The following is a 56,518-nucleotide window of genomic DNA, read 5'->3' as shown; positions in this document are numbered from 1 at the left end:
CTGTTCAACAACGGCGCCTATGGACAGCCGGGTGCTGTGGAGGATCTGCCGGTGGAAGCACTGCGGCAGCAATTCGAAACCAACGTCTTCGGCTGGCACGATCTGACGCGGCGAGTCATTCCCTTCATGCGCCAGCGCGGTTCAGGGCGCATCGTGCATTGCTCCTCCATTCTCGGCCTCGTTCCCTATCGTTATCGCGGCGCCTATACCGCATCGAAATTCGCCATCGAGGGCCTTGGCGTCACGCTGCGCATGGAACTTCAGGACAGCGGCATCCATGTGAGCCTGATCGAACCGGGGCCGATCACGTCGAAATTCACCACGACGGCGCTTGCCCACGTCAGGGACAAGATCGATCTGGAAAACTCGGCCCATGCTGTGGAATACAAGCGTCAGTTGGCGCGGATGGATGGGTCCGGCCCGGTCAACCGCCACAAGCTTGGCCCCGATGCCGTTTACGCCGTGCTGAAACACGCCCTGACCGCCGCAAAGCCAAAACCGCATTATCCCGTCACCGTTCCCGCCAAACAGGGGCTGTTGCTGAAACGGCTCTTGCCTGCCGGACTGTTCTATCGTCTGCTGCGCAGATTCGATTGAGGAGGAGTACCCCCTAAATGTCCGGCTTCACCACTGTTCTGGCCCTTATCGTCATGGGCCTCGTTGTCATCGTGCTGATACGAGGCCTTTTCAACATGCTGAAGGGCCAAGACGCCAACCGTTCCAACAAGTTGATGCAGCTTCGCCTCCTGTTGCAGGCCATCGCCATCGTGCTCATCATGCTGACCCTTTGGCTCACCGGCGGCGGACGCTGACATGGTGAAACTGAACAAGATCTACACCCGCACCGGCGACAAGGGCACGACGGCGCTGGTGTCCGGTCCCCGCCGCCTGAAGCACGATCTTCGCGTCGAGGCCTATGGCACGGTGGACGAAACGAATTCGGCGATCGGCGTGGCGCGGCTGCATACCGCCAATACTGATATTGCCAGCATGGAAAAGCTGGATGCCATGCTGTTCCGCATCCAGAACGACATGTTCGACCTCGGCGCGGATCTCGCGACCCCGGAAACCGGCGAGCCGCCGGCCTACGAACCGCTGCGCATTGTCGAGAGCCAGGTCACGCGGCTGGAAAACGAAATCGACGACCTCAACTCCGCAATTGACCCTCTGACCTCCTTCGTGCTGCCGGGCGGCAATGCGGCGGCGGCCAATCTGCATCTGGCGCGCACGATCTGCCGACGGGCGGAACGGCTCATGGTGGAGCTTTCGGTTGCTGAAAACGAGATCGTCAGCCCGGAAGCGCTGAAATATGTCAACCGCCTGTCCGACTTCCTGTTCGTTGCCGCCCGTTTTGCCAATGACATGGGCAAGGCTGACATATTGTGGGTTCCCGGCAAGAACCGCTAAAGCCTATCTCTCGCACAAACGAAGGGCATTCGATGTTCATACCGCTGCACGATGCGAATTCCCTCAAACATATCCGGCTGCAATATGTCACGATCGGCCTGATCGTGGTCAACGTGCTGGTATGGCTATTTACCGGCGTGCTTGCCAGTGACGTCCAGGCCAATGCCGCAGCGCTCGGCCTCGGTTTCATCCCGGCTGTGGTGTTCGATTACGCTTACCTGGAGCCGGCCTTACAGGTGGTGCCGGATGACCTGACCGTCGTCACCTATGCGTTCCTGCATCTGGATTTCTGGCACATGGCAGGCAATATGCTGTTTCTGTGGGTCTTCGGCGACAACGTCGAGGACGCGCTCGGCCACTTCCGTTTCCTTATCTTTTACATCGCCTGCGCCATAGCCGGCGCGCTGTTGCACGGCTTTGTCGCACCCATGTCGGAAGGGCCGCTTATCGGTGCATCAGGCGCTGTTTCTGGCGTCGTCGCGGCCTATTTTCTCCTGCATCCCAAGGTGCGCGTCTGGGTTCTGGTGTTCATGCGCATTCCGTTGCCCTTGCCTGCCTTCATTCCGCTGGCGTTATGGATCGGACAGCAATTTCTGATGCTGGCACTTGGCCTTGAGGAAAATGTTTCCTGGGGAGCACATGTGGGCGGCATATTGGCCGGGGCTGTGATGGTAATTTTCATGCGCCGGCCGGACGTTCCCCTGTTCGACCGCACGATTGTTCCGCCAAGGGCGGCGCAGTTCAAGAATCCGTCGCAAACGGCGGGGTTGTCGCAAATCGAACGGGGCTATGACGGGAGCAGATGAGCCGTTGACGAAGAGATAAATTATTTACGTTAACGTCAACGTAAGGTATGCCTTGCGTGCATGTGATAATGAACATTGCTCCGTTGTATTTGCGGGAAAAATGCTTATCCATGTCGCCAACCTGTTTTTGGAGGTCCGCGCGGTCTTGTCGCCTCGCGGACAGGAGTTTGAGGAAAACCGCCGATGAAGATCCTTGTCCCTGTCAAACGAGTTGTTGATTACAACGTCAAGATCCGCGTGAAGTCGGATGGTTCGGGCGTTGAACTCGCGAATGTTAAGATGTCGATGAACCCGTTCGACGAAATCTCGGTGGAAGAGGCTCTGCGGCTGAAAGAAGCCGGCAAGGCCGAAGAAGTCGTGGTCGTGTCGATCGGCCCTGCCAAGGCGGAAGAGACGCTGCGCACGGCGCTCGCCATGGGTGCCGACCGCGCCATCCTGATCGAGACCGACGAGACGGTCGAACCGCTAGCCGTCGCCAAGCTTTTGAAGGGCGTGGCGGAAGCCGAGCAGCCCGGCCTCGTCATCGTCGGCAAGCAGGCGATCGACGACGACAGTAACCAGACCGGTCAGATGCTGGCCGCCCTTCTCGGCTGGGGCCAGGGCACCTTCGCCTCCAAGGTCGTACCGTCTGATGGCAAGGTCGCTGTGACGCGTGAAGTCGATGGCGGCCTGCAGACGGTCGAACTGAAACTTCCCGCTGTCGTGACCACCGATCTTCGTCTGAACGAGCCGCGTTACGCCTCGCTGCCGAACATCATGAAGGCAAAGAAGAAGCCACTCGACAAGAAGACCCCGGCCGATTTCGGCGTCGATGTCACGCCGCGTCTGAAGGTGTTGAAGACCGAGGAGCCCGCAGGCCGCAAGGCCGGCATCAGGGTCGGCTCGGTGGCTGAGCTGGTCGAAAAGCTCAAAGCCGACGGCGTCCTCTAAGGTTTCGGAAAAGGGAGATTACATTATGGCCATTCTTCTTCTGGCAGAACACGACAACGCAACCCTTTCCGACCTGACGGCGAAGACGCTGACGGCGGCAACGCAGATTGGCGGCGACGTCCACGTGCTCGTTGCCGGCTCCGGTGCGAAGGGTGCCGCCGACGCGGCGGCGAAACTGTCCGGCGTTGCCAAGGTACTGCTTGCCGACGACGCAACCTATGCCAACGCGCTTGCCGAGCCGCTGGCGGCGCTGATCGTCTCGCTCAGCCCTTCCTATGACGTCATCATCGCACCGGCGACCGCTTCGGCCAAGAATGTCGCCCCGCGCGTCGCAGCCCTTCTCGATGTGGCCCAGGTCTCGGAAATCATCGAGGTCGTCAGCCCGGATACTTTCAAACGTCCGATCTATGCCGGCAACGCCATCCAGACGGTGCAGGCAAGCGACGCCAAGAAGGTCATCACCGTGCGCCCCACCGCGTTTGCGGCAGCCGCTGAAGGCGGTTCGGCACCGGTGGAAACCATCGGCGCTGCCGAGAACCCCGGCGTTTCTGTCTTTGTGTCCGACGCGCTCGCCTCTTCCGATCGTCCGGAACTGACCTCTGCGAAGATCATCATCTCGGGCGGTCGCGCACTCGGCTCCTCGGAAAAGTTCCGCGAAGTGATCCTGCCGGTTGCCGACAAGCTCGGTGCAGCCGTCGGCGCATCGCGCGCAGCCGTCGATGCGGGTTATGCACCGAACGACTGGCAGGTCGGTCAGACCGGCAAGGTCGTGGCACCGCAGCTTTACATCGCTGCCGGCATTTCGGGCGCCATCCAGCATCTGGCCGGCATGAAGGACTCGAAGGTCATCGTAGCCATCAACAAGGACGAGGAAGCGCCGATCTTCCAGGTTGCCGATTACGGCCTCGTCGCAGACCTGTTCGAGGCTCTGCCGGAACTCCAGAAGGCTCTGTGATTTTAAGCCTTTAGCCAAAGGCGGCGCGTTTTTTGAACGCGCCGCCTTCTCTTTTTCGGCGATATGCGTAACATCGCCGCAAATGACGCAGATGAAATCCCATGAGGAGACCAGCATATGACCGCCCCCTTTAAAAACATCGGTATCATCGGAGCCGGTCAAATGGGTTGCGGCATCGCGCATGTTTCCGCCTTGGCCGGTTACAAGGTGCACATTTACGATCTTTCCAAGGACGGAATCGAAGCCGGCCTTGCCACGATCAACGGCAATCTTGCCCGTCAGGTCACCAACGGCAAGCTCTCCGACGACGCCCGCAAAGATGCACTCGCGCTCATCAGCGGTTCGACTGACGTCAACGATCTGGCGCCCATGGATCTGGTCATTGAGGCTGCTACCGAAAACGAGGAAATCAAACGCAAGATCTATGCGCAGATCTGCCCGGTACTGAAGCCCGAAGCGCTTTTGGCCACCAACACATCTTCCCTCTCCATCACCCGCCTTGCGTCCGCCACCGATCGTCCCGAACAGTTCATGGGCATCCACTTCATGAACCCGGTGCCCGTGATGAAGCTGGTGGAGCTGGTGCGCGGTATCGCCACCAACGAAAAGACCTTCGATGCGGCGAAGGACTATGTGCGGACGCTGGAAAAGGCGATCACCGTCGCCGAGGATTTCCCCGCCTTCATCGTCAACCGCATCCTGCTGCCGATGATCAACGAGGCGATCTACACGCTCTATGAGGGCGTCGGTTCGGTGGAAGCAATCGACACCGCCATGCGGCTCGGCGCCAACCATCCGATGGGACCGTTGCAGCTTGCCGACTTCATCGGTCTCGACACCTGTTTGTCGATCATGCAGGTGCTGCATGACGGGCTGGCCGACAGCAAATACCGCCCCTGCCCGCTGCTGGTGAAATATGTCGAGGCCGGCTGGCTCGGCCGCAAATCTGGTCGCGGTTTTTACGATTACCGTGGCGAGACACCTGTTCCGACGCGCTAAGGCGCAAGAGATATTCCTCGGATATCATTCGAGGTGACGGGAGGAAAATCCCTCCCGCACTGGACAATTATTTAGCCTTCACTGCCGATACCAACGCCTTGGCATCTTCGCTGTCCCAGGCTGCCGGACCGTTCATGGCGGCAATCAGGCAGCCTTTTTCGTCCAGAAGAAGCGTGGCGGGAAGGCCGAAAGCCAGCCCTTCCTTTTTCAGAACATTGAAGACGCCCATGGAGCTGTCGCGGTAAAGTTTCAGCGCGTCGATCTTGTATTCGTCAATGAAGGCTTTCGGTTTTTCGTCCGCGCCGGTGTCGATATTGACCGCAACAACCTCAAAGCCATCGCTGCCCTTTTCCTTCTCCAGTGCGTTTAGCGCAGGCATTTCCTCCCGGCATGGCACGCACCAGGTGGCCCACAGATTGAGGAGAACCGCCTTGCCCTTGAGATCGGCAAGCGACATGTCCGACCCTTGCGGACCCTTGAAAGACAGCGGGATGACGCGCGGCGTATCCGTGGCCGACATGGCCGCCACCTGGCCCTTCAGGAGGGGTTTCAGCGAGGCGATGCGGTTTGCCGCACCTTCACATAAACCGGCCTCGGCAACCGCTGCCCCTTGAACCGGGCTCTCAGACCCAATATGCCTGAACCAGACCGCACCCGCGCCGAACACGACACCGGCAACGGCAGCAATTGCAACCAATCTGGCGGAAGGAAGCCTGAACGGCCTTTTTTCTGTCATCGAATACTCCAGGGCACGCAGAACATGGCTGACGGCACAGATCAGAAATCCTCCAACCAGATGTGGGGCGGACGTTTCGCTTCCGGGCCATCAGCCATCATGGAAGAGATAAATGCCTCCATCGGCTTCGACAAGAAGCTTTATGCCCAGGACATCCGCGGCTCTATAGCGCATGCCACCATGCTGGCGGAAAAAGGCATTATTTCGCAGGAAGATAAAGACAAGATCGTTCACGGCCTGAACACGATCCTGTCAGAAATCGAGGCTGGCAGCTTCGAATTCTCGCGCAAGCTCGAAGACATTCACATGAACATCGAGGCGCGACTTGCCACCCTCATCGGCACGGCGGCAGGGCGCCTGCACACCGCCCGCTCGCGCAACGACCAGGTGGCGCTCGATTTCCGCCTCTGGGTCAAGGAAGAGCTGCAGAAGACGGAAGGCATGCTGACCGCGCTCATCGCCGCCTTCCTCGACCGCGCCGAGGAAAATGCCGATACGGTCATGCCCGGCTTCACCCATCTGCAGACGGCCCAGCCCGTCACCTTCGGCCATCATTGCATGGCCTATGTGGAAATGTTCGGCCGTGACCGCGCCCGCGTGCGTCACGCGATCGAACATCTGGATGAAAGCCCGATCGGTGCAGCAGCGCTGGCCGGCACCGGTTATCCTATCGACCGCCACATGACGGCTAAGGCGCTCGGCTTCCGCGAGCCGACCCGCAACTCCATCGACACCGTTTCCGACCGCGATTTCGCACTGGAGTTCCTGTCGATCGCCTCAATCTGCGCCACGCACCTGTCGCGCCTCGCCGAAGAAATCGTCATCTGGTCGACGCCGCAATTCGGCTTCATCCGCCTGTCAGATGCCTTTTCCACCGGCTCGTCGATCATGCCGCAGAAGAAGAACCCCGACGCCGCCGAACTGGTGCGCGCCAAGACCGGCCGCATCAACGGCTCGCTGGTGGCGCTTCTGACTGTGATGAAGGGCCTGCCACTCGCCTATTCCAAGGACATGCAGGAAGACAAGGAACAGGTTTTCGATGCCGCCGAAAGCCTGGAACTGGCCATCGCCGCCATGACCGGCATGATCCGCGACCTTGAGGTGCGCAAGGACCGCATGCGTGCGGCCGCCGGTTCGGGCTATTCCACCGCCACCGATCTTGCTGACTGGCTGGTGCGCGAGGCAGGCCTGCCCTTCCGCGACGCCCACCATGTGACCGGAAATGCGGTGGCACTGGCGGAAAAGAAAGGCTGCGATCTGGCCGATCTTTCGCTGGAAGACCTGCAGGCGATCCATCCGGCCATTACAAGCGGCGTTTTCGACGTTCTTTCAGTCGAGGCATCAGTTGCCAGCCGCACCAGCTTCGGCGGCACGGCTCCTTCCGAGGTCAAGAAGCAGATCGCCTGGTGGCGTGGACGCAACTAACGCATCGGACCGAAAAGTGTGAAGCGGTTTTCGGAAAATCCGATGCGCAGACAAATTAAAATGGGCGGCGGAAACGATTCTATTTTTCTCCGCCGCCCTCATAAATCTGCGTTACGCTGCGATCACAAGAAACAGGGTGCACAAGCGCCCTGTTTTTCGTTATCAGAGAAGCACATATTTCCTTTGGACAGGCTCATGCTTTCAAAAACCGCGCGCAATCTCATCGTTCCCATCGGCATGACGCTCGCCGTCAGTCTTGCTCTCAGTGCCTGCGGGCGAAAAGGCGATATCGATCCGCCGAGCACGCCGGTCGAAATGCGCAACAAGCGCAATGCCGACGGAACCGAGACGAAGCCGGCAACGGCGGAGCGGCCGTTCATCCTCGACAAGCTTCTCTGACGGGAAAAAGCCTGTGAACCATTTTGGCTATATCGACGGCGTGCTTCACGCCGAAAACGTGCCCGTGCCTGAGATCGCCAAGGCTGTCGGCACGCCGTTCTATGTCTATTCGACCGCGACGCTGGAGCGCCACTACAAGGTGTTCTCAGGCGCTTTCGCCGATGTGGACGCCATGGTCTGTTACGCCATGAAGGCCAATTCCAACCAGGCCGTTCTGAAGACGCTGGCAAAGCTTGGCGCGGGTATCGACGTGGTATCCGGCGGCGAATTGCGCCGCGCGCTTGGCGCCGGTGTACCGGCAAACCGCATCATGTTCTCCGGCGTCGGCAAGACGGTGGCGGAAATGGATTACGCGCTGGAAGCCGGCATCTACTGCTTCAACATCGAATCCGAGCCGGAGCTTGAGGTCCTCAACCTGCGCGCCGTCAAAGCCGGAAAAAGGGCGCATGTGTCCTTCCGCATCAATCCGGATGTGGATGCGCGCACTCATGCCAAGATTTCCACCGGCAAAAAAGAGAACAAGTTCGGCATTTCCTATGAGCGGGCGCGTGCGGTCTATGCCCATGCCGCCACGCTGCCCGGCATCGAAGTCACCGGCATCGACATGCATATCGGCAGCCAGATCACAGAATTGCAGCCCTTCGAGGATGCGTTCCGCTTGCTGCGCGAACTGGTGGAATCCCTGCGCGCGGATGGGCACACGATCAGCCACGTCGATATCGGCGGCGGCCTCGGCATTCCCTACCGCGAGGACAATAATCCGCCGCCGCTGCCGGATGCCTATGCGCATATCGTCAAGAACGAGCTGAAGAGCCTCAACTGCAAGATCATCACCGAACCGGGACGCCTGATCGTCGGCAATGCCGGCATTCTGGTGACGGAAGTGATCTATGTGAAGGATGGCGGCGAAAAGAACTTCGTGATTGTCGATGGCGCGATGAACGACCTCATCCGCCCGACGCTTTACGAGGCCTATCACGGCATCCGCCCGGTCGTGCAGCCCGCGGTGGACGCCCCTCGCATCAAGGCCGATATCGTTGGCCCCGTCTGCGAAACGGGTGACTATTTGGCGCTGGACCGCGAGATGGCCGCACCGCAGCCGGGTGATCTGATTGCCGTCAGCTCCGCCGGTGCTTACGGCGCCGTGCAGGCAGGCACCTATAATTCGCGCCTGCTGGTGCCGGAAGTGCTGGTAAAGGGTGACAAGTTCCACGTCATCCGCCCGCGCGGAACCTATGAGGAGCTGATCGCTCTCGATTCAGTACCCGCCTGGCTCGATTGATCCGCCATATATCCGGCTTGGTCGATCACAATTGAGCGAAGCTGCCTAAAAAATGGGGGTGAGCATCCGCTTGCCCTCGTCTTCGCCACAAAGAATGTTATCCTTGCTTCTCATAATACAAGCAGCTCGCCGTTCCGGGAATGGCGTTTGACGTGGCCAGAACCGGGAGAACGGATTGATGACCACAGCCGGAGAGGACAGGACAGGCAGAAAGCGCCCAACCGGCGCATTCGCGCAGCGGCCGGATCTTGCCCGCCGGGTTGCGGCTAAACGCTTCTTCGCAAAAATCGTGTTGTTTTCGGAAAGAGTAGCACCGAAGACGCTGTGGCCGCTTTCCATCGCCGCCGCGTTTCTGGCGCTCGCATGGTTCGGCCTCTACCGGCAAATGCCTGACTTCGTACGGCTGGGCATCGTTTTCCTGCTGGTTTTTGGTTTCATCAGCACCATCCTGCCAATCGTCCGGCTGAAATGGCCGACAGACAACGACGCGTCCCGCCTTCTGGAAGAACGCAATGGTCTCGCTCACCAGCCAGTCGGCGTGCAGGAAGACGAACCGGCGTTGGACACCCCCATTTCCCGCGCCTTGTGGAAAGAACACCAGATCCGTATGGCGGAACGCATCGCCGCGCTGAACGCCGGCCTGCCGAAGCCCGATATCGCCCGTTACGACCGCTCGGCACTACGCGCCATTCCCGCCCTTTTTCTAGTTGTCGCCTTCGGTTTTTCCTATTCCAATGGTGCAGGCACGATTGCAGATGCCTTCCGTAGCCGGCCGGCAGCCGGTCCGCTCAATCCCGATATCCGTCTCGACGCCTGGGTCACGCCGCCCGCCTATACCGGCCGCGCCCCGATTTTTCTGACAGGGCGCGATGCGACTGGCCACGACGCGGTGTCCGTGCCGCAATCCTCCAAACTGACGATCCGCATGACCGGTGGCGATGGCGGCGAGGAAGTGACCTTCGAGCCTGAGACCGCCGGCGCCCTGCAGAAGCTTGCCCCCGAAGCGGCGCACGCCGACAGCGCAAGTGGCGATGTGGCCGCACAGACAGAAAAACGCCCGCCGGATCAACCTGTCACGCCGCGCACCTTTGCCATGGATGTGACCGAAAGCGGCATGATCACCGCCAATGGCGAACAATGGGTGTTCAACGTCATTCCTGACCAGCCACCGAGCATCGGCTTCGACAACATGCCGCGCCGCGCCGTCAATGGTGCGCTGGAGGTGGGTTTCACCGCCAAGGACGACTATGGCATCAAGGAAGCCCACGCCATCATAGAGCCGCTTGGCGTTGCGGAGGGTGCAACAGCACTTTACCCGCCGCCGGAATTCAAGCTCGACCTGCCGCGGCAGAACAACCGCGAGATCAAGGGGCTGACCAGCCGCAACCTGACCGAACATCCCATGGCAGGTAAGCGCGTGCGCATCACGCTGGTGGCAACAGACGGTGCCGGCCAGACCGGCCGCAGCCCCGCGCATGAAATGGTGCTGCCGGGCCGCAATTTCTCTGAACCGCTGGCGGCTTCGGTTGCCGAACAGCGGCAGATATTCTCACTCGACACGCGCCAGATGCCAAAGGCGATCGCCTATAACGAGGCGGTTGGTCTGCGTCCGGAAGAAACCATTCCCAACACCACGCACTATCTCCTGCTGCAATCGGCGCAGACCCGCATGCGGCTCGCCTATAATGAGGAGATGCTGAAGAACACCGCCGATTATCTCTGGGAGATTGCGCTCGGCATCGAGGATGGTGATCTTTCGCAGGCGGAAAAACGCCTGCGTGATGCGCAGACAGCGCTTTCCGAGGCGCTTCAGCGCAATGCCTCCGATGAGGAAGTCGCCAAGCTGATGCAGGAACTGCGTGAGGCGATGCAGCAGTTCATGAGCGAGCTTGCACAGCGCATGCAGAATGCGCCGCAAGCCAACATGAACCAGCAGGCACAAAACGTCTTGCGGCAGCGCGATCTCGAAAACATGATGAACCAGATCGAAAACCTCGCGCGCTCCGGCAACCGTGACGCAGCACAGGAAATGCTCTCGCAGCTGCAACGCATGATGAACAACCTGCAGGCGGGACGGCCGCAACGTCAGGGCCAGCAGGGGCAGCAGCAAAGCAGCAAGATGCGCCAGCAGATCGACAAGCTGGGTGAAATTCTGCAACAGCAGCAGAAGCTGATGGACGAGACCTTCAAGCTCGATCAGGCGCTGCGTGACCGCATGCAGCGCGGCGACCCGCAGGATGGCGGCGAAGGTCAGGACCCGCAGACGGGTGAAAACGGTGAATCACCGCAACAGGGCCAGCAGGGCGAAAACGGCCAGCAAGGCGGACAACCGAGCGAGCAGATGACCGCCGAACAATTGCGCGAGGCGCTGAAAAATCTGAGGGCGCAGCAGGACGCGCTGGGCAAGCAGCTGGGCGAATTGCAGCAAGGCCTTCGTGATCTCGGCATGGAGCCGGGCGAAAACTTCGGCAAGGCGCAGCAGGAAATGGAAGGCGCCGGCGAAGCACTCGGCAAAAGCCAGGGCGAACAGGCGGTCGAAGGTCAGGGCAATGCGCTGAACGCGCTGCGACAGGGCGCGCAGGATATGATGGGCCAGATCATGCAGGCCATGCGCCAGCAGGGACAGCAGCAAGGACAGGGGCAGGAAGGCATGGCGGGCCAAGGCGGACAGAACGGCCGCGATCCACTCGGCCGTCCGCGCAGCACAACCGGCCCCGATTTCGGCGACCAGGTGAAGGTGCCTGATGAGATCGACGTGCAGCGCGCCCGCGAAATTCTCGAGGCTATTCGCGAAAAGCTCGGCAACAACCCGCCGGGTGAAATCGAGCGGCGTTATCTGGAGCGGTTGCTGGATATACGGTGAGGATGGAGGCCGCCATTCCTAGCGATCGGGCATATTTAACCTCGCGCATTTTTGAGGAAAGGCCAGCTTATCAAACACTCAACGTCATCCTCGGCCTTGTCCCGAGCATGACGGCGGAGAGAGTTGACAACTCCACAACAAAAAAGGCGGCCCAAAAGGCCGCCCTTTCTCAAATCTCTGTAGCCTTATCGCTCAGGCCGCAAGCGCCCGCGCAACAGCTTTGCGGATATCCGGAAGCGCAAAAGGTTTTGAAACCACGTCCACGATCTTTTCTGCCAGATCATCAGCACGTTCGCGCTGTTCGGCATAACCCGTCATCAACAGGATGCGCATGGCCGGGAAGCGTTCGGCGGCGCGGTGCGCCAGCTCGATGCCATCCATGACCGGCATGCGGATATCCGAAAGAAGGAGATCGAAATTGGTTTCCTGAAGCTTCTCCAGCCCCTGCTCGCCGTCTGCCGCCTCATGGGTCTCGTGACCGTCGAGACGCAGCGCACGGGCAACGAAAGCCCGCAATGCATCCTCATCTTCGGTAATCAGAATCTTCGCCATTAATCATTGCTCCTGGGCATCATTTCCAGCCGTGAGCAACATCGCAGGCTCCTCTTTTCAAGAGGTAAACACCCAGGGTTTCGCTGGGTGAATGGTTAATGAGGCGTCTCCGGCATGTCCCATCCCGGCACGGCAGAAATCGTCAGGCGTCGCCCGTGACGACGCCTACGAAGGGCAGTTCGCGGAAGGCGTAAGCCACATCCATTCCGTAACCGACAACGAAATAATCGGGACATTCGAAACCGACATAGTCGGCCTCCAGATCTTCCTTGCGCTTGACCTTCTTGTCGAGCAGCACGGCGATGGTGACGTGACGGGCGCCGCGTTCGTAAAGCAGTTCCTTGGCGAAACGCAGCGTGCGGCCGGATTCGAGAATATCGTCGATCAGAAGAACATCGCGGTCCTTCACGTCGCTGTCGATATCCTTGACGATCTTCACCCCTTGCGAAACGGTGCCGGCACCGTAGCTCGAAAGCGTGATGAATTCGACTTCGGGGGCAAGGCCGCTGTCATGCAGCGCGCGGATGAGATCGGCCGCGAAAATGAACGATCCCTTGAGCACGGCGATGACCAGCAAATCCTTGGTCGGGCCGCTCGCTATATGCTTGGCCATGTCGCGATTGCGCTCGGCAATCTGCTCGGCGGTGTAAAGCGGCTCAATGTTTTTTCCACGGACGACGGGCATTCTTTCTCCTGTGCTGCGCCTTGCCGATTTTACCTTTCAGTAAAAATACGAAGACCACGCGTTAGCACAGTCAACGTTCGGAAGCACCCGCTTCGACGAAGGAAAGCTTGATCTCAGGCGTTTTTCCACCGGGATGGCGCAACTTTGCCGAAAATCCGTGGCTGAAACCGGGCTGCATCTGCCTGACCGGCGGTTCAATGACCATGCTGGCGACCAGTTGCCCCTTGGCAACGAAGAGGTCGGCGCGAAGTGCCGGCACCTCTTCCAGAGCGGTACCGTTGTTCTCCACAATACCGTTGATGAGCAGGACATCCATGCCGCCAGCCTCCTGCGGCGTGATGGTGACATGGGAAATGGCAAGCGGGTTTGCGGCCGCAACGACCGGCTTTTCCGGCACGACCACCGACAGGCCGCCTGAGCAGATGAAAACAAAAATGACGAGCGCCGCAACCAGCGCCGAATAGGCATCCACAGACAGGCGCGACAATTTGCGGTCCACCCAGCCGATGAACGCGTAACCAAGAGCACTGGCGGTGACGGGCGGTTTTTCCATCTGCCGGCGCATCGCGCCGCGATTATCGTTTCCGGGCTGACGGACACGGTTTTCCTTGATGGTGACAAATTCCGCGTCTACCACATCGGGGCCGGTGTGGGTTGCCCGCGCCGTCCGGCGCACTGGCGCTTCCGGCATCAGGAGGTCGAAATCGAATGCCGCTTGCCGGCGAGATGAACGGAACATAGCCATAGAATTCCTTGGGTGAGGTTTTCCGGCCCGCAAAACTGGGCATTGCAACGAATCCTGCCAAGTTTTAAATTTAATTGGTTAATGCTTCGCAAAAACGGCTCGCATGGCCACCGGAACCGGGTTAAACGGCGCATCCGGGCATCACGCGCCAGCGGTTTGCGAACCACCACGAAACGAAGAGACTGGAAGTCCGTTGATCCATTTCGAAAATGTCGGGTTGCGTTACGGCATGGGCCCCGAAATCCTGAGGGACATGACCTTCGACATTCCCAAGGGTTCGTTCCAGTTTCTGACCGGCCCTTCCGGTGCCGGCAAAACCACGTTCCTGCGCCTTCTGCTTATGTCGCTGCAGCCCACACGCGGCAATATCCGCATGTTCAACCGCGATGTGTCGCGCATTCCGCGCAGCGAGTTACCCATGCTGCGCCGCCGCGTCGGGATCGTCTTTCAGGATTTCCGGCTGCTCGATCATCTGACGACCTATGAGAATGTCGCCCTGCCGCTGCGTGTGCGCGGCAAGGAAGAAAGCGCCTACCGCAACGACGTCATCGAGCTTCTGAAATGGGTCGGGCTTGGCGAGCGCATCAATGTGCTTCCGGCCATCCTCTCCGGTGGGGAAAAGCAACGCGCCGCCATTGCCCGTGCATTGATGGACCAGCCGGAAATCTTGCTGGCCGACGAGCCGACCGGCAACGTCGACCCGCCGATGGCCAAGCGCCTTCTCAACCTCTTTCTGGAGCTCAACCGGCTGGGTACCGCTGTGGTCATCGCCACCCATGATTTTGGCCTGATGGACCAGATCGACGCACGCCGGATGATCCTCACCGAAGGGCGGCTCGACATCTATGAATGAGATCAACCGCAAACAGTTAAGACCAGAGGCGACCGCACCGAAGCGGCCGCCGATGCGTATCCGCCCGATGGCACCCATTCTGCCGCCTTCCAACATTCAGGGCAATGCGCTGATGGTGGTGATCGCCATCATGGCCTTTCTCGCCTGCCTGACGCTTGGTGCCGTTTCCATGGTGCGTGCCACCGCCGCCACCTGGCAGAGCCAGATTTCCCGCGAAATCACCATTCAGATCAAACCCGAGGACGGGCTGGACATGAATGCAGCGCTCACCAAGGCGCGTACTCTGGCGCTCACCTTCGTCGGCACGCGGGATGGCACGATCCTCGATGACGCCGCCACCGCGCGTCTTCTGGAGCCGTGGCTCGGCAGTGGCCTCGATCTTTCCGAACTGCCGGTGCCGCGCCTCGTCGTGATTACCATCGATGAAAACCACCCGCCCGATTTTCAGGCCATGCGCGATATGCTGAAAGCTGAAATTCCACAGGCGTTTCTGGATGACCACCGTACGTGGGTCGACAGGCTCGTCTCCATGGCCAGGACCACTGTCATGATCGGCGTCGGGGTTCTGATTCTCGTCTTCACCGCCATGGTGCTGACGGTGGTGTTTGCAACGCGCGGCGCGCTTTCCGGCAACCGGCACATCGTCGAGGTGCTGCATTTCGTCGGCGCCGAAAGCAGCTTCGTGGCGCGGGAATTCCAGAAGCACTTCCTGAAGATCAGCCTGAAAGGTGCGGCAGCGGGCAGCGCCCTTGCCGCGGCGGTTTTCCTTGCCGCCGGTTTCTGGCAATCGAGCACGGTTGCAACGCCGCAAAGCGATCAGGCAAGTGCGCTGTTCGGCTCCTTTTCCGTTGGCCTCAGTGGTTATATCGGCATCGCCACGACGATGATCATCATCGCGCTGCTCACCACGATCACCGCGCGTGTGACCGTCATCCGCACGATCGACGATATCGACCGCGTCCGTTCCGATCCGTCTAAAAGCGACGGTGTCGCATCGTGACGCCGTCTCCCGGATCTCGCGAGGAAACTGCACCCTTCACACGCCGGATGTAACTTGCGGACGGTGGACAAAAATGCCTGTTCCTTGCCTTAATCGGCGAGTATTCAGGAGGAATGTTTGTGAGTCGGACGGGCCATGATCAGGAGCAGACGACCACGCGACAGGCAAAAAAGGGCCTGTTGTCGCGGCGAAGTCGCCTGCGCCGTTTTATTCGCGGTCTCATCCTGCTTTGCGTCATTACTCTCGGGGCTTTTTCCGGCGGTTTTTTGTGGTTCGCAGATTCGGTCGCCTCCATGCGTCCGCCCGAAGGCGCCAAGGGCGACGCGATCATCGTTCTGACCGGCGGTTACCAGCGCATCGAACAGGCGGTCGGCCTGCTGCGGGACGGCGTTGGCAAGCGCCTTCTGATTTCCGGCGTCAATCCGGCCACCACCCGCACGCAAATCCGCAAGATGACGCAAGGCTCTTCGGACATGTTTTCCTGCTGCGTGGACATGGGCTACAAGGCCATAGACACCATCGGCAACGCCAATGAGGCGGCGAGCTGGATACGCGACCACGGTTATTCCTCCATCGTCGTCGTCACCAACAATTACCATATGCATCGCAGCCTGCATGAATTGCACAATGCCAGCCCGCAGACCCAATTCATCGCCTATCCCGTTATCAGCGCCGACCTTGCCCGCACCAACTGGTTCGCGGAGCCGGATGTGGTCCGGACCATGCTCTACGAATACATGAAATTCGTGATTGCAGCAGGACGCGACCTGACCGGGCTCGGCAAGGGCGACGGGTTGCGCAAGGCGGGCGCCGATCACCCCACGATCAAGGCGGCAACCTCTTCCCCGTGAATGGAAAGAACGGAGAGAACACGCTTGCTGCGGAGCCTTGTTTTCGTGTAGGCGTCTGGCATCGGCATCCGGCATCGAGGCGCGCCTGAGCTTCGGAACGGCTGCAACCCGGGAATTCTGTCGATGCTCAAGCTGCGCTCTTTTCTTTTCAATACGCTGTTTTATCTCAATCTGATTGTCCGCATGATCGTGCTCACGCCGATCTATTTCATCCTGCCGCGCAGAATAGCCTATGAAATCCCCAAGAACTGGGCGCGATCCAACCATTGGCTGATGAAGACCATTGTCGGCACCACCTTCGAGATCGAGGGGCTGGAAAACATTCCCGAAACCGGCTGTATCTTCGCCCCCAAACACCAGTCCTTCTGGGACACCTATGCGCTGCTGCCCAATCTTCCCGATCCGGTCTATATTCTGAAGCGCGAGCTTTTGTGGATCCCGCTGTTCGGCTGGTATGCGATGAAGCAGCGCATGATCCCGGTCAACCGCGCCGCGCGCGGCAAGGTGATGCTGAAGGTCATGGAGCGGGCGAGAGAGGAGATGGCGGCTGGCCGCGAACTCATAATCTATCCCGAAGGCACACGCCGGCCACCGGGCGCTGAGCCCGAATATCGTTATGGCATCGCACGTCTTTACCGCGACCTCAAAGTCCCCGTCATTCCGGTCGCCATGCATCCCGGCCTCTTCTGGCCACGCCGCTCGACAATGCGTTATCCCGGCCATTTCAAGGTGCGGATCTTGCCGGCCATCGAGCCGGGACTGGACCCGGACGTGTTTTTCAAGACATTGATCGAGGTGACGGAAAAGGCGAGCGACGAGTTGCTGCTGGAGACCGCGCGCAACAATCCGCACCTGCCGCTGCCACCGACCGCCGTGAAGCGTATCGCAGAACTTCAGGGGCAAGACACTCCCGCCGGCTAAACCGCGATCGTGCCGACACTGGCGGCAATGCTTTCCAGCAGCGTGTCGCGAATACCCATATCCTGCAGATGCTGCACGGTATTGAAGACGTAATCGGTATTCGGGCCGGACCGGCCCGATGCGGCAGCCACGATCGTGGCCGCTTCCGCGACACCCAGACCACCAATATACTGCTCGTGGGCGGGATCGGCCACATAGGTCACGGCACTGCCGCGCGTGCCATCGGCGAGCGCAATGGCAACGACGCGTTCCTTGTAGACATTCGTTACCAGCTCGCGCTCGCGCAGATAGGCCATGACCGGACCATGGTCCGCTCCGCGCACGCGAAAGGCAACGCCGAGGCAGGAGCCGCCGCGCTCCAGACCGAGAACAAGGCCGGGCTTCTCCTCAGTGCCGCGGTACACATTTGAACTGATGCAGAGGGAGCGTCGATAACCGTGCAGCCGCGCCTGCTGCCTTTCCTCAAAGGCAAAGCCCGGGTTCCACATCAACGAACCGTAGCCAAAGACCCAAAAATCGTCCATATCCCAAGCCAAATCGAATTTATCTGAAGTCTGTTCATCGGAGATCAATATGGCATCGTCAAGCCAATCCGGCACGGTCAAAAAATTCCTCTGGCTTGGTATCGCCGTCGTGCTGGTTATCGGACTTTACACGGCCGGGTGGTTTTATGCCGCCGACAAGCTGAAGCAGACGGTTCTGAACGTCATCTCGCCTTCGCAGGCCAGAAACGTCAGCGGCGAATGCGGCGACATTGCCTTCAAGGGTTATCCGTTCCGCATCGGCCTTTTCTGCTCCAAGGTAACGGTGGACGACAAGCAGAATGGCGTTTCAGCCTCGTTCGGAGAATTGCGTTCCGCAGCGCAGGTCTACAATCCCGGCCACATTGTCTGGGAACTGGATGCACCGGCTGAAATCCGCACCGCGCATGGCCTCACGGTTTCGGCCGTCTGGCAGAACATGCAGTCGAGCATCGTCACCAAGCTTAGGGGTATCGACCGCACCTCGCTTGTCATCGACGGCCTGAAGGCTCAGGCGGTTTCCACCGTTACCGGCCAGACGATCGATTTCGATGCCGCCAAGACGGAAATGCATCTGCGCCAGAACGGCGCCGATCTAGACGGCGCGATAACGTTGACCGACTCGTCAACCGTCATCAAGGATTGGCCGCAACTTCTGCCACGCCTCAACGCTATCGCCGATGTCACCCTTGCCGGCAAGGCGGGTATGGTAGACGGCAGCGATACGGCCGGGCTTTACGGTGCGAGCGGCGAGCTTCGCCGGCTGGTCGCTGATATCGGCGAAGGCCGCACCATGCGTATCAGCGGCCCCTTCTCCTTCGATAACGAGGGCTATCTCTCCGGCCAGTTCAAGCTGGAGATCGAAAAGCTTGACGCCTGGTCGGACAATGCCAAGCAGGCGTTTCCGCAGCTGCAATCCACCATCGATACCGCCCGCAAAATGCTCCGCGCACTCGCCGGCGGCGGCGACAGGGCATCCGTCGACCTCGTGGTGGATCGCGGCCGCGCCACCGTCAGCGGTTTCATTCCGCTGGGGAAGATCCCGCCGATTTAACAGAGAGCTTTTGTAAAAAACACCTCAGCGGCATCCTGAATTTTTGAAAGATGCAGGATGCCGGCTTCTTTGTATCCATTGCGACGATGCCACATCTGCGGTTCCCGCTCGTCCTGCTGGCTGGACGTCATCACCAGTGAGGCACCCTGCTCACGCATCAGAGTTTCCCAAAAAACTGTAAGCGTTGCGCCGACGCCATGTCCCCGAAACTCGGGAACGACGCGGATCATGTCCATGTAGGGAATCTTACCCCAGAACATCGAGAACCGCAGAAAACCGACTAGAATCGTATCTTCTTTCGCGACGAGATATTCGCGGCGTCCGACGCAACGCCGCAACCAATCCTCATCGATCCATTTGTCTTCCCGCAGCAGCCATTCGATATCGTCATCCGTCGCCGCCGATATCAATATCACTTCAGCGCCCTACTTCTTCTGATCCAGCGCGTGACGCCCAAAGTCAGGCGTATCGACGTCCTGACCAGCCTCGATGATGGAGCGGCGGATGGAGCGTGTGCGAGAAAACAGTTCGAACAACTTGTCGCCCTCCCCCCAGCGGATCGCCCTTTGCAGCGAAGCAAGGTCTTCCGAGAACCGTGCCAGCATTTCGAGGATGGCATCCTTGTTGTGCAGGCAGACATCGCGCCACATGGTGGGGTCCGAGGCGGCGAGACGCGTGAAATCTCGGAAGCCGGAAGCGGAATATTTGATGACTTCCGACTCGGTTACCGTCTCCAGATCGTCCGCCGTGCCGACGATGTTGTAGGCGATGATGTGCGGCAGATGCGAGACGATCGCCAGAACCTTGTCGTGGTGTTCGGCATCCATTTCATCCACACGCGAGCCGAGCGCCCGCCAGAAATCCTTGAGCCTTTCCAGCGCCTCCGCATCCGTGCCCGGCAGCGGCGTGAAGATGCACCAGCGCTCGCGGAAAAGACCGGAAAAACCGGCATCCGGGCCGGATTTTTCCGTACCCGCCAGCGGATGTCCAGGAATGAAATGCACATTGTCAGGCATATGCGGCGCCATCTGCGCGATGACAGAGGCCTTGGTAGAGCCGACATCGGTGACGATGGCGCCGGGCTTCAGATGCGGCGCGATCTGCTCGGCAACCGCCCCGGATGAACCGACCGGAACTGAAACGATGACAAGATCAGCATCCCTGACCGCCTGCGCGGCGGATGTCGTATACTCGCTTCCAAGCGCCAGTTCCTCTGCCCGCTTCAGCGTTTCCGCGCTGCGGGTGGAAATCGTGACATGCCGGGCAAGACCCAGTTCCTTGATGTCGCGCGCAATAGACGAGCCGATCAGGCCGATGCCAACAAGCGCGATGCGCTCAAACATGATCTCGCCCATTACGCCTGCCCCATGAACTCGGTGAGCGCGGCGATGACGCCAAGATTGGCTTCTTCCGAACCAACCGTCATACGCAAGGCATTGGGGAAACCGTAACCGCGCACGGCACGCAGGATATAACCGCGGCAGCTCAGGAACTCGTCCGCATCTGGTGCACGCTTGCCATCCTGTTCCGGGAAATGAATGAGAACAAAGTTGGTGACTGATGGCGTGACCGTGAGGCCGAGACCGGTGAAGACCGTCGTGAGTTTCTCCAGCCAGAGCGTGTTGTGAGAGATCGCCTTTTCCAGGAATGCCTGATCGCGGATGGCCGCGGCACCCGCTGCGATCGCCGGCGCGCTCATGTTGAATGGACCACGCACCCGGTTCAGCGCATCGATGATGGCGGCCGGACCATACATCCAGCCGACGCGCAGTGCGGCCAGACCATAAACCTTGGAAAAGGTGCGCGTCATCACCACGTTGCGGTTGCCAGACACCAGCTCGAGACCGGCCTCGTAGTCGTTCTTGCGTACATACTCGGCATAAGCCGCATCAAGCACGAGCACGACATGTTTCGGCAGACCAGCCTGAAGGCGGCGGATTTCCGCGACCGGAACATAGGTGCCGGTGGGATTGCCGGGATTGGCGATGAAAACCATCTTCGTCCTTTGCGTGACGGCGGCAAGAATCGCGTCCACATCGACGGCGCAATCCTTTTCCTTCACCGTCACCGGCGTTGCGCCCGCACCCATGATCTGGATCTTGTAGACGAGGAAACCGTGTTCGGTGATGATCGCCTCATCGCCCGTACCCAGATAGACGTGGCAGAGCAGGCCAAGAAGCTCATCCGAGCCGTTACCGCACATGATATTCGCTATGTTGAGGCCATGCACGTCTGCAATCGCCTGACGCAGCGCAATCGCCTGTCCGTCGGGATAGATTTCCAGATGGCTGGCGGTGGCGGCGAATGCCTCGATCGCCTTCGGGCTTGGCCCGAGCGGCGTTTCGTTGGAGGAAAGCTTATAAACCTTCGCGACGCCATCCACATGTTCCTTGCCGGGAACATAAGCGGCGATATCCAGAATACCCGGACGCGGACGAGGTTGGCTAAGCTCTGCACTCATTTGATCGACCTTCGGAAATGCGCCGGGGAGCCCGGCAAAAGCAATGCCGGAGGCATTAGACTGGAATGGCCCCTTTGTCGAGGGTCAGCGCGGCTTTCCGTGCTTTGTGGCGGTGCGGGTGGTGGGCACACCCTGAGGCGCAAGGACCGGCACGAAAACCCGGCGTGAGGCGCGCTGGGTAACGGGCAATCCCTGATAGAGACGTTTCTGTGCCTCAACCACGATAACGCCGGAAAACAGCGGCCAGAGCCTGCGGCCGGTAAGCTCAAGGTATCGGCGGAATTTCAGTACCGGGCGGCTGGTGGTGGGCGGAAAGAAAAGCGCTTCGGCGCTTGCCCCCGGCGTAAAATTGGTCTCGCGCAGAAGCGCCGTCAACTGCCCGCGCGAATAGGGCCGGCCCGAGCCGAAAGGTGTGTGTTCCATGCGTGCCCAGACCCCACGCCTGTTCGGCACCACGATCACCAGACGCCCGCCGGGCGCCAGCACCCGCCAGAGTTCTTTCAGGGTTTCGCGCGGATTTTCGGCAAATTCCAGAGCATGCACCATCAACACCCGGTCTATCGACGAATCGGGTAGCGGCAGCTCCTCGTCAAACACCAGCGCCGTGGAGGAAAGCTCGCCTGCCGGCCAGTTCACCGCTCCCTGCCCCGCCGGCATGAAGGCAAAGGTGCGCTCCGTGTCATGACGGAACCGCTCCAGAAACGGCACGGCGTAACCGAGGCCGACCAGCCTTTCCTCCGGCAAAGGCGGCCAGAGCGATGAAAGCGCCATGGTGATCGCCTGCTCGGCCGAGCGGCCAAGCGGGGAATGATAGAATTCGCGCAGATCGACGATATCGGTGTTCATGGGCGAGAATGTAGCATCAGGCGGTTGGACTTCAAGGCGTCTGCGCCTACATTGAAATTCAGGCGGACAAATGCGCCGGCTAAGGTCGGCAAATGGAGAGGACCACGATGAAACCTTTGGAAATAGACGTCTTTCTTTGCCGCAGTGATAATTTTGGCGTTCTGCTGCACGATCCAGAAAGCGGGGCGACCGCCGCGATCGATGCGCCGGAGGAAGGCCCCATCCTGCAGGCTCTTCATGGGCATGGCTGGAAGCTCACGCATATCTTCACCACCCATCACCATCAGGACCATGTGGAAGCAAATCTGGCGCTGAAGGACAAATTCCAGTGCGAAATACATGGCCCACATGATGAGGCGATTGCGATCCCCGGTCTCGACCGGTCCCAGGCCGATGGCGACGAGTTCGAATTTGCCGGACGGCGCGTTCAGGTCATTGCCACACCCGGTCATACGGCGGGGCATATCTGCTACTACCTTCCCGATGACGGCCTGCTGTTTGCAGCCGATACGCTGTTCGCCATGGGTTGCGGTCGCCTGTTCGAACGTACGGCAACAGATATGTGGCACTCTTTCCAGAAATTAATGGCGCTGCCGGATGACACGAAAGTCTATTTCGGCCACGAATATACACTTTCGAATGCCCGTTTCGCGCTCACCGTCGATCCTGATAACGCGGCTCTAATCGAGCGCTCCGAAAGCGTCGAAAAGGCGCGGCAGGCGAATGAATTCACCATTCCCACCACCATCGGGCTGGAAAAACAGACCAACCCTTATATGCGGGTGGCCGATGCCGGCATCCGCAGTCATCTTGGCCTTGAAGGCGCAACCGATGCCGAAGTCTTTGCCGAAATCCGCACACGCAAGGACAATTTCTGATGGGCGCCGATCTGTCTTCGGCAGCGATCATTCGCGAACTGGAACTGGAGCCGCACCCCGAGGGCGGCTTTTACCACCAGACATTTCGCGACAAGGCAGGTGGTGAGCGCGGCCATTCGACGGCGATCTATTATCTTCTGGAAAAGGGGACGCGCTCGCACTGGCATCGCGTCACCGATGCGGTGGAGGTCTGGCACTATTATGCCGGCGCTCCGATCACCCTGCATCTTTCCGAAGATGGCAGGGAGGTACAGACCTTTACCCTCGGCCCCGACATTCTGGAAGGCGAGCGCCCGCAGGTGATCGTACCTGCCAATTGCTGGCAATCGGCAGAAAGCCTCGGCGACTTCACCCTCGTCGGCTGCACCGTCTCGCCGGGTTTCGCCTTTTCAAGCTTCGTGATGGCCGAACCCGGCTGGTCGCCGGGTGATACGCCGTAACTGCATCAACCGCCATATTTGGTGGCGGTGATGTAGACTTGGCCTACCCGCGTCGGAATGACGGCGTAGACCGGGGCATAGACATCCATATTGTCGGATTTGGCGAACCAGATCTCCATGGAAATTGATTTCAGGTATTCGATATCCTTGCGCCCCTGGCGATAACCCGACTTCGGCACGTAACGCGCCTTGCAGACCACGGCATCGCCGCTGAAGCCATTCGTCTTGAAGGGCTTGGTGCCGCTGGGGCTCAACACCAGATCCAGCCGCGATTCGCCGTCATAGATCGGCAGGCGCGACGGGCAGATGCGGCCGCCGGCGGGAATGATGAGGCCAGAGATTGGATCGAGGACGGAGCGCAGGTCGCCGTCCTTCACATTCACCCAATTGTCAGGCCGCGCCTTCGGCTCCGGTTTCACCGTCGTCGATGTGACGTTGCCGTTACGATAGACCACATCATAGGTCCGCACCCGCTTGCCGTCCTTGTAAACAAGCGAATATGTGTTCGCCTGCAGCCGATGGCCGCGTTTGGCACCCGAAATCGTCGTCTTGCCGGAAATATCCGCCAGAACGCTTGCAAGCCCTGCTGAGCTGAAGGAACCGGAAATCGAGTAGTTCGGGCCGTTCATGCGAGTCGAAAAACTCGCCTTGGCAATTGGTAGAATACCGAGATTGATGCTGTATTCGCTTGTATGGCGGGCTTCGGCGGCGAGCGAGGGAGATACGCCTGCAAACGCCATTGTCACAGCCATGAAAATGCTTTTTCCTCTGGCAATCATTTGGATATCACCTTAAAAGAGGCGCGGAAGCGGCCTTATGGGGCGATCATATACGCCGACTTGTGGCAATAAAAAAGCGGATGCCGGTTGAAAACGCCGGAATTTCCTTTCATTTGCTCGCGAGCGGCTTGACTGTTAAGTCCCGTCTGACTATAGAACCGCAACTTTCCAATCATGGCCAGTTGGATTGCCACCACGGTTTTGCCGGTGGCGAGCCAGTGGTGAAACAGACAAACGAAATAGGTGTACCCATGTCCCGTGTATGCGAATTGACCGGCAAGGGCGTCCAGACGGGCAACAACGTCAGCCACGCCAACAACAAGACCAAGCGCCGATTCCTTCCGAACCTCTGCCAGGTTACGTTGATCTCCGATGCTCTCGGCCAGCGTTTCCGCCTGCGTGTTTCCGCAGCAGCTCTGCGCTCCGTTGAACATCGTGGCGGCCTCGATGCCTTCCTTCTGAAGTCCGGCGAAAACGAACTGAGCATGCGCGCTCGTCTCCTGCGCCGCCAGATCGCCAAGAAGACGGCCGAAGCTGCTTAATTAGCGGTTTCGACATCACTGATATTCAGAAGGCTTGAATGGCTTTTGCCGCTCAAGCCTTTTGCTTGTTCTAATTCGGCTCCAACTGGTGGCATCACCCAGGATAAAAAAATGCCCTACCTGCGCTACACGCTCATTTACGTTCTGCTGATGACACTGGTGGTCGTCGCGTCCAATATTCTGGTGCAATACCCGCTTTCCGGATCGCTGTTCGGCGTCAATCTCGGCGATCTTTTGACCTGGGGTGCCTTTACCTATCCGGTCGCCTTCCTCGTCACAGACCTTACAAACCGCCAGTTCGGCCCGTCAGTCGCGCGCCGCGTCGTACTTGCCGGTTTTATTGTTGGTGTCACACTGTCCTTCTGGACCTCGATCCCGCGTATCGCCGTTGCCTCCGGCACCGCCTATCTGATTGGCCAGCTGCTCGATATTTCCGTATTCAACCGCCTGCGCCGCCAGCGCTGGTGGCACGCACCTCTTGCCGGCTCCATGCTGGGTTCGGTGCTGGATACCGCGCTGTTCTTCTCCATCGCCTTTGCTGCGAGTTTCTCCTTCGTCGGTCCCAACGATGCCTTCGCCATTGAAAATGCCCCCGTGCTCGGCATCTTCGCTCTGGAGGCACCGCGCTGGATTTCCTGGGCGCTCGGCGACCTCTCGGTGAAGATCCTCGTCGGCCTCGTGATGCTCCTGCCCTACGGCGCACTGATGAACACGCTGAAGCCGATGCCAAAGGTCGCCAAATCGGGCTGACACCATTGCCATCCAGGTTTAAGGCTGGGGTGGGAGCGTGGATCGAATCGCGCTTGCAAACCAGCCGACTGCGTTGCAGTCTGCGGTCCGTGGCACAGCTCAGAGGCAGGCAGATATGCAGATCAATGACGTTATCGATATTGTGGAGGCCGCCAGCGCCACGCTTTCAGGCTCCACCTTCAACGACGTCAATCTGTCGGGTACGGTGTTCAACGACGTCAATCTCGCCGGAACCAGCTTCAACCAGATCAACTTTTCCGGCGCGTCATTTACCGACAGCAACATGTCCGGCTGGTCGATCGACGATGTTAATCTTTCCGGTCTGAAACTGAGCAACGCCAGCCTGTCCGGCGCGCAGATAACAGGATGCCGAATGACAGGGATGAAGATCGACGGCATTCCCGTCGAGGATCTGATGGCTGCCTACAAGGCGGCGCAGCAGGTGTGAACCCTCACTCCACCAGCTTGAATTCCAACATCAGATTGCGCTGGAGAAATGAGTGATTGTCATCGGAAACGATGATGAGGCGTGTGGAACCATCAGGCCCCTTCACCACATCCATGCCTTCCATATTATCGATCTGGTAGACCATGCCCGCTTCCAGCAGGATTTCGCCATCCACCACCGCGCCTGGCCTGATATCGGCAGCCTTGATGCGGCGGATGCGCATCCCCACCCCTTCAGCGAAATTGAAGCGGCGCTCCAGAAGCAGCAGGTCGCCATTGGGCAGGAAAGCACCGTCCGTCACGTCGAATGAGGGGTGATGGGTGACCGCGAATGTGCCCTTCAACGGGCCTTCCAGTATGGCGGCGAGAAGATTGCCGTCGGCATCGATGCTTTTCTCAGCCACCACGACAAGGGCACCGGCAAGCGGCGAATCGGCCGGCGAGACCGCAAGGGCCTCCATGCCGCCATTGTGGCGCAGTTCGCTGTTGGGAATGAGATGAGGCAGGCGGCTGAGCGGCTTTGAGGTCTCGAACCCCGGATCGGGATAGGCATCGATCCTATGCCGCTGCTCGTAGCTGACGAATACCTTGCCATCCCGTAGCGCCAGACCTTCCGCATCCATTTCCATCTTGCGGGAAGGTTCACGGCCGCTGGCATCCAGCATGGCAGTGATACGCACGTCAGCCAACCCGGACAGCGCGCCCGACGGGCCGCGTGCGATCTTGCCCGTGAGCCAGTGGCCGGTATCCAGCACAGCAACGAATTCCTGCCCGTTTGGGCGAAAGCGGATGGAGGATATGGCACCGAACAGTTTTTCCGGCGTGCTCATTACCATGCCGCCGATAAATTCCAGCTTTCCGAAACGCTTGGCGCTGGTGCCAACCTCGAAGCCTGACAACAGACGAACGCTGACCGGAACATCGATGGTCGATGCGCCAATGGGAACCGGAACAAGCGCTGCGACCGCAAGAACTGCAGCCATCGCCAGCGATTTACAGGAAAGAAAAGCCCGGCCCCGCTTATCCCGCACGGCGAACCTTGCGGGACGAGCTGGCGGTATTGGTATCCTCGAAGAGAGCAGCAAGCTGTTCGGTCATCGCGCCAGCCAGTTCGTCCGCATCCACGATCGTCACGGCGCGACGATAATAACGCGTCACATCATGGCCGATACCGATCGCCAGAAGCTCCACCGGCGAACGTGTCTCGATCTGTTCGATAACGGCGCGCAGATGCCGCTCCAGATAATTGCCCGCATTGACCGACAGCGTCGAATCGTCCACCGGCGCACCGTCCGAAATCATCATCATGATCTTGCGCTGCTCGGGGCGGCCGATCAGGCGGTTATGCGCCCACATCAGCGCTTCGCCGTCAATGTTTTCCTTCAGCAGGCCTTCACGCATCATCAGGCCAAGATTGCGCCGTGCACGCCGCCAGGGTGCATCCGCCGACTTGTATATGATATGGCGCAAATCATTAAGCCGACCCGGCGAGCCGGGTTTGCCGCTGGCCAGCCATTGCTCGCGCGACTGACCGCCCTTCCACGCCTTGGTGGTGAAGCCGAGAATCTCCACTTTCACACCCGACCGTTCCAGCGTACGCGCAAGAATATCGGCGCAGGTGGCCGCAACCGTGATCGGGCGACCACGCATCGAACCCGAATTGTCGATGACGAGCGAAACCACCGTGTCGCGGAACTTGGTGTCGCGCTCCTTCTTGAAGGAGAGCGGCTGCATGGGATCGATGATAAGCCGCACGAGGCGAGCCGGATCGAGATAGCCCTCTTCCAGATCGAAATCCCACGAACGGTTCTGCTGCGCCATCAGGCGGCGTTGCAGCCGGTTCGCCAGACGTCCGACGGCGCCCTGAAGATGGGCGAGCTGTTTGTCGAGAAACGCGCGCAGGCGGTCAAGCTCCGCCTCGTCGCACAGTTCCTCGGCGTGGATTTCCTCGTCGAATTCCTGGGTGAATATGCGGTAGTCGACCTTCTCGTTGAAATCGTCGAAGGGGCTGTTGGGGCGGCGGGTCTCGCCGGGCGTCTCGGAATCCTCATCGAGATCGTCGGACATTTCCTCGTCCGACATCTCGGCGCCGTCCATCTCGCCTTCTTCCATCTCCTCCTGCGAGGCCTCGCTTTCATCAGCGGGCGTCGCATCGGAACCGGCTTCTTCCTCGACCTGTTCTTCTTCGGTCTCGTTAGTGCGCGGCTGCTCCTCGTCGGATTCTGCCTCCTGGCTTTCCGGCTCGTTATCGTCGTCGCCGAATTCCTCCGCCATCTGCATGGAGGTCAGCATCTTGCGCACCAGCCGCGAAAAAGCCTTCTGGTCGCCAATCACCTTGGAAAGGTCGCTCAGGTCGCCGGCGGCCTTGTCCTCGATGAAGTCGCGCCACAGGTCGAGAACCTTGCCGGCACTGGCCGGTGGCTTTTCGCCGGTCAGCTTCTCGCGCACCAAAAGGGCGACGGCTTCGGCAAGCGGTGCATCGTCCTTCGTGTTGATGCCCGAAAAATTCGCCTTGGCATATTTTTCCGTGTTCATGGCCTGAATGTTGGAGGCCATGCCCGGCATGCGCAGTGCACCGATGGATTCCACCCGCGCCTGCTCAACAGCGTCAAAGATCAACCGCGCCTCGGCACCTTGCGGCGACATCACCGCATGGGTGTCGGCGTCATGGCAGGCAAGGCGAAGCGCCATGGAATCGCCAAGGCCACGGGTGACGGCGATTTCCTGCGCGGTGGGTTTCTTGGAAATTTCCGGCAGGCGCATGCGCTCTCCGGCAAGGCCAGGCCGCTCATTGGCGAAAACGACCTCAACCTCTGCATCGCCGGCAACCGATCGCACACATCCGGCAATCGCCTGACGCAACGGTTCGGTATCGACCGCCGTACCCGGTTTTGCTCTGGAATTGTCGCCGCGCGCTGCCATTGTCTTTCCTGTCAGTTGTCGACGCTTCGGAGCCGCCCATCCAAGGATGCGCGGCCCGCCGGCGTCTTCAAGTCATCGGTGATGTTCTCCGGACAAGCCGGGGAAGATCAGGCGCTGAGAACGATGTTCGCAGCACTTTCCTTCAGCTCGACGCCGAAAGCCCGCTGATATTGTTCGGCAACCAGCGTGCGCTCCAGTTCGTCGCACTTGTTGAGGAAGGTCACGCGGAACGCAAAGGCGAGATCGCCAAAGATTTCCGCATTTTCCGCCCAGGTAATGACGGTACGCGGGCTCATGACCGTGGAAAGGTCGCCATTGACGAAGGCCGAACGGGTAAGATCGGCCACACGCACCATCTTGGAGACGGTTTCGCGACCCTTCGGATTGTTGAGGCTCTTTACCTTGGCGGCAATGATGTTCACTTCCTGCTCATGCGGCAGGTAGTTCAGCGTGGTGACGATGGACCAGCGGTCCATCTGCGCCTGGTTGATCTGCTGCGTGCCGTGGTAAAGTCCCGTCGTGTCGCCGAGGCCGACCGTGTTGGCGGTCGCAAAAATGCGGAAGGCGGGGTGAGGACGGATAACGCGGCTCTGGTCGAGCAGCGTCAGGCGGCCCGAGGATTCCAGCACGCGCTGGATGACGAACATCACGTCCGGGCGACCGGCATCGTATTCGTCGAAGACCAGCGCAACATTGTGCTGGTAGGCCCAGGGCAAAATGCCGTCCTTGAATTCGGTGACCTGCTTGCCGTCTTTAAGAACGATGGCGTCCTTGCCGACGAGGTCGATACGGCTGACGTGGCTGTCAAGATTGACGCGCACGCAGGGCCAGTTCAGGCGGGCAGCTACCTGCTCAATGTGGGTGGACTTGCCCGTGCCGTGAAAGCCGGAAACCATGACGCGTCGGTTGTGAGCAAAACCAGCAAGAATAGCGAGCGTCGTATCGCGGTCGAAAAGATAGTCGGGATCAAGGTCGGGCACATAGGCGTCGCCCTGCGAATAGGCGGGAACCCGCAAATCCGTATCAATGCCGAAAACCTCCCGCACGGACACCGTCGTGTCGGGCAGGTTGGAAATATCAAGGTCGATTTTGCTCATCACGTCTCCAAGGCGGGCGGCGGCCACCCGGCCACATCATCAATCAGGCGGTAAACACGAACGTTGGCTTAGCAGAAACCTGACTGCTTTAACAATTGATATGCTTGAACAACAGCCCGAAAACGTTCTTCCGAGCCGCGATCGCCACCATTAGCATCAGGATGGTGCTTTTTGACAAGCTCCTTATAGCGCCTTTTTATCTCTTCCTGCTTTGCACCCGCAGAAAGGCCGAGCGTATCGAAGGCTTTCGCCTCCAGCGTCTTCAACTTGCGGTCCTGCTGCAGGCGCTGGCCGCCGGCCTTTGCCCCGTTTGCAAAACCATTCGTGAAGCCAAAAGGATCGCGGATGCGGGCATTGGCCGCGCCCGCCGCGCCGGAACGCAGCGTGGAGTGCAGCGGGCTGTCGCGCGCAGTCTTGTTCACGCCAACCGTCCAGGTGGGACGATGGCCGGTGATCGCTTCCTTCTGGTAACGGGCGATCTCGGTGTCAGACAGCCCGGAGAAATAATTATAGCCCTTATTGTATTCCTTCACATGCTCGAAACAGAACATGAAGAATTGCCCCTCGGCATTGCGGCCGACAGGTGCACGGTGAGCGCCCGGCTTGTCGCATCCGTCCCACTGGCAGGTCGGGGCCTGAACCTCAGGTTCCCTGTCCCTTTTTCTGCGTGTACGGATGCGGTCGAAATATTTCGAATCCAGTTTCATGATGCCCTGATTATGGGGTGCGAAAAGGCGCACAACAAGAATTGACAAAGCGGAATGTTGCAGGCTTTTAGGTAGCCCCTTTTAAAGACCAGCCAACACGATTGGAGCCCATCGCATGTCCCTGCGAGAACGCATAGAAACAAAGCTTCGGCAGAGCTTTTCGCCGGAACGCCTGGTGGTGATCGATGAAAGCCAGATGCATGCCGGCCATCAGCCGGACATAACCGGCACCGGCGAGACGCATATGCGTGTTCAGATAGTGTCTGAAAGCTTCGCAGGCAAGTCACGCATTGAGCGCCACCGGGCGATCAATGCACTTTTGAAACCGGAACTCGACGCCGGGCTGCATGCCCTCGCCATCGAGGCGGCGGCGCCGGGGGAGCCGACGCGGTTCTAGGTAACGCGCGCCTTAAGCCTCAGCCAGGATGCTTTTCCGACAGGAAAGACTGCACCTCGGACGTCGCGACATCGTCGGCCACGAAGGACTGGCCGATGCCGTGGGTGAGGATGAAGGTGAGCTTGCCGCCCTTGACCTTCTTGTCCTGCGCAATTGCCGCCATCAGCATCTCGACCGGCGGCAGTTCACCCGGAATATCCCTCATTGACACTGGTAGACCAACCGCCTTGAGATGCCCTTCGACGCGCGCGGCATCATCAGGGCTTGCAAGGTTGAGGCGGGCGGAAAACTGGTGCGCCAGCACCATGCCGATGGCGACACCTTCGCCGTGCACCAGCCGCTTGCTGTCATAATTCGTTGCTGCCTCCAGCGCGTGGCCGAATGTGTGGCCGAGGTTAAGAAGGGCGCGTACGCCGTTTTCCTTCTCGTCGGCCACCACCACATCGGCCTTCGCCTGGCAGCTTGTGGCAATCGCCTGGATGCGGGCGGGACCGCCGGTGCGGATTTCATCCCAGTTCTTTTCCAGCCAGAAGAAGAATTCCGGCTTGTCGATCAAGCCGTATTTCACCACCTCGGCGTAACCGGCGCGGAATTCGCGCTCGCTCAGCGTATCGAGCACCGCCGTATCGGCCAGCACCAGATCGGGCTGATGGAAAACGCCGACAAGGTTCTTGCCTTGGCGGGTATTGATGCCCGTCTTGCCGCCGACGGAGGAATCCACCTGCGACAGAAGCGAGGTCGGTATCTGCACGAAACGCACGCCGCGACGCACGATGCCCGCCGCAAAACCGGCGAGATCGCCGATAACACCGCCGCCAAGCGCAATCACCGCATCGTTGCGCTCCACCCGTGCGGAGAGAACGGCATCGCAAACAGTGACCAGATGTTCGAAGCTCTTGGTCTTCTCGCCCGCAGGCAAGGTCAGCGAAACGGCCTCGATGCCATCCGTCTGCAGGCCGTCCATCAGGCCTTCGAGGTAAAGCGGTGCAACATGCTCGTCAGTGATGATAGCGGCACGCCTGCCCTTCAGCCGCGACGAAATCTCGCCGCCCGCCCTGCCGATCAGGCCCGGTCCGATCAGAATGTCGTAAGCGCGCTCACCGAGCGGCACATGGACAAGACGTTCGTCGGTGTGGATTTCGGAAGGCGTCATGATGCTCAGTCTTTCTGTTCAAGGCCGGCGATGGCGGCCAGCACTTCGGTCACGATGATCTCCTTGCGGACATCGCGGGATTCGATGGTCAGATCCGCTTCCGCATAGATCGGATAACGTTTCTCCATCAGGGCCGCCAGCGTGGCCTTGGGGTTTTCGGTCTTGAGAAGCGGGCGATGATCGCGCTTGTTGACCCTTTCCCACAAAACCTCGATATCGGCCTTCAGCCACAGCGACACACTGCCGCGCGTGATGTGCCGGCGGGTATTGTCGTTGATGAAGGCGCCGCCGCCGGTAGAAATGACCTTGGGGCCACCACGCAGCAGCCGCTTGACGACCCGCGTTTCCAGCGCCCGGAACTCCTCCTCGCCATAGGTGGCGAAAAGTTCGGCTATCGTCATGCGGGAAACACGCTCGATTTCGACATCCGTGTCGATGAAGGAGACCTTGAGCTGCTGGGCGACCATGCGACCGATCGCGGACTTTCCAGCCCCCATCAGTCCGACAAAGACGACGTTGCGCCCGGCGAGCTTGGCCCGCGCTTGCTCCCCGAGTGTGACCGGGACAGATAAATTCTTTTCATTCATAAAATTGAAAGCCCGTTTGGCATGGATATCTGCAAATGTTTACGAAGCGTCAAGCCAAATTGCTGACTGAATTGCGTTGAATCACATTCATCGCCGCATGCGGCAGCGGCGGACTACCGCTTTTTGATCTTGTCGCCGCTTTCGCTGCACCGCATATACATTCAGACTGCCACCCTCACGGAGCCGCCATGCCAACCCTCTTCCGCTTCACGATGATACTGGCAACCATCGCGGGGCTGATCTATGGCGGCATGGTGCTGCTGGTCATGTTCGTCAAGCCCAATGATCGCGAGGTGACGGTGCGCATTCCTTCCGAGCGGCTGAACCCGCCGTCGGCGGAGCCGGCAAGGCGCACCCCATGAATAGCAAAGAGATGAGCGGGCGGGACGGCGCGCGGCTCGAAAGTTTTCTGGAAATGATGAGCGCCGAAAGGGGTGCCGCCGCCAATACGCTCTCTTCTTACGAACGCGACCTTTCCGATCTGCGTGAATTTCTCGGTGGCCGAGGCCAGTCCTTGATGGAAGCCGCAACGGCAGACCTGTCGGCCTATCTGACCCATCTTTCCACTCAGGGCTTTGCAGCCACGTCGCAGGCAAGACGCCTGTCTTCCATGCGGCAATTCTACCGGTTCCTCTATTCTGAAGGACTTCGCGGCGACGACCCGACCGGTACCATCGATGCGCCCAAGAAGGGCCTCACCCTGCCCAAGACGATGAGCGTCGCGGACGTGACAAAACTTCTTGGCATCGCTGCTGAAGAGGCCGCCTTAACCGGCCCCGGCCAGCTTGCCCGCATCCGCATGCATCTCCTGCTCGAACTTCTCTACGCGACCGGCATGCGCGTCAGCGAACTCGTTTCGCTGCCGGTCAAGGTTTTGCGCCAGGAGGGACGCTTCCTGATGATCCGCGGCAAGGGCAACAAGGACCGTATGGTGCTGCTGTCTCGCGCGGCCATCGAGGCGATGGAAAAATACGACGCGGCCAGGAAGTCGCTCGTACCTGAGAAAAGCAGGACGCCCGCGTCCCCCAAAAAGGCTGACAGTCCGGAAAGTCCGTGGCTGTTTCCTTCAAACAGCAAGGAAGGTCATCTGCCGCGACAGGTTTTTGCCCGCGACCTGAAGGACATTGCCATTCGAGCGGGCCTCAATCCCTCGGCGGTGTCACCGCATGTCCTACGCCACGCCTTTGCCAGCCACCTTCTGCAGAACGGCGCCGACCTGCGCGCCGTGCAGGAACTGCTCGGCCATTCCGACATTTCCACGACACAAATCTATACACATGTGCTGGAAGAACGCCTGCAAGAGCTGGTACAAACACATCACCCCCTTGCCAAACAGGGCAAAAACCTTGATTAGAGCGACCGGAACCGCCGGATAATCCGGCTCAAACCTTGCGCAAAACGATCGGAAACGGATCTCATGCACAATTATCTCGACTTCGAAAAACCTATCTCGGACCTTGAAGGCAAGATCATCGAGCTGAAGAAGCTTGCCGATGAAGACGAGAGCATAGACACCTCGGAGGAGATCAATCGCCTGGAATCACGCGTCAATGACGCGATGCAGGATATCTATTCCAAGCTGAACGCCTGGCAGAAAACGCAGGTCGCGCGCCATCCGCAGCGCCCGCATTTCGTCGATTACGCCAAGGCGCTGTTCACGGATTTCACGCCGCTTGCAGGCGACCGCAAATTTTCCGAAGACGCTGCCATCCAGGCGGGCCTTGCCCGCTTTAATGGCCAGCCCGTCGCCATTATCGGCCAGGAAAAGGGCAATGACACCAAAAGCCGCCTGAAGCACAATTTCGGCAGCCCGCGTCCGGAAGGTTACCGCAAGGCGATCCGCGTGCTGGAACTGGCTGACCGCTTCTCGCTGCCGGTCGTGACCCTTATCGATACCGCTGGTGCCTATCCCGGTGTCGGCGCAGAAGAGCGCGGTCAGGCAGAAGCCATCGCCCGCTCGACGGAAATGTGCCTCAACGTCAAGGTGCCTATCGTCTCCGTCGTCATCGGCGAAGGCGGCTCGGGCGGCGCAATCGCGATCGCCACGGGCAACCGCGTCTACATGCTCGAACATGCGATCTATTCGGTGATTTCGCCGGAAGGTGCCGCTTCCATTCTCTGGCGCGATTCGACCCGTGCCAAGGAAGCCGCGACCAACATGAAAATCACCTCGGAAGATCTGAAGTCGCTTGGCGTCATCGACGGCATCATTCCCGAGCCGATGGGCGGCGCGCATCGTGATCCGGCGGCCGTGATTGGTGCCACGGGCGACATTATCGCCAAAGCGCTCGCCGATCTTTCGCAGCGCTCAGGCACGCAGCTGCGCGCCGAACGCCGCCAGAAGTTCCTGGATATCGGCAGAAACCTTTAAAGCGTTTCCAGTAAAAGTGCGCAGCGGTTTACGTCCGGAAAATGCGCAAAAAGAGGGAGTTAGATTTTTTTGGTGGATCGAAGAAAAGCCAAAACAATCTAGCTCCAGCCTTATTTTCCTTGAATCTCGCCCCAACTCGGTCATAGTCCGGTCACATCAACAGATGTATCGGCGGCCGCAGGGGCAGGTCCGATTTGAGTTAAGAAGATGTAAACGGTTAATACCGTATTTAAAATACACGCGGGACGGTGTAGAACTCCGTCGCCCGTGCCATCGTCTTTCGGATCAGATCATGCGTTTGACACATTTTGCACTTCTCGCCTGCACCGCGCTCATTCTCAGCGGCTGCAACGATACGCTCGAAACCGTCGAACGCGACGTCTCCCACGTTAAAAACAAGGTTGATTACCCGCTTTCTCCGTCCATTCTTGCCGAGATCGACAAGAAGAACATGGATCGCACCTCGCCAATCATGATCCGCATCTTCAAGGAAGAAGGCGCGTTGGAAATCTGGAAGGCCAAGCGCGACAACCGCTTCGACAAGATTGCCGAATACCAGATTTGCGCCTGGTCCGGCAAACTCGGCCCCAAGGTGAAAGAGGGCGACCGGCAGGCGCCGGAAGGTTTCTACAACCTGACGCCCGCGCACCTCAATCCCAACTCTAAATATTACCTCGCCATCAACACCGGCTTTCCGAACCGCTACGATGCCGCCAACGGCCGCAACGGCACCAACCTGATGATCCATGGCGCCTGCTCGTCCTCCGGCTGCTATTCGATGACGGACGCGCAGATTCTTGAAATCTACGGTTTCGCCCGCGACGCCTTCAAGGGTGGCCAGAAGACCGTTCAGCTGCAGGCCTTTCCCTTCCGCATGACCGCGGAAAACATGGCCCGCCACCGCCAGAGCGAACATCTCGATTTCTGGAAGATGCTGAAGGTCGGTTACGACAATTTCGAAGTCACGAAACGCCCGCCAGAAGTGAATGTCTGCGAGAAGAAATATGTCTTCAACCAGCAGACCGAAGGCGGCACGTTCAACGCATCTGCGCAATGCCCCGCCATGAGCACGCCGCCGGCACTGGTGAGCGCACTTTCTAGCTACGAAAAGACCTATGATCTCGCCTATGAAAAGGCGATGAAGAAATATGACGGCATGGCCTGGTACGACCCGAGCGAGGCGGAGCGCAAGGCGCTGGTTGCCGAAAAGCGCAAGGGCCGCGAACCCGCTTATGCTCCGACCGGCTCGGCGCTGAAAGCCGGCAAGCTGATGAAGGAAACGGAATATGCCGCGCTGATGGAGAAGAAGGCGCAGCAGGTGACCTCGTCTTCGCCGGCGACCACCGCAACCGCGTCTTCTCTGCGGACGCCGCATCCTTCGGCAACCCAGCCCGCGGCTCCGCAATCGAACCCTGCCCCGGCGGCCCCGACAATGGTTGCCGCTGCTACGCCTGCGGCTTCGGGGCCGGGTCAGAACGGAACTGCCGCCCAGGTCCCTGTGCCGGCCATGAACCCGCTCGCTTTTTCCGCAGCACCGCCAGCGGAAGCGCCGGAAAAGAAGCCGTTCTGGAAGTTCTGGGCCAAGGAATGACCGACACGGCTGACATAGTTTTCGACTTGAGGGGGCTTAAATGCCCCCTTCCGGTTTTAAGAAGCCGTAAAAAACTCTCTGGCCTGCAGGCGGGCGATGTTCTTGTTGTAGAGACGACCGACCCGCTGGCGGTTATCGATATTGCCCATATGTGCAACCAGGATGGGCATAGCCTGGTTGAAACTACGACGTTGACCAAAGGACACCGATTCAGGATCGTGAAGGGAGCGTAATTACCCTCGCTGCCGAGAATACTCCACTCGATCTCCCCCTTGAGGGTGAGATACTCGACAAGGTAAAGGGGTGCCCCGCCCGCGGGTTTCAACCACCGTTTTGCGACCTAAAACCTCAACCCCGAAACCGCCAGCGGATTGTCCGTCATCGCCTGCCTGTCCGGACGGTCGATGCCCGGCGTGCCGGTGAACGCAGCAAACAGGTCCTGCACGAACGCCTCCGGCAAATCCTTGGTAATCAGCACCATGCGCGTGCGCTGGTCAGATGGGTCCGGCCATGCCGCGAGGCGCTCGGGTGTGTGGAAAATGTTCTGTACCCCGTGCAGCACAAGGGGTCGGTCCGGATTGTCCGACAGCTTGACGACGGCCTTCATCCGCAACAACTTTTCCCCATGCGCCGAACGCAGCAAGTCCACGAACATGTCGATCGCCATCGGGGCTATCGGCTGGTCGTGAATGATCGAGAAGGAACGGATCGACGCGTCGTGCCGGTTCGCATCGTGGTGGTGATGGTGGCCATCGTGGTCGCCATGATGGTGGTGGTCATGGTCATGATCGTGGTCGTGGTCGTGGTGATCGTGTTCCGCCTCTTCCCCCAGCCAGCGGCCGACATCGGCGTTTTTGCTGCCGGGATCGTAAAGACCGTTATCCAGCAGTGCGGCAGCACTCCAGTCGGCCCGGTCACCATCCTCGATCGTCGCGCGCGGGTTTAGCGCCTGAAGGCGGGCCGTCAGCGTGGAAATTGTGGAAGCATCAGCAAGCGCGCGCTTCGTCATCACCAGCCGGTCGGCCACCGCCGCCTGCTTCACCGCTTCCTCGTGATTATCGAGTGTGGACAGGCCGTTCACGGCATCCACAACCGTAATGATGCCGTTCAGAACGAAATTCTGCGCAATCACCGGGTTGCCCATGACAGACTGCATGACGGGAGCGGGATCAGCAAGACCGGTGGTTTCGATCACGACCCGCTTCACCGGCTTCAGCTTGCCGGTCTGGATGCCGTCCATCAGTTCCGCCAGCGTATCCACCAGCTCGCCGCGAACGGTGCAGCAAAGGCAGCCTTCCGCCAGTTCGATGATGCCCTCGCCTGCACTTTCAACCAGCATATGGTCGATGCTGACATCGCCGAATTCATTGATAATGATCGCGGCGTCGCTCATATCGGGGTCTTTGAGAAGCCGGTTGAGCAGCGTCGATTTTCCGGCGCCGAGAAATCCGGTGATGATGGAAACCGGTATGCGATCGCGAGACATGTCTTGCCTGTATGTTGATGGCCGCTCCGGCAGATCGTTGGACGAGATTAGATCCGGAACCGCGCAATAATCACAAAAAATCGCCCGGGGCCTGAAGGCCACGAGCGACACTGTAATATCATAACAAACCGAAGCTGCGAATACAGATTCCGCGCAGCGTTCAGGCTTCGCGCGCGCCCTCATCCATAAAGAGTGCGGTTAGGCGAAATCAGAATGTCGGACGCGGGATGGGAATCGGCACGTTGGCCACTTGTCCCTTGGCGCTTGCACCCTTGGCGGTGTTGACAGCCACCGTCTCACTGCCGGGAATGAGGCCCGCGAAAGAATATTCCGGCGGACGGGTCATTTCCGTAACGTAGGGCGAATGGATGACCATGCGGCCGGTCTCGTCGCGGCTTTCGCTGCGCACCTTGGCCGCTTTCGGATTGCAGATTTCAGCACTGACGTCGTTTACCTCGGCGGTATCGCCATAGGGTGCCAGCGAGGCGAGTGAAACGCCTTGGCCCGAGGGCGCCGTCAGTCCCATCTGCAGCAGATCAGCGGACTGGTCGGTTCGCCCGGCAAGGCTATCTGCCCCCAGCACCACAGTTATGACCGAACGGCCGTTGCGCACGGCGGAGGACACCTGGTTGAAACCGGATGCACAGATGAAGCCGGTCTTCATGCCATCTGCGCCATCAAAGCGGCCAACAAGCATATTGAAGTTGGCGTAGTCCTTCTTGCCGGTGGTGACACCTTCCAGCGAAAAATAATGGGCATATTCCGGGAATTCCCGCTTGATGATCAACGCCAGAAGCGCAAGGTCACGCGCCGTCGTATATTGGCCCTTGCCGGGCAGGCCGTTGGCGTTGATGTAACGGGTGGAGCTCATGCCCAGCCGCTGCGCCTGCGCATTCATCTGCGCCACGAAATTATCGCTGGTGCCGCCGATGGTTTCGGCAATCGCCACGGCGATATCATTGGCGGATTTGATGAGCAGCAGCTTCAGTGCGCTGTCCATCGTCAGTTTCTGGCCGGGCTTGAAATACATTTTCGAGGCCGGCTGGTCGGCCGCCTTCTTGCTCATCACCACTTCCGTCTGCGGGCTGAGCTTGCCGGCCTTCATCTGCGAAAAGGCGATATAGGCGGTCATCAGCTTGGTCAGCGAGGCCGGATACCACTTGCGGAACGCTTCCTGGTGGGAAATCACCTTGCCAGTTTTGACATCGACCACCATTTTCGGATTGGCATTCGCCACGGGTGCAGCGGCAACAAGGCCGGCGGTCATGATGGCAATGGCTGCGGAGAGCCGCCGGGCGGCGTTTGGCGATTTAAGATTCTGTGGCAAGGCTTATCCTCGAATTCCCGTCTTCAGTCAGGGAATGGCAATATTCACCATATATGTCCTAGCAATGGCAAAGTACATTGATTACGTCAATTATGCGGCGCACTATCCACCGCGGAGGATAGGCTTTTACGCCATGCCGCACCGATGAACCCAGGAATGAACGAATGCCGATTTTGAACAGAGCCGCCGAACTTCAGCAGGAAGTCAGCGAATGGCGGCGTCACCTGCATGAAAATCCCGAGATTTTGTATGATGTCGACAACACCGCAGCTTTCGTTGCGGACAAGCTGAAATCTTTCGGCGTTGACGAAATCGTGACCGGTCTTGGCCGCACGGGCGTGGTCGGCATCATCAGAGGCAATATTCCGGGCAATCGCACCATCGGCTTTAGGGCGGATATGGATGCTCTTCCCATCCTTGAGGAAACCGGCAAACCCTGGGCTTCCAAAACCGCAGGCGCCATGCATGCCTGCGGCCACGACGGCCACACCGCCATGTTGCTTGGCGCCGCCAAATATCTCGCGGAAACCCGCAATTTCACCGGGTCCATCGCGGTCATCTTCCAGCCCGCCGAAGAAGGCGGCGCGGGTGCGCTCGCCATGGTCGAGGACGGCCTGATGGAGCGGTTCGGCATCGATGAGGTCTACGGCATGCACAATATGCCGGGTATTCCGCTCGGCTCGTTCGCCATCCGCAAGGGCGGTATCATGGCGGCACCGGACAAGTTCTCGATCACTGTCAAAGGTCGTGGCGGCCATGCGGCCCAGCCGCACTGCACGATCGACCCGATCACCATCGGTGCACAGATCGTCGGCAATCTGCAGATGATCGCCTCGCGCAATGCCGATCCGATCCGATCCGTGGTTGTGTCCGTCACCCGCTTTCACGCCGGCTCCAGCCACAACATCATTCCCAACGACGCGTTGATTGCCGGCACGGTTCGTAGTCTGGACGAGACGGTGCGTGATCTCGCGCAGGATCGCATCAAGCAGATGGCGGAAGGCATAGCGCTAGCAAATGGAGCGGAAGCCGAGGTCGTCTATGAGCGTTATTGCCCGGTGACCTTCAACCATGCGGACGAGACCGACCACGCCATCCGCGTCGCCCGCGATGTGGCTGGTGAAAAGAACGTCGACCCCGATGTCGACCCTTCCATGGCGGGCGAGGATTTTTCCTTCATGTTGAAGGAAAGGCCGGGTGCCTTCATCTTCATCGGCAACGGCGATTCGGCCGGCCTTCACAACCCTGGATACGATTTCAACGACGACGCCATCGCCTACGGCATTTCCTATTGGGTGAAACTTGCCGAGCAACGCCTGACGAACTGACTGCCGGGATACAAAGAAAGCAGAGGAACAGATCGACCGCGATAAAGAACGCGGTTGATCCGCCGGCTACGGCAGGTTAAAGAGCAATTCAGTGTCCACGTAGCTCAGCAGGATAGAGCACAGGATTCCTAAGACAAATTGGGGGTTGCGCCCGGAAACGACGCAATCGATCTGCTCAAAGTCGGGGAAAGCTTCGCTGGTCTTCCAGCATGCCAATCCCGAGCCAAGCTCCGGAGAAATCCGGTGAAGGTGTAGAGACTGGATGGGCAGCACCTAAAAGCCGAAAGGCTCACGGTGAAGGGACAGTCCAGACCACGAACGTCCTATCCAATGGAGATGGGCGGCGGCTAAAGCCGAAGTGGTATGAATCCTGGGGTCGGAGGTTCGAATCCTCTCGTGGACACCATTTTCCTGTAAATTCAGTTTAAAACAATAATATAAAAAAGAGCGGAATGTCGTGACCCGCTTCACTGCTCGCCATGCGGCTCTAGTCCTAGACAAACATAATAGCTGTCCCGTTTCGGTCAGCGTGCACACCGGTATTTTCGAACGACGACCGCATCGATTGGTCACGTTCGTTTTACCAATTAGCTCCGGTCTTTTGCGCGTTTGATCGCAAACACATCTCGTGCATCCACAAACAGCACCTATCTAAGATGCTCACACCCGATGAAGGAGACAGAATGATCAACGAATATGGCCCATACGTACAGATGGGAACGCTTGCAGAGCAGATGGCCACCCGATACCGGATGGACCCAAATCTCGCACTGGAACCGCACCTGTTGCACTATATGGAAGAGGTCGAGGTAAATATCGCCGCCGACAGCTTCGATCATGTTGGGTTCATGGACAAGATCCGCAGCCGGCTGGAAATGACACTGGCGAAGACCGTCGACCCTCGATGCAGAGAATTCCTGCATGCGGTTGTGGTCGCACTTCAGGAGCGTATCGATCGTCATTCACTCGACGTTGCGTGATCGCCGTTCCTCCTTCCATGTTGCATCAGGTCTCTGCAAATGAACTTCTATGACGCGGGCAAGAAGCTGCCTGCGACGCGGCGTTCAGCCGCGTGGTGCGCAAGCCGTCAAAAATTCACTCGATGAAAACGCGCACGCTCGAAGCGCGGCCATCGGCGTCGATCACGGTCAGCGTTGAAAACCCCTGCCCTTCCGGTCGCCATTCGCTGTTGCGGCGAAGCGAAGCATCCGGGAGCGGCCTGCCGTTGGCGAGCCAGCGGAAGGGCGCGCGGCCGCCTTGCAGCTTCAGCACTAGCGGCGAAATGCCTGACTGGCTGGAGAGCTCCACCCTAGCCCCTTCCGGTGGATAGACGATGCGCGGCGCGCTTTCGCGCCTTGAGGCCGAAAGCAGGCCGCTTGCGGTCAATGTGAAACGCCGCTGGTTGGCGGGAAGGTCACTCACGGCCACCCGCGCGACGCCAGAAGGTGCAGCAGGCATTGGCGTGATAGCTATGCCGGATTTCTCGAAAGCCTCGAAGAGGATCGGGGCTGCCGTCGCATAACCGGCAATGCCCGGGACGGCGCCGTTATCGGCACGACCGACCCAGATGCCGATGACATGCCGCCCGTCATAACCTACCGACCAGGCATCACGGTAACCGTAGCTAGTGCCGGTCTTATAGGCGATGCCGCGCTGCTTCATGCCGAGTGGCGGCAGCACACCGGACAGAATGTCGGAGACGTTCCAGATCGCAGCGTCGGCAAACAGCCGATCTCCGGCAAGCCGTTGCGGCGCGGAGCGCACACCGTCCCCCAGCCGCACAGGGTCGCCGCCGCCGGCAAGGCCCGCATAAAGCTGCACCAGATCAACCAGCGAAATACCAGCACCTCCTAGCGCAATGGCAAGCCCCGGCGCCTCGGTGGTGGGAAGCACGAGCTTCACGCCCACGCGGCGGAAACGCACCATCAGCGCAGACGGGCTGACAGCATCCAGAAGCTTTACGGCGGGCACATTGAGCGACAGTTGCAGTGCCTGCCTGATGCTGACATCACCCTGATAATGCATGTCGAAATTACGCGGGCGGTAACCGGAAAAATCCGCCGGGCGATCCTCGATGATAGTTTCCTGCCCGATGAGACCATTTTCAAAGGCAAGGCCATAGATGAACGGCTTGAGGGTGGAGCCCGGCGAGCGCACGGCGCGGCTCATCTCCACGAAACCGCGCCTTGCAGTATCGAGATAATCAGCGGAACCAACTTCAGCCACAATATCACCGGTCTGCGCGTCGGCCATGACGATGGCGACGGAGACCTTTTCTGTCAGCTTTTCCGCTGCATGGCGGGCAACGGCTTCCAGTTCCCGCTGGATCGGCAATCTGAGCGTCGAGTGCGCCTCGGTGGCATTGGGAAACTTCACGCGTGCGGCAGCCGCCATATGCGGTGCATAGGCCGGCAGATCACGCCGGTTGGCGGGAACGGCTGCAAGGGTCGCCCGCTCTGCTTCGCCTTCACCCACCACGCGTTCCACGGCAAGGCGCTGCAAAACCCTCTCCCGCGCCTGCCTTGCCGCATCCGGAAAGCGATCCGGTCGGCGTTTCTCCGGCAATTGCGGCAGCGCAACCAGAAGAGCCGCCTCTGCCGTGTCGAGCCGGGCGGGCTCCTTGCCAAACCAGGCGAGGCTTGCGGCACGAACACCCTCAAGATTGCCGCCATAAGGCGCGATATTCAGATAAAGATCGAGGATTTCCGCCTTGTCGAGCCGTCTTTCGATCTGGAGCGCGCGCAATCCCTGCAGAAACTTCGCCGAAAACGACCGGTCGGTGCGCGGTTCGATCAGCCGCGCCACCTGCATGGAAAGCGTCGAGGCGCCGGAGACGATCCGGCCGTTGCTTGCTAATTGCCAGGCGGAGCGCAGCAGCGCCCACGGGTCAATGCCGTGATGGTCGTAAAAACGCTGGTCCTCATAAGCGATCAGCATGCGCAGGAACTGCGGATCGACTTCTGCAGCGCTGGTTTTCAGCCGCCAGCGGCCATCAGGTGTCGCAAATGCGCGCAGCAACCGCCCGTCTCTATCCAGCACCTCGAAGGACCGCTGCTGCGCAGCCTCCAGCGGTGGCGGATAGGCGTTGTCCAGCGCATCGAGACCGAAGGCCGCACCGCCTACAAGCAGAGCGGCCGACACGATGCCGACGATGATCGCCTTTTTTCGCCTCATGGGGTTGCCGAACGCACCTCCATGCGGCCCGTTGCCGTGCGGGCGGAAAATTGCGGCCGGTACATATCCTCGACCGAGGCCGCCGGATGATCATAAGTGCCCGGGGTGACGGCCCGGACCACATAGGCCAGCGTGATTTCCGAACTGTCGCCAGCCGTGCGGTCGAAGGCCGCAACGAACCGGTCGTAGCGGAATTCGGTATGCGCAGCTTCGGTTTCCGGCAACCAGTCGAAATTCGAAAGGGCGGCAGAATTGACGAGGCTCGGATTGTCGATCTCGAAACCGGAAGGCAGAAGGTCAGTCACGAGAATGCGTGCTTGCCAGTCATTTTTAGGAGTGACATTCAGCACCGCCACGTAACGCTCGTTCTGCACCACCTCGCTCGCGTTCACCTCCTCGCCATCCATGGAATAATAGGTACGGGTAATGGTGAAGCCCTCGCCACCGGCGGCAAGCGGTTGTGCCGGGGGCGCGACCGTGGTGACCACCGCCGTGACCGGATCAGCCGACGCGTTGGCGATCTTCAAGGGTGCCGCCAGCAATTCGTCGCCGGTCATCCGCTTGCCGAAACCACCGGTCTGCAAATCGCCGTTCACATCAAGACGGATATCCTTGTCCTCACCTTTGACGGCGCGGGCGGCAAGCAGCATCCATGCCTGTTCCTGGGTGCTGGTATAGGGTTTCTTTTCCCATTCCTTCGCCACGGCACCTGCAAGTTGCGGCACGACGGCAGGAACCGGACGGCTTTCCGCCGCAAGCGCCAGCGTCGCTGCGCCATCACGCAGGGCGGAACCGTAATCCGCCCTTGCGAAGCTAACCTTGGTGGCACGGCTCGCCATATCGAGCGAGGCACCGAACACAGTCTTCGCGCGTGCCTGATCGCCATAAAGCGAAAGGGCTGCGGCAACCTGCGCCTTGGCAAGCGGTGTGGGGAAATCGGCAAGGGCCGTATCCGCATAATATCTGAGATCGTTGATCGCCGCCTTGCGGTTGCGCGCCAGAACGTAAAGCGAATAGGCGATCTCGTTGCCGCGATCCTTGACATTGCTATCGTAGGAAAGACCGTTTTGCAGGTTGCTCAAAGCCTGCACCATCGCCTGTTCGGGAACATCGTAACCCTGCTCGCGCGCACGGGTCAGGAAGTCGCTGATATAGGCATCCAGCCACAGATCTCCGTAACCGGGAGACCAGAGGCCGAAACTGCCGGAACTCGACTGGAAGGACAGCACCCGGTAGATCGCCTCCTGCACGCGGCGGCGGGTATCCGGGTCCTCGGCAATGCCGCTATCCTTGGTCATTTCCGAGAGATAAAGCAGCGGCAAAGCGCGGCTCGTCGTCTGCTCGGCGCAGCCGTAAGGATATTTGTCGAGCATCATCACCAGCGCCGGAATATCGAAGGCTGGCGAGCGTGTGACGTTGACGGCGACGGACGAACCGACAAGCATGCTATCGGCCAGAAGGTCGCCATTTATCGTCAGGCTGCTATTGGGCGCGATCTTGATTTCACGCCGCGTCGTGACCGGCAGAACGGCTGGACGCACGGGAACATTCAATACCTGCTCCAGCGAAAGACCGGCGGCATTGGAGACCTTGATGGTGATTGCGCCATTGCCCGGCTGTTCGCCTGTCAACGGCACGGTCAGCGACGACTTGCCGCCCTTTTGCAGTGCCAGGGTCTGCGACATCTCACCCTGATCGACTGTAAGTGCCGTGTTGCTGGTCACATCCAGCCGGTAGTCGCCGGCCTCGCCATCGGTATTGGCGATATCGAGCCGCAATTGCGAGACATCGCCGGGCGCGAGGAATTTCGGTGCACTGGCAGTCACCACCACGGGGTCTCGAATGACGGCGTCGGAGACCGCATGTCCCACGCCCGTCTTCGTCCAGGCGACAGCCATGATGCGGGCCGTGCCGTTGAACTGAGGAATATCGAAGCTCACCGTCGCCTTGCCGTCTGCGTCAAGTTCGACAGGTCCCGAGAAGAAGGCCACGAGCTTTTCGGTGGGCGGGCTGCCCTGCAGTGCTGCGCCCCCGCCATCACCGCCCGTTCTCAGGCGACCGGTGGCGCCAAGCGAACCGTCGATCAGGCGGCCATAGAGGTCGCGGATTTCCAGCCCCAGCCGTCGCTGACCGAAATACCATTCATCCGGCTTCGGCGGTTCATAGCGGGTGAGGTTCAATATGCCGACATCCACAGCCGCGACGATGACATAGGCCTTTTCGCCCACGCCCGCGCCGGCGACACTGATCGGAATTTCAAGCGGCTGACGCGGCAGCGTCTTCTGCGGCGCGCCTAGCGTTACCGCAAGCTTGCGCTCGGCGGGATCGACGGCAAGCCACTTGATGCCTATGGCGCGCATCGGCATGCGGCTTTCCTGCGCATCGCCCGGACGGAACAGCGTGGCCGTCACATACGCCCCCGCGCCCCATTCCTCGGTAACGGGAATGTCGATCTCGCCGCCACCCTCACCGATCTCAGCATTCTGCACGGAAATCAGCTTTTCCGAACCTGACGTGACCATCAGCTGACCGGTAAAACGCGACGATACCTTGAGTTTTGCGGTATCGCCGATCTTGTAGTTTTGTTTGTCCAGCGCGATTTCCAGCGCATCCGGCGTCTCTGTCGAGCTTGCCTCGACGTAGAAACCAGCATCGAATTCGACGCTCGAAACCGGTGCGCCATTGCCGGCACCTTCCACTTCCAGCCTGTAGCGGCCCCAGGTGACAGGCACGGAAATCTCACCGCCATTGGCATCGACGGAAACCGTGCCGGTTTCGGTCTGTTTGGTATATTCCACCGGTTCGTACCGCCAGGAGTTACCCTGACGATACCATTGATAGTTTCGCTCTATCTTGATGAGCTTCCAGCTGAGGCCACTCATCGCCTGTTTCGCGCCATCAGCTGTCACGCCGATAATGTGGAAACGGCCAACGGAATTCTGGGCGAGATCACCCGAAAACTGCGGTTTGATGCCGATGACAGGTGCTTGCGCCTTCACCGGCAGCGTCAGAGATCGTTCGACGGCGCGGCCACCGGCCTCGCGCATCCGAACGGTGATGTTGGCGGAAAGCAGCTGCGTGGTGGAAGGCAAATCCGTCAGATCGACATTGAAGCTTGCCTTGCCTTCTTCGTCCAGCGCCGGAAGATCGGCAAGCGCGGTGCGATTTTCCTCTTCGCTTTCCTCATCCGCTAGACCGAAGAAATAACCCTCGAAGTCGGTACTCGTCCGGGTCGGCTTGACGGCGACCTCACCTTCCAGCGTCAGGCCAGCTGCGGGCGCGCCGTAGAGATAACGGCCATCGACGTCGATTGCCGTTTCCGCGCCCGGCTCGATCTGTTTCACCTTGCTGGAGAGATCAAATTCGGTGCGATCAGGCACGAAATCATCGACCAGAAAGCTCTTTTCGCTGATCGCAGCCGTTTTCGGATCGGTATGAATGCGCAGCGTCCAGGTGCCGCGCATGGCATTCGCCTGCAAGGGCAGATCGACCGCATGGCCGCCGAGCGCCTTGCCGTCGCTCACGAAACGCCGGTCCTCGACGCCATCAGGGCGCGAGAAGATGAAGGTTAGCGGCAGATCCTCGATCGCCTTGCCGTCAACATCACGGGCCAGCGCTGCCGCGTGCACGGTCTCGCCGGCGCGGTAGATGCCGCGCTCTGTCCAGCTGAACACGTCGATGGCGCCGGGGGCCGCGCGGCCAGTCACACCACGGTCGGAAAGATCGAAACCGGCGCGCGTCATGTCCAGAAAGACGTAGTCCTTGTCGCCGTTGCGCGCTGTGAGGATGGCTGGCGCCTGCGCCGCTGTGCCACGCATCAGGCCTGCCGAAAATACTGCCCTGCCGTCTGCATCCGTCTTTGCCGTGCCGAGCACTTCGTTGTTCTTGGCGAGCAATTGCAAGTCCACCCCGCCAAGCGGTGCGGCGCTGCCGAGCGAGCGCACGAATACGTTCAGGCCATCGGTGCCGGCATAGGTGGTGATGCCCGTATCGGAAACGAGGAACCACTGCGTGGCGCGCGAATCCCATGTCTCCGGTGCGGTGCCGGGCGGTACGGCGGTCAGCACATAGATGCCGGGCTTCCGCTCCGGCAAGGCTTCGTCCACCGGGAAGCTCGTCACTACATCCTTGTTGAGGTCAGGCTGAATGTCTATCGAACCTTGCCAGACCAGCTCGCCGATCTCGTTTTCAATACGGTCGGCGTTGTAACCGTCCATCTGCGTCAAAAACTGCGAGTTTGCCAAGACCGACGTGATGTTACGGTCGCCAATACGGTAAAGCTTCAGATCGGCCTTTTCGGCATTGACCGAAACGATGGGAATGCCGCGCCGCGCCGTGCCCGGCAGCACGAAGTTCTCGCCGGTGAAGCGGACACTCGCTGCACGGTCACGCACGTAGATATCGAGATCGACCTGCTTTTCCAGCGGTTCTTCCACCGAGGACGGCAGGCCAGCGCGGAACGCAATCTTGTAACGCTGACCATGGGTCAGCCCCTCGACGCAAATCTCACTGCCCTTCGCCTCGATCGCCTTGGGTGCAGCACCATCCAATGTGACGAAAGAGGAATAATCGACACCGTTCTTCACCAGCGGTTCGGAAAACTGCACGCATGCGCGCGGGCTGACACTATCCGTATCAATCGTATTGTTGATGACGCGGAATCCCTGGCGCGTGCGCAGATCGGCATAGGCCGCCTTCGTCTGCGCATTATCGGAAAGTGTGAGGCTCTCCTTATAGGCATTAAGCGCCGCACGATAATTCTGGGTCTTTTCGAAAGCCTGGGCCAGCCGGTTCAACGCCTCGGTGCGGGCACTGACCGTGCGGCTCAACTGATAGGCATTGATGGCAGCGGAAGCGGCCTGGCCCGCAATCGCGTAATTGTCGGTAACCTGCGCCGCCCTTTGCGAAAATTCGGCCCAGAGAGCACCGTCATCGGGCGAAATCGCAAGAGCCGCCTTGTAGGTTTCGATCGCGTCGGCTGCCGCCTGCTGCCTTGCCGTTTGCAGCAGGTTCTCCAGTCCCTGGCTCTGCTGCTCCGCGCTTGCCGCAAGGCCCGATTTCAGCCGGCGCGCTTCCTGCTGCAGGCTATCAGTCACGAAAGAAAGACGCTGCGGTGCACCGATATCGGCTTCAGCGACAACCTGCACGATCTTGCCGGCGACGGCACCGGGGAAGGCATTGAGCTGATTGAAATCCGATTTAAGGAAACACCATTGCACCTTGGGATTGTAGGTGAACGCCTTGCAGGCGGTATCGCCGACGCAAATCTCGCCGCACTGCTCAAGCGAGACATTCTGCTCGGTTCTGAGATCGAACCCGAAATAATCGCCATTTTTGATGGTAACCACCTTGCGGGAAGATTCCGCCGCCACAGCTGGAATAAAAGTAATGGCGGTTGAGACCGCAATCAACGAGATCCGGACGAGCGCGCGCAACGACATCAGTTTTCTCCCCGCAACAGACATGTCGGGCGGGACTCTGGTCAAATCCACGCACGGTTGTCAACGCATCATCGTCAATTTGCGACGTGACACTGTGGAGAGAGCGGCAGGCAGGGCTAACGCTAGTCTTCTAATTTGCGCGCTTCGGAAATCAGCATGATCGGCACCCCGTCGCGGATCGGGTAGGCCAGCCCTGCGCTTTCGGACACAAGCTCGTTGCGGGCGCGATCGTAGGAAAGACGTCCCTTCGTCAAGGGGCAGACCAGCAGCTCAAGCAGCTTGGGATCGGCATTGCTCATCCTGTCGTCCATGGCGGCGATCCTACTGCAGCACAGTACCGGCCTCGCCCGAGCCCTGGGCAAGAACGATCTCGGTGATGGCGATCAATGTTTCGGCGCGCGTCCTCAGGTCAGGCGCTTCCAGCAGCGCCTGCTTTTCGGCGGGACCAAAGGGAGACATCATGGAAAGCGAATTGACGAGGACACGATTGCCTGCGCGCTCCACGCTTTCCCAATCGGCTTCCAGCTGGTTCGCATCCAGAAACGCACGGAATACCCGCAGCAGATTTTCGCGGTCCACAGCGTCCTCATCATACTCGCCGGAAAGATCGGCGATGAAGGGCGCGTGCCGGAAACTGCGATAGGGTTTGCCCACATCCACCTCTTCCAGCAGGCGGAAGCGGCAGATGCCAGTGAGCGAAATGACATAACGCCCATCCCCGGTTTCCGAAAAGGAAGTGATGCGACCAAGACATCCGACAGCGCTCAAAGCACCACCATCATTCCCCCCCTCAATGACGTGAAGGGCCGGCTGCACCATGCCAATGACCCGGTGGCCGGCCAGTGCCATATCGATCATGGCGAGGTATCTAGGCTCGAAGACATTGAGCGGCAGGTGGCCTTCCGGCAAAAGCAACGCGCCCGACAATGGAAATACCGGCACAGTTTCCGGCAAATCGTTGTTCTTCACATATCTCGCATTTCCGACATGCATGGGATCAAGCCCCCTGTTCACCGCTGCCCGGCCGGCGGATCAACCGCCATGGCCGGGATATGCCCGCATTACGAAAACAAGATCGACGAAAGCTTCCGGCGCCCGGCCACACTTGCCGGATCCTTGAAGCCCCAGGCCTCGAAAAACTCCAGAAGCTGGCGGCGCGCGCCGTCATCATCAAAGGTCCTGTCCTTGCGCATGACATAGAGCAGATGATCCGCTGCCTCATCCCGCCGCCCTTGAGCGTTGAGGACCTTGGCAAGCTTCACACGAGCCTCGTAATTATCGGGATCGAGCGCGAGATCACGTTCCAGCGCCACCGGGTCGCCAATCTTGCGGGCTTCTTCATATTGCGCGATCTTTTTCGAGACGAGCTGAATGCCAGCATCTGCGGCCACCTCCGCCGGCAGGGACGAGAGAAGTTCGCTTGCCCGTTCATATTGTCCAACGGCAATCATGCATTCGGCAATACCAGCGATTGCGGCGGCGTTTTCGGGATCGGCCTGCATAACCGCGCCGAACAATTGTGCCGCGCCATTATGATCGCCATCCGCCAGAAGCTGCTTTGCCTCTGCCAGAACCGCTTCGATCTCAGCCTTCGGATCACCCGCATCAGGTCCGGCGATCTTGTCGATGAACTGCTTGATCTGGCTTTCCGGTACAGCGCCCATGAAGCCGTCCACCGGCCTGCCATCCAGGAAAGCAACGATGGCGGGAATGGACTGGATGCCGAGTTGGCCTGGAATAGACGGGTGATCGTCGATATTCAGTTTCACAAGCTTCACGCGGCCATTCGCCTCGTTTACTGCTTTTTCGAGAACCGGCGTCAGCTGCTTGCACGGGCCGCACCACGGTGCCCAGAAATCCACCAGAACCGGCTGGTGGCGCGATTCCTCGAGAACATCCTTGGAGAAGGCCGCCGTTGTGGTGTCCTTGATGTGACCGGAAGACGCGCCGTTCAGCTCCCCGCTATATTGTGCGTTGCCGGACATCTGCCCGCCATAGGAACTGCCGTAAGGATTGTTCGTGCCGCTCATGCCGGTCTCCCGTAATCTCTGTCGTATTGTCTTGGTTGAAGCAAAGATCGTATCTCACTCACTGACTTTCAAGACAAGCGGCGTGTGGCCGGTCGCCTCCAGGAAGCGAATGAGGTCTTTGTTTCCTATCGTCGTCGTCTGGTCGTTGGAAAGCGGGTGACCGTTGATCAGCTCGTTTTCCAGAAGATCGCTGTCGAGTACGAAGGTGACCTGCCCACCGGTGTCGTTGATGGCGCCGAAAACCGTGACAGATCCCGGCACGACACCCAGATATTCAAGCATTTTTTCCGGCCTGCCGAAGGATACGCGGCTTGCCGCGCCAATCGTCTTGTGAACGCTTTTCAGATCGACGACCGCGTTCTCCTCAACGGTCAGAACGAAATATTGATCCTTCTTGTCCTTCACAAAAAGGTTCTTCGTGTGGCCGCCCGGGATTAGATCACGCAATGACTGGGATTCGGCAACGGTGTAGACCGGCTCATGCTGTTTTGTCTTATGCTCGATGCCGAGCCCGTCCAGAAACGCGAACAAGTCCGCTGCCGTCTTCGGAGAATTTTCCGCCATATCCTGCCGCCTGCCTTTGCCGATTCCGATATCCTCTCCGTCATGATTAAGGGGGCAACCGCGGCTTGGCAACGCGTGAAAAAGCGACGGCGCGAAAATTCCCAATCATTTCCGCCGCTTGTCGCATTTCTCAAAGAAATTTTCGCGTTTTTGTCATTTCCCTGTTGCATTCCAAAATCGATTGAGCGATATAGCGCCCGTCGCCGCATTGCGGTGGCCCACGGTTCAGCGTACTACCCCGGACCGATGGATTTGAGCGGGTGTAGCTCAGGGGTAGAGCACAACCTTGCCAAGGTTGGGGTCGAGGGTTCAAATCCCTTCGCCCGCTCCAAAATTTCCCAAGACACAGTTATTTGCGTTATTTCGTCTTCTTATGAAGACGCCGCTCCCGGTCTGTCGGCTTGTCGTGCATGATTTTTATCGGGCGACGTGTAATCAGGCGGAACTTATGGCGAGGATATCCGTTCTTGACGCGAGGCTCCTAACCTCAGTTCCCCTCTGAATTGCCCGCCGCGAGCGGGCATTTTTTTGTCACCCCGTGAAAATACCATTTGGCACAGGGAACAGCTCCCGGGCGCATCGCGTTTTCCTGCGTTGGTCAACACGAGGGGATAGCTCATGTCCATAAATCTCAGACGAACTTGTGCGGTTGCCGTATTTGCCATCCTGTCCATCCCGGCTGCTTCTTTCGCTGCCGACATGATCACTTACGGAAGGGAAACGGCCCCGAAATACAAAGTGCACCATCATCTACGTGCCGTTGCAAATGTGTATGCTGCCGGCGCGCCCTTACGCTGCAACGAGAATATCGTGTCTTACCGCTCCCCTTACGAGCGGCATACGGAAGTGGTTACTCTCTGCCATCCGCCGCTAAACTGGCAAACAGAGTCTTCTACCGCAACAATATGGTCGCCTTGATCTTGTCATAATTCATTTGATGTGCTTTTGTTCGCTCGCCCTTGTGGGAGGGGGTAAAGGTTGAGACCCGCTGGCTGTTTCGATACGGCAAGCGGGTTTCCCTTTTTTTGGCGTCCGGCCAGCCACAGGCAAGTGCGAGGAATGCCGCAAATTCTCAACGTACGTCCAGTGTACTCTGTCACCACTTACTGGAATCTCTGGGAACATCCGATAATGTCCGGGAACTGGCGATAAGTTCCTATAAATCAGGGGCTTTCATAGGCGCGCCTGGACGGCAAACAAAGTTAAGTTTGACAGACTTGCGGCGCGAATTGCGATCCTTGGTGGCAGAAACGGCGGAAATCCAAACGGCCCTCAATAGTTCTTCAAGAACGACCCTATAGGTCTTTTAAGACCCCCTTAAGCCCAGAAAACCGGCCATTAAGAAATCGGCGGTCTCAAGCTGATATCCCTGAAACCGACACGAATGACCAGCCAGAAGCTAAATTAAACATGCAACTGTCTTGCAGGTTTGGAAAAATCGAATTTTCTGCAATGAAATCAAAGAGAATTAGGGAGAGCCGCGTTGCGTGAAGATGCAACGCGGCTCTTTGCATTACCTGACTAGGCCAAATCGCGACGGGCGCTCTGTTAAGCTCATTCGCCAATCGCCAGTGAAGCCAAATGAAGGAGCATTGATCGGCTCGGAAAACCAAAAGTCGGTGAAGGCCGCGACGTCCGGCTCGCAAAACCAATGGGCTTCACCATTTGCATCAACAGCCCACCACCGAGCGTTTTTCGGGGCGCGTCGCCAATCTATGTCCACCGTCTCATGTCTCCGTTCTACAAATGGAACAACGATGAACTTATCAACTGGCACCATGCCAACTCACCTCATACCGGCGTTAAACCGTTCTTATTTTGTTCCATTTTTTTGCTGAGTCAACTCCTTCTCCATACGCGCTTGTAGCTCGACAATTACTTGCGACATGCCACATAATTAGTGACGCCCCCCATCTTACTTCGTCGATCTAGTATGTAAAAACTAAACCCGTGGTTGACTGGTTAAGTGCACAGGTCTTTGATTTACTTCCAATATTGATTCTAGGGGGTCGATCGTGCGTATTCTCGGTACTCGCATTAAAAATTTCCGCCGGTTCTCCGATTTGATAATTCAAGATATCCCGGCCACCGCAAAATTAGTTGTGCTGGCCGGCCCAAACGGTTCAGGCAAATCTTCGTTATTCGACGCCTTTCTCATGAGATACAGATTGGACGTCGGACTCGGCTGGATCGGAGACTCTCGTTACTATGATCGACCACAGGAGGTGACCGTCGATATCGCCTCAAGAGTCTATTTGGCCACCGACCAGAACGAACGTCTGTCCAAGGGCAGCCTTTATATTCGCTCGGCCTATCGAAACGACCCTGAATTTGTCACCAAATCGCTCTCTCGCCAGGGAAGTATTGTCGATAATCCGAGCTTGAAACGACTGATCGAAACTGATGCCACAGTGAGCACCAACTATCAGCGTCTCGCCTCCCAGGCGATGGAGGACGTGTTCGTTAACGAGCCAGAGACAACAACGCTAGGTGCATTCCGCGATAAACTCATCGGAGAGGTTAGAGAGCCTTTACAACGATTATTTCCCGAACTCGCATTTATTGGGATCGGGAATCCCCTCGATCAGGGAACCTTTCAGTTCAACAAGGGCAGTTCACTAGGTTTCGATTATAAAAACCTCTCTGGCGGTGAGAAGGCATCCTTCGATTTGATCCTAGATTTCGTCGTCAAGCGGCGTAGCTATCCGGATGCCATTTATTGCATTGATGAACCCGAGACCCACATGAACACCCGCCTACAAGGGGCACTACTCGGTGAACTAGTTAATCTTTTGCCCGGCAACTCGCAATTATGGATAGCATCACATTCAATTGGAATGATGCGCAAGGCACGCGAAATTTACGATGCTGACCCCTCATCAGTGGCCTTCATAGATTTCAGTGGCCAAGATTTTGATAAAACCGTCCTACTTTCACCTGAAAAACCTACTCGCGCATTCTGGCAAAGCGTAATGCACGTAGCTCTAGACGACCTAGCTGCCTTGGTGGCACCGAGGCAGGTTGTGATATGCGAGGGCAATCCGACAGCTGCTGTTCCTGGGAAAAATGCCGAGCACGATGCCCGAATATATGAGACTATCTTTGGCGACGAGATGACGGATACCACCTTCATATCGGCTGGAAATTCGAAAGAAGTGCAAAACGACTTCATTGGATTGGCCAGTGTGCTACCAAAACTAAGCTCAGGTATGAGTATTATCCGACTAATCGACCTAGATGACCACACACCGGATGATGTTGCTGAGTTTAAGAAGAAGGGTATTAATGTACTCGGTCGGCGCCACCTTGAAGCTTACCTGTATGACGATGAGGTGCTGATTGCCCTATGCGCTTTTGCTGGAAAGCCGGAAAAAGCAGCGGATCTAATAGCAGCTAAGACCGCTGCCATCCAGGATATCATCCAAGCAGGGCATCCTCACGATGATCTGAAGAAGGCAGCGGGATTGATCTACAACGCTGCCAAGAAGACCCTATCATTGTCACAGGCAGGCAACGACGCACCGGGTTTCGCCAGAAACACGCTGGCGAAACTTATAACTCCAAGCATGGCTATATACTCCGAACTGCACAAACATGTCTTCGGCGTCTGACAAGAGGTCGGCTTGAAACGTAACGGCCTCAGGCTTTTCTCAGGAGGGAGAGGACTTGACCAATAACGGAGAGATCGTCCGCGACGTCCTCTCCGATTACTTCGGTTGGATAGCCGTTCTGCTCGTTATCCGACCGCAATTCTAGCGAGCCGTCCATCCTCCAGTTTGCCCGCTTCACCTTAATGCCGGGTCCGACGCGAAACACGAAAACTTGATCATCGACGATGTCAGTTTTGCTTTGATCGACGATCATAAATGCGCCGTCTGGAATGGTAGGCAGCATACTTTCGCCTTTGGCCTCCAGCATAACGCAATTCTCGGGTTTTGCACCGATGCTTCGGAGAAACGCACGGCTAAAGGCTACGCTCTTATGCAGGTCATCCTCTCTCGGGATTAGTCCGGACCCTGCAGCAGCTTGCACGTCATAAAGTGGGATTTGGACCATATCCACGCCTTCGGTGACTACGGCGGATTCGGAAAACATTTCCCCCTCACCCGTGATTATCCAAAGGACGTTCGCTCCAAAGTTATGGCGGTAGGAATCAAGCACAGACGCCGTCGGTTCTGATTCCCCTTTTTCATAGTTGCCTAGTGTTGTTTTGCTG

General features: G+C 58.8%; 55 protein-coding genes, 1 tRNA gene and 1 pseudogene (2 of these 57 only partly in view). 31 read left to right on the top strand and 26 right to left on the bottom strand.

From position 1 onward, the window contains the following. The 7 genes from AC5SEO_RS01650 to AC5SEO_RS01620 form a co-directional block, all read left to right on the top strand. A protein-coding gene (locus AC5SEO_RS01650) for an SDR family oxidoreductase (protein ID WP_019564858.1) crosses the window boundary here: on the top strand, window positions 1–597 show its 3' portion. It extends 237 nt beyond the left edge of the window; the window shows 597 of its 834 coding nt (coding positions 238–834); its start codon lies off the left edge, out of view; it ends in the stop codon at window positions 595–597. A gap of 17 nt (window positions 598–614) precedes the next feature. Further along, window positions 615–812 carry a twin transmembrane helix small protein gene (locus tag AC5SEO_RS01645; protein ID WP_003497428.1) on the top strand — a complete coding sequence of 66 codons (198 nt, stop codon included), beginning with the start codon at window positions 615–617 and terminating at the stop codon, window positions 810–812. A 1-nt stretch (window position 813) separates the two neighbouring features. Next, window positions 814–1,407, top strand: coding sequence for a cob(I)yrinic acid a,c-diamide adenosyltransferase (locus AC5SEO_RS01640; RefSeq protein ID WP_065662481.1), 594 nt, complete (start codon window positions 814–816; stop codon window positions 1,405–1,407). 32 nt (window positions 1,408–1,439) lie between these two features. Then, on the top strand, window positions 1,440–2,213 hold the full coding sequence (locus AC5SEO_RS01635; protein WP_003511318.1) for a rhomboid family intramembrane serine protease: 774 nt from the start codon (window positions 1,440–1,442) through the stop codon (window positions 2,211–2,213). A 183-nt stretch (window positions 2,214–2,396) separates the two neighbouring features. Then, window positions 2,397–3,143 (top strand): electron transfer flavoprotein subunit beta/FixA family protein, encoded by a 747-nt coding sequence (locus tag AC5SEO_RS01630; protein ID WP_013761780.1) that lies wholly within the window; start codon window positions 2,397–2,399, stop codon window positions 3,141–3,143. Between the two features lie 25 nt (window positions 3,144–3,168). Beyond that, window positions 3,169–4,098 (top strand): electron transfer flavoprotein subunit alpha/FixB family protein, encoded by a 930-nt coding sequence (locus AC5SEO_RS01625; RefSeq protein WP_076845483.1) that lies wholly within the window; start codon window positions 3,169–3,171, stop codon window positions 4,096–4,098. A 117-nt stretch (window positions 4,099–4,215) separates the two neighbouring features. Beyond that, window positions 4,216–5,097 (top strand): 3-hydroxybutyryl-CoA dehydrogenase, encoded by an 882-nt coding sequence (locus tag AC5SEO_RS01620; protein ID WP_013761782.1) that lies wholly within the window; start codon window positions 4,216–4,218, stop codon window positions 5,095–5,097. Between the two features lie 67 nt (window positions 5,098–5,164). Here the strand turns inward: AC5SEO_RS01620 and tlpA are convergent, their stop codons facing one another. Beyond that, window positions 5,165–5,833, bottom strand: a complete 669-nt coding sequence (tlpA, locus tag AC5SEO_RS01615; RefSeq protein WP_003511324.1) for a thiol:disulfide interchange protein TlpA — start codon at window positions 5,831–5,833, stop codon at window positions 5,165–5,167. A 24-nt stretch (window positions 5,834–5,857) separates the two neighbouring features. Between tlpA and argH the strand changes: the two genes are divergently transcribed. From argH to AC5SEO_RS01595, 4 genes are all read left to right on the top strand, one after another. After that, the gene (gene argH / locus AC5SEO_RS01610) at window positions 5,858–7,258 is read left to right on the top strand and encodes an argininosuccinate lyase (RefSeq protein WP_025595424.1); all 1,401 of its coding nucleotides are present in this window, start codon (window positions 5,858–5,860) and stop codon (window positions 7,256–7,258) included. Window positions 7,259–7,453: 195 nt separating this feature from the next. Continuing rightward, window positions 7,454–7,657, top strand: coding sequence for an LPS translocon maturation chaperone LptM (gene lptM / locus AC5SEO_RS01605; protein ID WP_003511326.1), 204 nt, complete (start codon window positions 7,454–7,456; stop codon window positions 7,655–7,657). Between the two features lie 13 nt (window positions 7,658–7,670). Further along, a complete protein-coding gene (gene lysA / locus AC5SEO_RS01600) occupies window positions 7,671–8,939 on the top strand; it encodes a diaminopimelate decarboxylase (protein WP_097099952.1) in 1,269 nt (422 codons plus the stop codon). 178 nt (window positions 8,940–9,117) lie between these two features. Then, complete coding sequence (locus tag AC5SEO_RS01595) at window positions 9,118–11,802, top strand: TIGR02302 family protein (protein WP_495363702.1); 2,685 nt, start codon at window positions 9,118–9,120, stop codon at window positions 11,800–11,802. A 192-nt stretch (window positions 11,803–11,994) separates the two neighbouring features. On the opposite strand, the gene AC5SEO_RS01590 is transcribed toward AC5SEO_RS01595, so the two are convergent. The 3 genes from AC5SEO_RS01590 to AC5SEO_RS01580 all read right to left on the bottom strand — a co-directional run bounded on the left by AC5SEO_RS01590 (window position 11,995) and on the right by AC5SEO_RS01580 (window position 13,778). Continuing rightward, on the bottom strand, window positions 11,995–12,354 hold the full coding sequence (locus tag AC5SEO_RS01590; protein ID WP_003511329.1) for a response regulator: 360 nt from the start codon (window positions 12,352–12,354) through the stop codon (window positions 11,995–11,997). A 142-nt stretch (window positions 12,355–12,496) separates the two neighbouring features. Then, window positions 12,497–13,039 (bottom strand): hypoxanthine phosphoribosyltransferase, encoded by a 543-nt coding sequence (gene hpt, locus AC5SEO_RS01585; protein WP_003511330.1) that lies wholly within the window; start codon window positions 13,037–13,039, stop codon window positions 12,497–12,499. A 70-nt stretch (window positions 13,040–13,109) separates the two neighbouring features. Next, complete coding sequence (locus AC5SEO_RS01580) at window positions 13,110–13,778, bottom strand: hypothetical protein (protein ID WP_035199624.1); 669 nt, start codon at window positions 13,776–13,778, stop codon at window positions 13,110–13,112. 199 nt (window positions 13,779–13,977) lie between these two features. Here AC5SEO_RS01580 and ftsE point away from each other — a divergent pair, with 199 nt between their 5' ends. From ftsE to AC5SEO_RS01560, 4 genes are all read left to right on the top strand, one after another. Further along, entirely contained in the window at window positions 13,978–14,637 is a 660-nt protein-coding gene (ftsE, locus tag AC5SEO_RS01575) for a cell division ATP-binding protein FtsE (protein WP_003511334.1), read from the top strand. Next, a complete protein-coding gene (locus AC5SEO_RS01570) occupies window positions 14,630–15,637 on the top strand; it encodes a cell division protein FtsX (protein ID WP_003511335.1) in 1,008 nt (335 codons plus the stop codon). The genes ftsE and AC5SEO_RS01570 overlap by 8 nt, the downstream gene beginning before the upstream one ends. A gap of 113 nt (window positions 15,638–15,750) precedes the next feature. Beyond that, window positions 15,751–16,488: a YdcF family protein gene (locus AC5SEO_RS01565; protein WP_174068900.1), complete on the top strand. Its 738-nt coding sequence runs from the start codon at window positions 15,751–15,753 to the stop codon at window positions 16,486–16,488. Window positions 16,489–16,611: 123 nt separating this feature from the next. Beyond that, on the top strand, window positions 16,612–17,409 hold the full coding sequence (locus tag AC5SEO_RS01560) for a lysophospholipid acyltransferase family protein (RefSeq protein WP_025595414.1): 798 nt from the start codon (window positions 16,612–16,614) through the stop codon (window positions 17,407–17,409). Here the strand turns inward: AC5SEO_RS01560 and AC5SEO_RS01555 are convergent. Then, window positions 17,406–17,933 (bottom strand): gamma-glutamylcyclotransferase, encoded by a 528-nt coding sequence (locus AC5SEO_RS01555; RefSeq protein ID WP_013761788.1) that lies wholly within the window; start codon window positions 17,931–17,933, stop codon window positions 17,406–17,408. The genes AC5SEO_RS01560 and AC5SEO_RS01555 overlap by 4 nt on opposite strands. Window positions 17,934–17,982: 49 nt before the next feature. On the opposite strand from AC5SEO_RS01555, the gene AC5SEO_RS01550 reads away from it, so the two are divergent. Then, window positions 17,983–18,984, top strand: a complete 1,002-nt coding sequence (locus AC5SEO_RS01550) for a DUF2125 domain-containing protein (protein ID WP_035199628.1) — start codon at window positions 17,983–17,985, stop codon at window positions 18,982–18,984. On the opposite strand, the gene AC5SEO_RS01545 is transcribed toward AC5SEO_RS01550, so the two are convergent. From AC5SEO_RS01545 to AC5SEO_RS01530, 4 genes are all read right to left on the bottom strand, one after another. Beyond that, the gene (locus AC5SEO_RS01545) at window positions 18,981–19,400 is read right to left on the bottom strand and encodes a GNAT family N-acetyltransferase (protein ID WP_013761790.1); all 420 of its coding nucleotides are present in this window, start codon (window positions 19,398–19,400) and stop codon (window positions 18,981–18,983) included. The genes AC5SEO_RS01550 and AC5SEO_RS01545 overlap by 4 nt on opposite strands. A gap of 9 nt (window positions 19,401–19,409) precedes the next feature. After that, window positions 19,410–20,339, bottom strand: coding sequence for a prephenate/arogenate dehydrogenase family protein (locus tag AC5SEO_RS01540; protein ID WP_003511341.1), 930 nt, complete (start codon window positions 20,337–20,339; stop codon window positions 19,410–19,412). Beyond that, complete coding sequence (gene hisC, locus AC5SEO_RS01535) at window positions 20,339–21,445, bottom strand: histidinol-phosphate transaminase (protein ID WP_174068901.1); 1,107 nt, start codon at window positions 21,443–21,445, stop codon at window positions 20,339–20,341. The genes AC5SEO_RS01540 and hisC overlap by 1 nt, the downstream gene beginning before the upstream one ends. An 84-nt stretch (window positions 21,446–21,529) precedes the next feature. After that, entirely contained in the window at window positions 21,530–22,291 is a 762-nt protein-coding gene (locus tag AC5SEO_RS01530) for a class I SAM-dependent methyltransferase (RefSeq protein WP_112650889.1), read from the bottom strand. A gap of 107 nt (window positions 22,292–22,398) precedes the next feature. On the opposite strand from AC5SEO_RS01530, the gene gloB reads away from it, so the two are divergent. Beyond that, window positions 22,399–23,169: a hydroxyacylglutathione hydrolase gene (gloB, locus tag AC5SEO_RS01525; RefSeq protein ID WP_174068902.1), complete on the top strand. Its 771-nt coding sequence runs from the start codon at window positions 22,399–22,401 to the stop codon at window positions 23,167–23,169. Beyond that, a complete protein-coding gene (locus AC5SEO_RS01520) occupies window positions 23,169–23,609 on the top strand; it encodes a cupin domain-containing protein (protein WP_013761794.1) in 441 nt (146 codons plus the stop codon). The genes gloB and AC5SEO_RS01520 overlap by 1 nt, the downstream gene beginning before the upstream one ends. Window positions 23,610–23,614: 5 nt before the next feature. Here AC5SEO_RS01520 and AC5SEO_RS01515 read toward each other — a convergent pair whose 3' ends face one another. Continuing rightward, entirely contained in the window at window positions 23,615–24,388 is a 774-nt protein-coding gene (locus AC5SEO_RS01515; RefSeq protein ID WP_013761795.1) for a DUF3108 domain-containing protein, read from the bottom strand. 251 nt (window positions 24,389–24,639) lie between these two features. Between AC5SEO_RS01515 and rpmB the strand changes: the two genes are divergently transcribed. The 3 genes from rpmB to AC5SEO_RS01500 all read left to right on the top strand — a co-directional run bounded on the left by rpmB (window position 24,640) and on the right by AC5SEO_RS01500 (window position 26,128). After that, window positions 24,640–24,930, top strand: a complete 291-nt coding sequence (gene rpmB, locus AC5SEO_RS01510) for a 50S ribosomal protein L28 (RefSeq protein ID WP_003509888.1) — start codon at window positions 24,640–24,642, stop codon at window positions 24,928–24,930. Between the two features lie 111 nt (window positions 24,931–25,041). Next, the gene (locus AC5SEO_RS01505; RefSeq protein WP_003511348.1) at window positions 25,042–25,680 is read left to right on the top strand and encodes a queuosine precursor transporter; all 639 of its coding nucleotides are present in this window, start codon (window positions 25,042–25,044) and stop codon (window positions 25,678–25,680) included. A gap of 115 nt (window positions 25,681–25,795) precedes the next feature. Then, a complete protein-coding gene (locus tag AC5SEO_RS01500; RefSeq protein ID WP_174068903.1) occupies window positions 25,796–26,128 on the top strand; it encodes a pentapeptide repeat-containing protein in 333 nt (110 codons plus the stop codon). Window positions 26,129–26,132: 4 nt separating this feature from the next. On the opposite strand, the gene AC5SEO_RS01495 is transcribed toward AC5SEO_RS01500, so the two are convergent. From AC5SEO_RS01495 to AC5SEO_RS01480, 4 genes are all read right to left on the bottom strand, one after another. After that, a complete protein-coding gene (locus AC5SEO_RS01495; RefSeq protein WP_173993965.1) occupies window positions 26,133–27,110 on the bottom strand; it encodes an esterase-like activity of phytase family protein in 978 nt (325 codons plus the stop codon). Between the two features lie 37 nt (window positions 27,111–27,147). Further along, a complete protein-coding gene (gene cobT / locus AC5SEO_RS01490) occupies window positions 27,148–29,049 on the bottom strand; it encodes a cobaltochelatase subunit CobT (RefSeq protein WP_013761798.1) in 1,902 nt (633 codons plus the stop codon). A gap of 107 nt (window positions 29,050–29,156) precedes the next feature. Continuing rightward, window positions 29,157–30,146: a cobaltochelatase subunit CobS gene (cobS, locus tag AC5SEO_RS01485; protein ID WP_003511352.1), complete on the bottom strand. Its 990-nt coding sequence runs from the start codon at window positions 30,144–30,146 to the stop codon at window positions 29,157–29,159. 68 nt (window positions 30,147–30,214) lie between these two features. Continuing rightward, window positions 30,215–30,853: a J domain-containing protein gene (locus AC5SEO_RS01480; RefSeq protein WP_174068904.1), complete on the bottom strand. Its 639-nt coding sequence runs from the start codon at window positions 30,851–30,853 to the stop codon at window positions 30,215–30,217. A gap of 115 nt (window positions 30,854–30,968) precedes the next feature. Between AC5SEO_RS01480 and AC5SEO_RS01475 the strand changes: the two genes are divergently transcribed. Then, window positions 30,969–31,250: a BolA family protein gene (locus tag AC5SEO_RS01475; protein WP_019564879.1), complete on the top strand. Its 282-nt coding sequence runs from the start codon at window positions 30,969–30,971 to the stop codon at window positions 31,248–31,250. Window positions 31,251–31,269: 19 nt separating this feature from the next. On the opposite strand, the gene aroB is transcribed toward AC5SEO_RS01475, so the two are convergent. Together aroB and AC5SEO_RS01465 are read right to left on the bottom strand one after the other, a co-directional pair. Beyond that, window positions 31,270–32,403, bottom strand: a complete 1,134-nt coding sequence (gene aroB / locus AC5SEO_RS01470; protein WP_174068905.1) for a 3-dehydroquinate synthase — start codon at window positions 32,401–32,403, stop codon at window positions 31,270–31,272. A gap of 5 nt (window positions 32,404–32,408) precedes the next feature. Beyond that, window positions 32,409–32,990: a shikimate kinase gene (locus AC5SEO_RS01465; protein ID WP_003511357.1), complete on the bottom strand. Its 582-nt coding sequence runs from the start codon at window positions 32,988–32,990 to the stop codon at window positions 32,409–32,411. Window positions 32,991–33,178: 188 nt separating this feature from the next. Here AC5SEO_RS01465 and AC5SEO_RS01460 point away from each other — a divergent pair, with 188 nt between their 5' ends. The 5 genes from AC5SEO_RS01460 to AC5SEO_RS01440 all read left to right on the top strand — a co-directional run bounded on the left by AC5SEO_RS01460 (window position 33,179) and on the right by AC5SEO_RS01440 (window position 37,185). Further along, entirely contained in the window at window positions 33,179–33,352 is a 174-nt protein-coding gene (locus tag AC5SEO_RS01460) for a hypothetical protein (protein WP_003511358.1), read from the top strand. A gap of 11 nt (window positions 33,353–33,363) precedes the next feature. After that, window positions 33,364–34,344, top strand: a complete 981-nt coding sequence (gene xerD, locus AC5SEO_RS01455) for a site-specific tyrosine recombinase XerD (protein WP_003511359.1) — start codon at window positions 33,364–33,366, stop codon at window positions 34,342–34,344. Between the two features lie 63 nt (window positions 34,345–34,407). Further along, window positions 34,408–35,361: an acetyl-CoA carboxylase carboxyltransferase subunit alpha gene (locus AC5SEO_RS01450; protein ID WP_111795483.1), complete on the top strand. Its 954-nt coding sequence runs from the start codon at window positions 34,408–34,410 to the stop codon at window positions 35,359–35,361. Window positions 35,362–35,653: 292 nt separating this feature from the next. Next, window positions 35,654–36,952 (top strand): L,D-transpeptidase family protein, encoded by a 1,299-nt coding sequence (locus tag AC5SEO_RS01445; protein WP_025595405.1) that lies wholly within the window; start codon window positions 35,654–35,656, stop codon window positions 36,950–36,952. Further along, window positions 36,949–37,185 (top strand): sulfurtransferase TusA family protein, encoded by a 237-nt coding sequence (locus tag AC5SEO_RS01440; protein ID WP_025595404.1) that lies wholly within the window; start codon window positions 36,949–36,951, stop codon window positions 37,183–37,185. Before AC5SEO_RS01445 ends, AC5SEO_RS01440 begins: the two co-directional genes overlap by 4 nt. Window positions 37,186–37,292: 107 nt before the next feature. Here AC5SEO_RS01440 and AC5SEO_RS01435 read toward each other — a convergent pair whose 3' ends face one another. Next, on the bottom strand, window positions 37,293–38,438 hold the full coding sequence (locus AC5SEO_RS01435; RefSeq protein WP_174068907.1) for a CobW family GTP-binding protein: 1,146 nt from the start codon (window positions 38,436–38,438) through the stop codon (window positions 37,293–37,295). A gap of 208 nt (window positions 38,439–38,646) precedes the next feature. Continuing rightward, a complete protein-coding gene (locus AC5SEO_RS01430; RefSeq protein ID WP_046205618.1) occupies window positions 38,647–39,705 on the bottom strand; it encodes a D-alanyl-D-alanine carboxypeptidase family protein in 1,059 nt (352 codons plus the stop codon). 224 nt (window positions 39,706–39,929) lie between these two features. Between AC5SEO_RS01430 and AC5SEO_RS01425 the strand changes: the two genes are divergently transcribed. Then, window positions 39,930–41,093 (top strand): M20 aminoacylase family protein, encoded by a 1,164-nt coding sequence (locus tag AC5SEO_RS01425; RefSeq protein WP_174068908.1) that lies wholly within the window; start codon window positions 39,930–39,932, stop codon window positions 41,091–41,093. 683 nt (window positions 41,094–41,776) lie between these two features. After that, window positions 41,777–42,073 (top strand): hypothetical protein, encoded by a 297-nt coding sequence (locus AC5SEO_RS01420; protein WP_013761805.1) that lies wholly within the window; start codon window positions 41,777–41,779, stop codon window positions 42,071–42,073. A 115-nt stretch (window positions 42,074–42,188) separates the two neighbouring features. Here the strand turns inward: AC5SEO_RS01420 and pbpC are convergent, their stop codons facing one another. From pbpC to AC5SEO_RS01390, 6 genes are all read right to left on the bottom strand, one after another. Beyond that, the gene (gene pbpC, locus AC5SEO_RS01415; protein ID WP_174068909.1) at window positions 42,189–44,267 is read right to left on the bottom strand and encodes a penicillin-binding protein 1C; all 2,079 of its coding nucleotides are present in this window, start codon (window positions 44,265–44,267) and stop codon (window positions 42,189–42,191) included. Beyond that, a complete protein-coding gene (locus tag AC5SEO_RS01410; protein WP_174068911.1) occupies window positions 44,264–49,708 on the bottom strand; it encodes an alpha-2-macroglobulin family protein in 5,445 nt (1,814 codons plus the stop codon). The genes pbpC and AC5SEO_RS01410 overlap by 4 nt, the downstream gene beginning before the upstream one ends. A gap of 122 nt (window positions 49,709–49,830) precedes the next feature. Next, complete coding sequence (locus AC5SEO_RS01405; protein WP_003511371.1) at window positions 49,831–50,019, bottom strand: Trm112 family protein; 189 nt, start codon at window positions 50,017–50,019, stop codon at window positions 49,831–49,833. 10 nt (window positions 50,020–50,029) lie between these two features. Then, on the bottom strand, window positions 50,030–50,701 hold the full coding sequence (locus tag AC5SEO_RS01400) for an LON peptidase substrate-binding domain-containing protein (RefSeq protein WP_162711046.1): 672 nt from the start codon (window positions 50,699–50,701) through the stop codon (window positions 50,030–50,032). Between the two features lie 68 nt (window positions 50,702–50,769). Then, the gene (gene trxA, locus AC5SEO_RS01395) at window positions 50,770–51,738 is read right to left on the bottom strand and encodes a thioredoxin (RefSeq protein WP_013761809.1); all 969 of its coding nucleotides are present in this window, start codon (window positions 51,736–51,738) and stop codon (window positions 50,770–50,772) included. Between the two features lie 54 nt (window positions 51,739–51,792). After that, window positions 51,793–52,302: a prolyl-tRNA synthetase associated domain-containing protein gene (locus AC5SEO_RS01390; RefSeq protein WP_013761810.1), complete on the bottom strand. Its 510-nt coding sequence runs from the start codon at window positions 52,300–52,302 to the stop codon at window positions 51,793–51,795. A 256-nt stretch (window positions 52,303–52,558) separates the two neighbouring features. On the opposite strand from AC5SEO_RS01390, the gene AC5SEO_RS01385 reads away from it, so the two are divergent. Together AC5SEO_RS01385 and AC5SEO_RS01380 are read left to right on the top strand one after the other, a co-directional pair. Next, window positions 52,559–52,633, top strand: a tRNA-Gly gene (locus tag AC5SEO_RS01385). A gap of 1,684 nt (window positions 52,634–54,317) precedes the next feature. Further along, the gene (locus AC5SEO_RS01380) at window positions 54,318–55,913 is read left to right on the top strand and encodes an AAA family ATPase (protein ID WP_495363699.1); all 1,596 of its coding nucleotides are present in this window, start codon (window positions 54,318–54,320) and stop codon (window positions 55,911–55,913) included. 28 nt (window positions 55,914–55,941) lie between these two features. On the opposite strand, the gene AC5SEO_RS01375 is transcribed toward AC5SEO_RS01380, so the two are convergent. Both AC5SEO_RS01375 and AC5SEO_RS01370 read right to left on the bottom strand, forming a co-directional pair. Next, on the bottom strand, window positions 55,942–56,397 hold the full coding sequence (locus AC5SEO_RS01375; protein ID WP_495363704.1) for a S24 family peptidase: 456 nt from the start codon (window positions 56,395–56,397) through the stop codon (window positions 55,942–55,944). 66 nt (window positions 56,398–56,463) lie between these two features. Next, window positions 56,464–56,518, bottom strand: a pseudogene (locus tag AC5SEO_RS01370) (helix-turn-helix domain-containing protein) (its annotated part continues 326 nt past the right edge of the window); the annotation flags it as partial.

Source organism: Agrobacterium sp. K11 (genome assembly GCF_059429395.1).
Note: the sequence above shows the minus strand (reverse complement) of the source record. Positions and strands in the feature narration are given on the sequence as shown.

Coding starts and splice junctions, on each gene's coding strand:
- AC5SEO_RS01435 (WP_174068907.1), bottom strand. CDS start 38,438: ATGTCTCGCGATCGCATACCGGTTTCCATCATCACCGGATTTCTCGGC.
- hisC (WP_174068901.1), bottom strand. CDS start 21,445: ATGAGTGCAGAGCTTAGCCAACCTCGTCCGCGTCCGGGTATTCTGGAT.
- AC5SEO_RS01475 (WP_019564879.1), top strand. CDS start 30,969: ATGTCCCTGCGAGAACGCATAGAAACAAAGCTTCGGCAGAGCTTTTCG.
- AC5SEO_RS01500 (WP_174068903.1), top strand. CDS start 25,796: ATGCAGATCAATGACGTTATCGATATTGTGGAGGCCGCCAGCGCCACG.
- tlpA (WP_003511324.1), bottom strand. CDS start 5,833: ATGACAGAAAAAAGGCCGTTCAGGCTTCCTTCCGCCAGATTGGTTGCA.
- AC5SEO_RS01375 (WP_495363704.1), bottom strand. CDS start 56,397: ATGTTTTCCGAATCCGCCGTAGTCACCGAAGGCGTGGATATGGTCCAA.
- AC5SEO_RS01540 (WP_003511341.1), bottom strand. CDS start 20,339: ATGGGCGAGATCATGTTTGAGCGCATCGCGCTTGTTGGCATCGGCCTG.
- trxA (WP_013761809.1), bottom strand. CDS start 51,738: ATGAGCGGCACGAACAATCCTTACGGCAGTTCCTATGGCGGGCAGATG.
- AC5SEO_RS01505 (WP_003511348.1), top strand. CDS start 25,042: ATGCCCTACCTGCGCTACACGCTCATTTACGTTCTGCTGATGACACTG.
- gloB (WP_174068902.1), top strand. CDS start 22,399: ATGAAACCTTTGGAAATAGACGTCTTTCTTTGCCGCAGTGATAATTTT.
- cobT (WP_013761798.1), bottom strand. CDS start 29,049: ATGGCAGCGCGCGGCGACAATTCCAGAGCAAAACCGGGTACGGCGGTC.
- AC5SEO_RS01445 (WP_025595405.1), top strand. CDS start 35,654: ATGCGTTTGACACATTTTGCACTTCTCGCCTGCACCGCGCTCATTCTC.
- AC5SEO_RS01520 (WP_013761794.1), top strand. CDS start 23,169: ATGGGCGCCGATCTGTCTTCGGCAGCGATCATTCGCGAACTGGAACTG.
- AC5SEO_RS01405 (WP_003511371.1), bottom strand. CDS start 50,019: ATGGACGACAGGATGAGCAATGCCGATCCCAAGCTGCTTGAGCTGCTG.
- AC5SEO_RS01560 (WP_025595414.1), top strand. CDS start 16,612: ATGCTCAAGCTGCGCTCTTTTCTTTTCAATACGCTGTTTTATCTCAAT.
- AC5SEO_RS01465 (WP_003511357.1), bottom strand. CDS start 32,990: ATGAATGAAAAGAATTTATCTGTCCCGGTCACACTCGGGGAGCAAGCG.
- AC5SEO_RS01410 (WP_174068911.1), bottom strand. CDS start 49,708: ATGTCGTTGCGCGCGCTCGTCCGGATCTCGTTGATTGCGGTCTCAACC.
- AC5SEO_RS01625 (WP_076845483.1), top strand. CDS start 3,169: ATGGCCATTCTTCTTCTGGCAGAACACGACAACGCAACCCTTTCCGAC.
- lptM (WP_003511326.1), top strand. CDS start 7,454: ATGCTTTCAAAAACCGCGCGCAATCTCATCGTTCCCATCGGCATGACG.
- AC5SEO_RS01430 (WP_046205618.1), bottom strand. CDS start 39,705: ATGACCGCCGGCCTTGTTGCCGCTGCACCCGTGGCGAATGCCAATCCG.
- AC5SEO_RS01495 (WP_173993965.1), bottom strand. CDS start 27,110: ATGGCTGCAGTTCTTGCGGTCGCAGCGCTTGTTCCGGTTCCCATTGGC.
- pbpC (WP_174068909.1), bottom strand. CDS start 44,267: ATGAGGCGAAAAAAGGCGATCATCGTCGGCATCGTGTCGGCCGCTCTG.
- AC5SEO_RS01550 (WP_035199628.1), top strand. CDS start 17,983: ATGGCATCGTCAAGCCAATCCGGCACGGTCAAAAAATTCCTCTGGCTT.
- AC5SEO_RS01420 (WP_013761805.1), top strand. CDS start 41,777: ATGATCAACGAATATGGCCCATACGTACAGATGGGAACGCTTGCAGAG.
- hpt (WP_003511330.1), bottom strand. CDS start 13,039: ATGCCCGTCGTCCGTGGAAAAAACATTGAGCCGCTTTACACCGCCGAG.
- AC5SEO_RS01620 (WP_013761782.1), top strand. CDS start 4,216: ATGACCGCCCCCTTTAAAAACATCGGTATCATCGGAGCCGGTCAAATG.
- AC5SEO_RS01565 (WP_174068900.1), top strand. CDS start 15,751: ATGTTTGTGAGTCGGACGGGCCATGATCAGGAGCAGACGACCACGCGA.
- AC5SEO_RS01640 (WP_065662481.1), top strand. CDS start 814: ATGGTGAAACTGAACAAGATCTACACCCGCACCGGCGACAAGGGCACG.
- AC5SEO_RS01460 (WP_003511358.1), top strand. CDS start 33,179: ATGCCAACCCTCTTCCGCTTCACGATGATACTGGCAACCATCGCGGGG.
- argH (WP_025595424.1), top strand. CDS start 5,858: ATGGCTGACGGCACAGATCAGAAATCCTCCAACCAGATGTGGGGCGGA.
- AC5SEO_RS01440 (WP_025595404.1), top strand. CDS start 36,949: ATGACCGACACGGCTGACATAGTTTTCGACTTGAGGGGGCTTAAATGC.
- xerD (WP_003511359.1), top strand. CDS start 33,364: ATGAGCGGGCGGGACGGCGCGCGGCTCGAAAGTTTTCTGGAAATGATG.
- AC5SEO_RS01515 (WP_013761795.1), bottom strand. CDS start 24,388: ATGATTGCCAGAGGAAAAAGCATTTTCATGGCTGTGACAATGGCGTTT.
- AC5SEO_RS01425 (WP_174068908.1), top strand. CDS start 39,930: ATGCCGATTTTGAACAGAGCCGCCGAACTTCAGCAGGAAGTCAGCGAA.
- AC5SEO_RS01580 (WP_035199624.1), bottom strand. CDS start 13,778: ATGTTCCGTTCATCTCGCCGGCAAGCGGCATTCGATTTCGACCTCCTG.
- AC5SEO_RS01555 (WP_013761788.1), bottom strand. CDS start 17,933: ATGGACGATTTTTGGGTCTTTGGCTACGGTTCGTTGATGTGGAACCCG.
- AC5SEO_RS01480 (WP_174068904.1), bottom strand. CDS start 30,853: ATGAAACTGGATTCGAAATATTTCGACCGCATCCGTACACGCAGAAAA.
- cobS (WP_003511352.1), bottom strand. CDS start 30,146: ATGAGCAAAATCGACCTTGATATTTCCAACCTGCCCGACACGACGGTG.
- AC5SEO_RS01530 (WP_112650889.1), bottom strand. CDS start 22,291: ATGAACACCGATATCGTCGATCTGCGCGAATTCTATCATTCCCCGCTT.
- AC5SEO_RS01400 (WP_162711046.1), bottom strand. CDS start 50,701: ATGCATGTCGGAAATGCGAGATATGTGAAGAACAACGATTTGCCGGAA.
- rpmB (WP_003509888.1), top strand. CDS start 24,640: ATGTCCCGTGTATGCGAATTGACCGGCAAGGGCGTCCAGACGGGCAAC.
- AC5SEO_RS01450 (WP_111795483.1), top strand. CDS start 34,408: ATGCACAATTATCTCGACTTCGAAAAACCTATCTCGGACCTTGAAGGC.
- AC5SEO_RS01590 (WP_003511329.1), bottom strand. CDS start 12,354: ATGGCGAAGATTCTGATTACCGAAGATGAGGATGCATTGCGGGCTTTC.
- AC5SEO_RS01595 (WP_495363702.1), top strand. CDS start 9,118: ATGACCACAGCCGGAGAGGACAGGACAGGCAGAAAGCGCCCAACCGGC.
- AC5SEO_RS01630 (WP_013761780.1), top strand. CDS start 2,397: ATGAAGATCCTTGTCCCTGTCAAACGAGTTGTTGATTACAACGTCAAG.
- AC5SEO_RS01635 (WP_003511318.1), top strand. CDS start 1,440: ATGTTCATACCGCTGCACGATGCGAATTCCCTCAAACATATCCGGCTG.
- AC5SEO_RS01645 (WP_003497428.1), top strand. CDS start 615: ATGTCCGGCTTCACCACTGTTCTGGCCCTTATCGTCATGGGCCTCGTT.
- AC5SEO_RS01390 (WP_013761810.1), bottom strand. CDS start 52,302: ATGGCGGAAAATTCTCCGAAGACGGCAGCGGACTTGTTCGCGTTTCTG.
- aroB (WP_174068905.1), bottom strand. CDS start 32,403: ATGACGCCTTCCGAAATCCACACCGACGAACGTCTTGTCCATGTGCCG.
- AC5SEO_RS01570 (WP_003511335.1), top strand. CDS start 14,630: ATGAATGAGATCAACCGCAAACAGTTAAGACCAGAGGCGACCGCACCG.